This is a genomic window from Methylovorus glucosotrophus (assembly GCF_009858335.1).
In the GTDB taxonomy this organism is placed as follows: Bacteria; Pseudomonadota; Gammaproteobacteria; order Burkholderiales; family Methylophilaceae; genus Methylovorus; species Methylovorus glucosotrophus.
On record NZ_VMSE01000002.1, the window covers coordinates 1 to 57671 of the forward strand.

Sequence of the window (57671 nt, forward strand, 5' to 3'; positions counted from 1 at the left end):
ACCACCCCTTCCCATCTCGAACAGGGCCGTGAAACGATTCTGCGCCAATGATAGTATACTTCTCGTATGCGAAAGTAGGTCACCGCCAAGCTTCTTATATATACTTGCCTTTGGTAAGTTTTTAGAAAAGCCCTCATTAGAGGGCTTTTCTATTTGTGCTATCTTGTATTATCAATTCATTGAATTGATTGATATAATGTATTTTTGATGGGCGTAAGCCCATTTTTTGTTTCTGTAGAGGATAAAAGGCATCTCGAATGCAGGATTTGTATTCATTATTGGAAAAATCTGTCAGCCAACTTGGTTATGAGTTGGTGGATGTCGAGATTTCTAACCGGGGCAAGCTGATCCGATTATTTATTGATAAACCTGAGGGTATCAATATTGATGATTGTGTACTCGTCAGTAACCAGCTAGGTAATGTGCTCGCGGTAGAAAACGATATTGACTATGACCGGCTCGAGGTTTCGTCGCCTGGCTTGGATCGTGTCTTAAAGAAAGATGCCGATTTCATCCGCTTTACTGGTGAGCGTGCGCAAGTGAAATTGCGTATCCCAGTGGATAACCGGAAGAATTTTATTGGGATTTTGCAAGGTATTGAACAGGATAACCTGTTGATTGAACAGGAAGGGGTGCTGCATCGCCTTGCCTTGTCCAATATAGACAAGGCTAGACTGGCACCTGAGTTTAAATAATTTAAGTACCTGTTGTGATACAGATTTTAGGCGGAGATTTGAAATGAGTCGCGAAATATTATTGTTGGTAGATGCGCTGGCCCACGAGAAAAATGTGGCCAAGGAAGTGATCTTTACAGCGCTGGAACTGGCGCTGGCCTCTGCAACCAAAAAGCGCTTTACCGAAGATGCAGATGTTCGTGTCGAAATTGAGCGAGATAGCGGCAATTATCATTCATTCCGCCGCTGGCAGATTGTTTCTGATGATGATCTGGAAAATCCTGCTGCGCAGATGTATACGGATGATGAGCGTGCTGAAGGCTTGAGTCTCGGCGATTATTATGAAGAGCCGCTGGAATCTGTTGAGTTTGGGCGCATTGGTGCCCAGGCAGCAAAACAAGTTATTTTGCAAAAAGTGCGTGAAGCCGAGCGTGAGCAGATTCTGAATGATTTTCTGGCGCGTAAAGAGCATTTGGTGACAGGTGTCATCAAGCGCATGGAAAAGGGTAACGCGATTATTGAAGTGGGTCGCATTGAGTCTGTGTTGCCACGTGATCAAATGATCCCCAAGGAGAATTTGCGCGTTGGTGATCGCGTGCGTGCATATTTGTCGCGGATCGAACGTACCGGACGCGGCCCGCAGTTGGTGCTTTCCCGTATCGCCCCTGAATTCTTGATCAAACTGTTTGAGCTTGAGGTGCCGGAAATTGAAGAGGGTCTGCTTGAGATCAAATCCGCTTCTCGCGACCCAGGTTTGCGTTCCAAAATTGCCGTTAAATCGAATGATCAGCGCCTGGACCCTGTCGGCACTTGCGTCGGGATGCGCGGTTCACGTGTACAAGCCGTCACCGGCGAGTTGGCTGGCGAACGTGTAGATATTGTTTTATGGTCCATGGAGCCTGCGCAGTTTGTCATTAACGCAATGGCGCCGGCCGAAGTCTCCAGCATTGTCGTGGATGAAGATGCACACAGCATGGATGTGGTCGTGGATGAAGAGCAGTTGGCACAAGCGATTGGCCGTAATGGTCAAAATGTTCGCCTTGCCTCTGAGCTGACCGGTTGGACATTGAATATTCTGACCGAAGCCGAAGCTGCTCAAAAGCATGAAGAAGAATATACCAAGACGCGTCAGCTCTTTATCGACAAGCTGGATGTTGATGAAGAAGTTGCCGATATTCTGGTGCAAGAAGGTTTCAACACACTGGAAGAAATTGCCTATGTGCCTATCGCTGAAATGAGCGAAATTGATGCCTTCGATGAAGAAACAATCAACGAATTGCGCAAGCGCGCACGCGCAGCCTTGTTAACCGAAGCCATTGCCAAGGAAGAGAAGCTGGAAGAGGCTTCGGAAAGCTTGCTGACAATGGACGGCATGGATGATGCTACAGCGCATTTGCTGGCATCCAAGGGCGTTTCCACGATGGAAGACCTGGCAGACCTGGCTGTTGATGAATTGATGGAAATGGCCAACATGGATGCGGAACGTGCCAAGCAGTTGATCATGACGGCACGTGCGCCATGGTTTGCGTAAGCAAATCATGAAATTGAATTTCAGTTAGACGCAACAACGTTTGTAATTAAATGAACAGTGGTATGCGTAAGATGAGGATGGAGTAACAGGATGGGACAAACAAGCGTAGCACAATTTGCCAGTGAGTTAGGGCTGCCGGCCGAGCTGTTGTTGGAGCAATTAAGAGGGGCTGGGGTAAATAAGGCTGCGGCGGATGACACCTTGACTGAGCATGACAAAACCTCATTGCTGGAGTTTTTGCGCAAGGAGCATGGCGCCCAGGCACCAAAAAACAAAATTACCCTTACGCGCCGCCAGAATACCGAAATCAAAAAGACGGACAGCAGTGGCAAGGCCAGAACCATCCAGGTGGAAGTGCGTAAAAAACGTGTCTTGGTACGTCGCGATCCATCCTTGCCTGAGCAAGACGATCAGGGTAATGAGTTTATTCCCGAATCTCAGGCCGAGCTTGAAGTTCAAGAATATGAAACCGTTGCTGAAACTCCCGTAGCCGAGCCGGTTGTTGAAGAGATTGTGCGCGAAGAGCCAGTTGCCGAACCGGAGCCAATTGCGGTTGTTGAAGCTGAAGCACCGGCGATCGTAGAAGAGCCCGAAGTTATTGCGGAGCCTGTTACGGCTACCGAGGTAACTGCTGAACCCGCTGCTGCCCCCGCATCTGGTGGGCGTATCAGTGTGCTGAGCCCTGAACAAATCGCCAAACGCGAAGAAGAAGCGCGTCGTCACGCCGCGCTGGTTGCTATCCAAACGGCTGAGTTGCGTAAGAAGCAGGAAATCCTGCAGAAGCGTCAGGAAGAAGAAGCCAAGAAAGCTGCAGCGGCCGCTGCAGAAGCCGCCAAGCCTGCCAAGGTTGAAGGTACGTTGCATAAGCCAGCGGTCAAGGATGCTACCAAAGCTGATGACAAGGGCGCTAAAAAAGGCAGCAAAAATAACAAAGATTGGGCAGACGCCGAAAACAAGAAGCGCGGTATTAAAACGCGCGGCGATGCTGCGCCTACACAAGGCTGGCGCACTCACAAGTCCAAGTCAAAATCCCACCGGGATGAAGATCAGCAACACGCGTTTAATGCGCCTACTGAGCCGATCGTGCATGAGGTGCTCGTCCCAGAAACAATTTCAGTCGCTGATCTTGCACACAAGATGGCGGTTAAAGCCAGTGAAGTGATCAAGGTGCTCATGAAAATGGGCATGATGGTAACCATCAATCAGGTTCTGGATCAAGAAACGGCGATTATCCTGGTAGAGGAAATGGGTCACGTTGCCAAAGCGGCAGCGGCAAATGATCCGGAAACCTTCCTGGAAGAGCACGATCATGCGGAAGCCATTCAGGAGGCCCGTCCTCCCGTTGTTACCGTCATGGGTCACGTTGACCACGGTAAAACATCCTTGCTGGACTACATTCGCCGTAGCCGTGTGGCTTCCGGTGAAGCTGGCGGCATTACGCAGCATATTGGCGCGTACCACGTGGAAACCCCACGCGGCATGGTGACCTTCCTGGATACGCCAGGTCACGAAGCCTTTACCGCAATGCGTGCTCGTGGCGCCAAGGCTACCGATGTGGTTATTCTGGTCGTCGCTGCCGATGACGGTGTGATGCCACAAACGATTGAAGCCGTTCACCATGCCAAGGCTGCAGGTGTGCCGGTTGTGGTCGCGGTAAACAAAATAGATAAGCCTGATGCCAATCCAGAGCGCGTCAAGCAAGAGCTGGTAACGCACGAGGTGGTCCCTGAAGACTGGGGCGGCGATACCATGTTTGTTGAAGTCTCAGCCAAGGCTGGCACCGGGATCGATGAACTGTTGGAAGCCGTGCTGTTGCAGGCAGAAGTGTTGGAGCTGAAAGCGCCAAAGAACACCCCTGCCAAGGGCCTGGTAATTGAAGGTCGCCTGGACAAGGGCCGTGGCCCGGTTTCTACCATTCTGGTTCAATCCGGCACTCTGCGTCGTGGCGATATGTTGCTTGCAGGTACCGCGTTTGGCCGCGTGCGCGCCATGCTGGATGAAGCGGGCAATGACATCAAGGAAGCGGGTCCTTCTATTCCGGTAGAGATTCTCGGTTTGTCCGATGTGCCATCCGCAGGTGAGGAAGTGATTGTGCTGAATGATGAGCGCAAGGCACGTGAGATCGCCTTGTTCCGTCAAGGTAAATTCCGCGACGTGAAGCTGGCCAAGCAGCAAGCTGCCAAGCTCGAGAATATGTTCGAGCAAATGGCTGAAGGCGAAGTGAAGGTACTGCCGCTGATCATCAAATCCGATGTGCAGGGTTCATACGAAGCGCTGGCAACTTCCTTGCAAAAGCTCTCTACCAACGAAGTCAAGGTCAACATCATACATACCGGTGTGGGTGCAATCAGCGAGTCTGACGTCAACCTGGCAGCAGCATCCAAGGCTGTTGTCATTGGGTTTAACGTCCGTGCGGATGCCGGTGCTCGCAAGCTGATCGACTCTTCGGGTGTGGATGTTCGTTACTACAACATCATTTACGAAGCAGTGGATGAAGTGAAAGCCGCACTGGGTGGCATGTTGTCACCGGAGCAGAAGGAATCCATGATCGGTACCGTGGAAATTCGCGAAGTATTCCGTATTTCCAAGGTGGGTGCGGTCGCGGGTTGCTATGTGAGCGATGGTGTTATTCGTCGTTCATCCAAGGTGCGAGTCCTGCGCGATAACGTGGTGATTCATACCGGCGAACTGGATTCGCTGAAGCGCTTCAAGGATGACGTGAAGGAAGTGAAATCCAATTTCGAATGCGGTTTGTCACTGAAGAATTTCAATGATATTGAAGTGGGTGACACGCTGGAAGTATTTGAAATTGTTGAAGTTGCCAGAACGTTGTAAGGTCAGAAGGCGAACATGGCAAAAGAGTTTTCCCGTAGCGATCGCGTAGCGGAGCAGATGCAGCGCGAATTGGCAGATCTGCTTCAGTTTGAAGTAAAAGATCCTCGTGTGGGCATGGTCACCGTTACTGAAGTTGAGGTGAGCGGTGACCTGGCCCATGCCAAGGTCTTTTACAGTGCCGAAAAAGGCACGCCAGAATTGCAGAAGGGGCTCGAGAAAACAGCAGGCTTCTTGCGAAGTCAGCTGGCTAAACGGCTTTTATTGCGCACAGTGCCTCAATTGCATTTTGTTTACGATGCATCTATTGATAATGGTATGAAAATATCGCGACTGATCGATGATGCGTTGGCGCAGGATCAAGATAACGCTGACAAAGGTGATGCCTGACGCAATGACGTCAGTCATGTCGCAACTGTGCAGTTCAAACGAATCAAACGCGATATTAGCGGCATCTTGTTGCTGGATAAGCCGTTAGGGATATCCAGCAATCAGGCATTACAAATCGTCAAACGCCTGTTTCAGGCAGCCAAGGCAGGCCATACAGGCAGCCTGGATCCATTAGCAAGCGGCTTGCTACCAATATGCTTGGGTGAAGCGACCAAGTTTTCTCATTTTCTGCTGGATTCCGATAAGAGCTACCGCGCTCTGGTGACGCTGGGCAGCACGACCACAACGGGTGATGCCGAAGGGGAAATACTCAAGCGGTCACCCGTTACGACCACCCCGGCAGAGTTGGATGTTGCGCTCAAAAAGATGATGGGCGATATATTGCAGGTCCCCCCCATGTATTCGGCGTTGAAACACGGTGGTAAAGCGCTTTATGAATATGCCCGGGATGGCGTAGAAATTACGCGGGAAGCCAGGCCAGTTCGCATACATGACATTACGCTGGAGCGGTTTGAGGGTAACCAATTTGAGATCGTAGTGTCATGTAGCAAGGGTACATATATTCGTACTCTGGCCGAAGACATCGGTAAGTTGCTAGGCTGTGGTGCCCATCTTGGTGGTTTGCGCCGATTGACGACTGCACATTTCCATCTGGATGATGCAGTGACTATCGAACAGCTCGAACAAATGTCACTGGAGCAGCGAGACGAGGCTTTGCTTGGTGCGGATGCTGGGATCGAGGATTTGCCGCAAGTGACGATTGATGCTGATAGCGCCTTCTATTTACTGCGAGGCCAGGAAGTGTGGAAGTCTGGCCTCAGTATTGAAGGGGTATTCAGAATCTATACTGAACAGGGTGATTTTCTGGGGATAGGGGAGCAAACCTCACGCGGTGCAATCGCGCCCAAGCGTTTGCTGCGTCAAACTGCCTGACAAAGCGCGGTTGAGCGACTTCCTCATTTGAAACTATTCTTCACTCAAGAATGCAGCCAGTCTGGCAAAGCTTTCTTGAGTTTATGATTGAATGAAGATATAATTAAAAGTTGATTGTAAATGAATGCTCTAGCGGGGCTGGATGTAACCTGCATTTGCATTGACGCGCAAACACATCTCACAATACAGGATATAAGTTATGGCAATTACAGTTCAAGAAACAGCAAAGATTGTTGCTGATTTCCAACAAGCTCCAAATGATACAGGTAGCCCAGAAGTTCAAGTTGCACTTCTTAGCGCTCGCATTACATATTTGACAGAGCATTTCAAAAGCAATGCCAAGGATCACCACTCCCGTCGTGGTCTGCTGAAGTTGGTAAGTCAGCGCCGCAAATTGCTGGACTACCTCAAGCGCAAGAATGCTGATCGTTATCGCACTCTGATTGAGCGCTTGGGTCTCCGTAAATAATTACGTTGCACCTTGTAAAGTATCAGCGCAAATTCGTGAATTGAAGAAACAAGCCGAAGGCAAAGCGGTAACGCGGCGCTTATCGGCTTTTTCGTTTTAATAAGGACATAAGACGTGAAAGCCATTAAAAAAACGATTACGTATGGTCAGCATGAGCTGACTCTGGAAACGGGCGAAATCGCTCGTCAGGCTGATGGCGCAGTGATGGTGAGTTACGGCGATACCGTCGTGCTCGTTACTGTGGTCGGCAAAACTGATGTAAAGCCTGGTCAGGATTTTTTCCCATTGACTGTGGATTACCAAGAACGCACTTACGCTGCCGGCAAGATTCCTGGCGGCTTTTTCAAGCGTGAAGGTCGCCCTTCCGAAAAGGAAACGCTGACATCGCGTCTGATCGACCGTCCTCTGCGTCCGCTCTTTCCTGAAGCTTTCTACAACGAAGTGCAAATTGTGGCGACCGTGATGTCGTCGGACAGCGAAATCGATTCCGATATTCCTGCCATCATCGGCGCTTCCGCGGCCCTGGCCATTTCCGGTATTCCATTCTATGGCCCGATTGGTGCAGCGCGTGTAGGTTACATCAATGGTGAATATGTACTGAACCCGACAGCCACTCAGTTGAAAGATACAGAGCTGGATCTCGTAGTTGCTGCGACATCGACCGCTGTACTGATGGTGGAGTCGGAAGCCAAGGAATTGCCTGAAGATGTGATGCTGGGTTCTGTGGTTTATGGCCACGAGCAAATGCAAGCCGTGATCAATCTGATCAACGAAATTGCGGCAGAAGTTGGCAAAGAGCCATGGGATTGGACTCCACCTGCTGAAAACACCGCACTCATCGAAAAAGTCACCAGCATTGCTAGCGCCGATATCAACGCTGCTTATCAGATCAAGTCCAAAGGTGCTCGTTCTTCCAAGCTGGATGAAATCAAAAACCGTGTGTTGAGTGAGCTGATTACTGAAGCCACGTCGACTGAAGAAGCGAACGAAATCAAGTCCATTCTGCATAATCTCGAAGCCAAGGTGGTGCGTGGTCAGATTCTGAATGGCGAGCCACGTATTGATGGCCGTAATACCCGCACTGTGCGCCCGATCACCATCCGTACTGGTGTGCTGCCCCGTACCCACGGTTCTGCCTTGTTCACCCGCGGTGAAACGCAGGCTCTGGTCGTGGCAACTCTCGGTACTGGCCGCGATGAGCAAATCATTGATGCCCTGCAAGGTGAATACACCGATCGTTTCATGTTGCATTACAACATGCCTCCTTACGCTACCGGCGAAACTGGTCGTGTGGGTACGCCTAAGCGTCGTGAAATCGGCCATGGTCGTCTGGCGAAGCGTGCGTTGCTGGCTGCATTGCCAAGCCAGGAAGAGTTCGGCTATACCATTCGCGTCGTATCGGAAATTACTGAATCCAATGGTTCAAGCTCCATGGCATCCGTCTGTGGCGGCTGTCTGGCATTGATGGATGCAGGCGTTCCAGTCAAGACCCACGTGGCAGGTATTGCCATGGGCCTGATCAAGGAAGGTAACCGCGTTGCAGTTCTGACCGATATCCTGGGTGACGAAGATCATCTGGGTGACATGGACTTTAAGGTGGCCGGTTCGGAAGATGGCATTACCGCCCTGCAAATGGATATCAAGATTACCGGCATTACTGCCGAAATCATGCAAGCCGCTCTGGCACAAGCCAAGGAAGGCCGCCTGCACATTCTGGGTCTGATGAAGGAAGCAATGGGTGAGACCCGTCAAGAGCTGTCCGCTTTTGCGCCTCGCATTATCACCATGAAGATCAACCCTGAAAAGATTCGTGATGTTATCGGCAAGGGCGGCGCAGTGATTCGTGCGCTGACCGAAGAAACCGGTACCACCATTGATATTGAAGAAGATGGCACGATCAAGATCGGTTGCACCAGCGCAGAGGCTGGTGAAGAAGCCAAGCGTCGCATTGAAGCCATTACTGCAGAAGTTGAAATTGGTCAGACGTATGAAGGCACTGTCATCAAGTTGCTGGATTTTGGTGCGATTGTTTCATTGCTGCCAGGCAAAGATGGTTTGTTGCACATTTCGCAAATCGCTCATCAGCGCGTAAATGCAGTGGGTGACTTCCTCAAGGAAGGCCAGGTTGTTAAGGTCAAGGTAATGGAAGCTGACGAAAAAGGCCGCGTGCGTTTAAGCATGAAGGCGCTGATCGATCCACCTGCAGAAGAAGCCAAGGCTGAAACAGAAGCATCTTAAGCATATAGGATAGCGATAGCACTAAAACAAAAGGCCGGAATTTCCGGCCTTTTTGTTTTTCTGGCAAGCCATCAAAAGATGGTGATGCCGAATAGAAACCCTTATTTATTTGGCAACTTGACGCTCGCGAATTTCATCCAGCGTTTTGCAATCAATGCAAAGTGTTGCGGTAGGGCGAGCTTCGAGACGCTTCAAGCCAATTTCAACTCCGCAGCTGTTGCAATAGCCATATTCGTGCTCGTTGATCTTGCCCAGGGTCTCGTCGATTTTCTTGATCAGCTTGCGCTCGCGGTCACGATTGCGTAGCTCCAGCGCCATGTCGGATTCCTGGCTGGCACGGTCATTCGGGTCAGCAAACATGGTCACCTCGTCCTGCATGGTGTGCACAGTGCGATCAATGTCGTGACTTAACTCGGCTTTCCAGTCATTCAGGATCTTGCGGAAATGGTCGAGTTGCTTGTCATTCATGTATTCCTCATCCGGTTTCGGTTGATAAGGAATAAATTGTCTTGTGATTGCTTCAGCCATAGGTGCCTTGAAAACTCAAAATGCGATTGACAAAATTTAAAGCGGAGAAAGTGTACACCTAATATAAATGGTATGCAAAACACCTAACTGCATTGAACATGTTGCCTTCGTATATCAAATGAGCGTTCAATTTCCACAATGTCGGCTAGTGTACTACCAATCAGTATACTGGTAACTATATTTGGGCGGATTCCTTGAGTTCAAGAGCCATCAAGGTATTTTCCATCAATGTGGCAACCGTCATGGGTCCGACACCACCCGGTACAGGTGTAATCCAGCTGGCACGTTCCTTGGCAATGTTAAAGTCGACATCGCCGCAGATCTTGCCATCTGGCAGGCGGTTAATACCAATATCAATCACTACCGCGCCGGGTTTTATCCATTCACCGTTAATCAATCCGGGTTTGCCTGCGGCTACAACGACGAGATCAGCACGTTCGATATTCTCGCGCAGATTTTTGGTATGGCGATGACAACAAGTAACCGTGCATCCAGCCAAAAGCAACTCAAGAGCCATGGGGCGGCCGACATGATTGGAGACACCAATGACGACAGCATCCAGCCCCATTAACTGAATATTGGCCGACTTCAACAGTTTGATGACACCAAATGGCGTACAGGAGCGTAGGGTCGGCTCACGTACAGCCAAGCGACCAATGTTGTATGGATGAAAGCCATCGACATCTTTACTAGCAGAGATGGTCTCGATGATTTTCTTTTCGCTGATATGCGGAGGAAGCGGGGATTGCACCAAAATGCCATCGATTTCACTATCTTCGTTCAACTGTCTGATCAACGCCAGCAGATCGGCTTCTGAAGTGTCGGCTGGCAGATCATAGGCAAGAGAGCGTATGCCAACCTTCTCACACGCGACGCGCTTGTTCCGCACATAAATCGCCGACGCAGGATCTGCGCCCAGCATGATGACAACCAAGGCAGGTGCACGCTTGCCAGCAGCCAGGCGTTGGTCAACGCGTGCCTTGAGCTCAAGTAACATGGATTCGGCAACGGCTTTGCCATTGATGAGTTGTGCGGACATAGAATATGGACGAATGAAAAACCATGATTTTAACAGATTCAGTTTGACCACACCGCTGGTTTGCGCTATATTTGCGGTCCTCGGGGTGTAGCGTAGTCTGGTAGCGCGCCTGCTTTGGGAGCAGGATGTCGGGAGTTCGAATCTCTCCACCCCGACCAGTATTTCAAAACGATTGTCCGACAATCTGCCCGTAGCTCAACCGGATAGAGCACCAGCCTTCTAAGCTGGGGGTTACAGGTTCGATTCCTGTCGGGCAGGCCATGATACTGATCCCCCAGTTTCAATGGTGGCTGTAGCTCAGTTGGTAGAGCCCTGGATTGTGATTCCAGTTGTCGTGGGTTCGAGCCCCATCAGCCACCCCATTTGCTTCCTAGTTTTAAAATCTCCCTGATCACTCGCATCTAGTAGCATTAAATCCACTAGGCTCGCTTAACTTCGAGTTGTTATCTGTTGCAGCGCTCGCTCAATTGCTTCCTGGCTGTCTGGCCTCACTTCTCGTGCTATTTCTTCACCATCTCGCAAAAATATCAATGTTGGCCATAGCTTGACGCCAAAGCTACGGCCCAAGCGACGTCCTTTTCCGTCTTCAACCCGGAAATACCTTATGTGGGGATTGGCTTTTATCAGTGCATCTATCCATGGGCGCCTTTGTTGGCAATAGCCACAATACGAAGCCCCGAATTCTATCAAGGCAGGACCTGCCAGCTGATCAATTTCAGCTCGAGTCGGATCAGGAAGGTTTTCAGTCATGATGTACTTGGTCCTTTTACGATCATATTCACCATGGGGTGGATATCGTATCGCCATTTCCGTTCAAATAATGAAGAAATACGATCACAAAACGATGCGTACTGTAGGCTTTTTGTCCGTGGCGAATCAGGCATCTGGCGCGCTCCTGCATCGATATCTGCCATTGATGCTACTGGGCTTAGTGGTTATAGTAACGTCATGAAAAATAAAAATTCTTTAATTTAAGCTGTGGTAAGGGGGTGCCATGACTACAGCTCGTCCAGTTCTTATTATTGTTGACGATGATCCTCTGATCACCGATACATTGCACTTCGTATTGGGTAAATCGTTCGATGTATTTGTCGCCGCCTCCCGTGCCCAAGCGCAAAGCGTATTGCGCCAGCTGAGTGAGCCGCCTTCCCTGGCTTTGGTTGATCTTGGTTTGCCTCCCTCGCCACAAAAGCCGGATGAGGGATTTCAGTTGATTTCCGAATTGCTGGCGCATTCGCCCACCATGAAGATATTGGTGCTGTCGGGCCAGAATGAAGCGTTTAATGTGAAGCACGCCCTCACGCTGGGTGCCGTGGATTTTATTCCCAAGCCTTGTGATGTCGAGCGACTGCAGACGATTTTGCTCAATGCCTTGCAGTTGCAGCATGCCGAGCAGACTGAGGGGGACTTAAGCAACGAAACTTCCTTGCCAGGCTTGCTGGGCGAAAGCGCGCCCATACAAACCTTGCGCACGCAAATATCGCAGTTTGCAGATGCGCCATTTCCCGTACTGATCGAAGGCGAGTCCGGTAGCGGCAAGGAACTGGTTGCAACCAGTCTGCATCGCCTCAGCAAGCGTGCGAACGCGCCTTATCTTTCTATCAACTGCGCGGCCATATCGCCCTTACTCGCCGAGTCCATTTTATTTGGGCATGGCAAAGGCGCGTTTACTGGCGCCGCCAACACCCAGACAGGGTATTTTGAAGATGCGGGGGATGGGACGTTATTCCTGGACGAAATTGGCGAGTTGCCACTGGAGCTGCAGGCCAAGTTATTACGCGTGCTGGAGAATGGCGAATACCAGCGCGTGGGTGAAACGCAGACCAGGCAAAGCCGGGCGCGTATCGTTGCCGCCACCAATCGCGATTTGCGTACCGAGGTGCGCAATGGGAAGTTTCGTATCGATCTTTATCACCGGCTGAGCGTATTCGCTTTGCGCGTTCCGCCATTGCGTGATCTGGAAAATGACCGATTGCTATTACTGGAGCATTTCAGTCAATTCTATGCTCGTGAAACAGGGCAGGCGTTATTTAAGCTGGATGAGCAGGCGCAGCAGTTATGGATGGATTATCACTTCCCGGGCAATGTGCGCGAGCTGCGTAACATCATCATCCGCCTGCTGGCCAATTACGCCGGCGAGACCGTGACACAGAGCCGCCTATCCTCAGAGCTGGATTTGATCGGGCAGATCAAGGTGAAAGAGATTCTGCTCAACGATGGCGATGCCATCACCCTGCATGCTTACCAGCACCTGCGCAGCGAAGCCAACATCAATGTGGATGCCGTGCTGAAGCGTTGGGAAAACGCTTATGTGAATGCCGCCCTGAAAATTACCCACGGTAATTTGAGCCAGGCCGCCAAGCTGCTCGGTATCAATCGCACCACTTTATATAGCCGCATACAAACCCAGGAAGAGTACAAAGAATAGGCCCATGTACTATGCGCATTTCGGCTTAAAGGAACCCCCTTACAAAATCACGCCGAATACCGACGTGTTTTTCACGGGCGGCAAGCGAGGTGCGGTCCTGGACGCCCTGATATATGCCATTCGCAGTGGTGAAGGCATTATCAAGGTGGTTGGTGAAGTGGGAAGTGGCAAAACCATGCTATGCCGCATGCTGCAGACACAACTGCCGGATAGCATAGAAACCGTTTATCTCGCCAACCCCAGCATGGCGCCGGATGAAGTGTTATATGCCGTGGCTTTTGAGCTGCAGCTCAAATTGCCTAAAAATGCGGACAAATTTCATGTCATGCAGATTCTGCAGCAGTATCTGCTCGACAGGCATGCAGCAGGAAAGCAAGTGGTGGTGTTCGTGGAAGAGGCGCAAGGCATGCCCCTTGCCACACTGGAAGAGCTGCGCTTGCTGTCCAATCTTGAAACCAAGCATGACAAGCTTTTGCAGATTGTCCTGTTCGGGCAGCCCGAGCTGGATAGCAATCTGAACGCCTCGCATATTCGGCAGTTGCGGGAGCGTATTACCCATAGTTTCAAATTGCAGCCGCTCGATCAGCACGAAGTGAGTGAGTACCTCATGTTCCGTTTGCGTGCTGCCGGCTATTTTGGTCCGCCATTATTTACGCCGGCTGCCATCAAGCTGCTTTCACGCACTGCGGAAGGTCTGGTGCGCAGGGTAAATGTACTGGCAGACAAGGCGCTGCTGGCGGCTTTTTCAGAGAATGTCTACCAGGTGTGCCCCCAGCATGTGCGGAGCGCGATTGCGGACAGTGAATTTAGCCAGCAAGCACAGCAAAACAGCTGGCGGAGATGGCAATTTGTTCTGGGCGGGCTGACTTTGTGCGCAGGCTTGGCTGCTGGCTACATCGGGCATCAATGGCAGGCTGGCAAACCCATTTCTCAGCCCGTAAACGCCCCTGTGGTAGCGCCATCGTCTGCGTCTGTGGTTTCCAAGCCCCGGGCAGAGGAGGTGAAACTGACAAGCACCGCCGAGACTGCGATTCATTCTTCAGCTGCCGAGCAGCCAACAGCCAGTGCAGTGCAAGATGTTCTGGAAGCCCGCTTGCAAGCGACGCACACGTGGTTAGACCGACAGATCGAGACCACCGTTACCTTGCAGTTGATGGGGGCCTATCGCGATGAGGATATGCGCGATGCCCTGAAAACACTGGCGCTCAAACTGTCGCTGGATGATCTTTATGTCGTGCGTACGCGGGTTGGCGGCCAGCCATTCCTAAGCCTTTTTTATGGCAGCTTTGATAACCGCGAGGAAGCAGCATCAGCCTTGAAGCAATTGCCAGAAAGCGTGCGTGCCAACCAGCCACATATGAGGACTGTGGGTGGAATCACAAAAGAAATAAAACAACTTCAATAGCTTAATTGCCATACTGTACTTAATATGCGATAAATCAGGGGCTGTTTACATGGGGAATCACAAGGCACGATGAATAACAAGATCGTCACTGCTATTGCCTGGCTCGGGTTGGCCGGCTGTTCACATGTATCGCAGATCACACCCTCCACGGGGCATATTGATGCAGTGACGCCACCTGCGCCAGTCGCCACCATTCCCCAGCCCGTCAAAATCACCCCATTTGTCCCCGCGCCCAAGGCTAAAAATCGCGAGCAGACTTACAGCGTTGTCGTAAATGAAGTGCCAGTCAAAGAAATCCTCTTTGCGCTGGCGCGTGAGAGCAAGCTCAATGTGGACATTCATCCTTCTATCCAGGGCAAAGTCACACTGAATGCCGTGGATCAGACCTTGCCCGCGATTCTGGAGCGCCTCGCCAAGCAGGTTGACCTGACCTACAAGGTTGAAAACAACGTGTTGTATGTGGCTCCCGATATGCCGGTGTTGCGTACCTACAAGGTCGACTATGTGAATATGTCGCGCGACACAACCGGCTTTATCGGAGCGGCAGCGGAAATTGCCAGTACCGGGCGTAGCGCTAGTACCGGGACTGCAGGGAGTGTGTCCACCGTCACAAGCAACGGTACCGGCGCCGCCAATAGCTCACGCACCGCCGTGAATAGCGAATCCAAAAATCATTTGTGGGAAACCCTGATTCAGAATCTGCGTGACCTGCTGGCAGAAACGGATAAGGAAGTGATCATTTCGCGCACGGCGAGTCCATCGCAAGCGGAGTCACCTGCTTCCACTAATGAAGGGAGCAATCCTGCGCAACCACTGTTGAATCCGAGCCAGACCACCTTGCCTCCGGCCGCAAGCAATGCCCGCAACGCGCAAGAAGAGCGTGATCAGGCACGCGCCGAATACAAAACCCTGTTCGCCGCGACCGTGATTGCCAGCCCTGAGACGGGCGTCATCAGCGTGCGAGCCACCAGCAGGCAGCATGAAAAAGTGCAGGAATTTCTGGATAAAGTCATGGCAAGCGCCCGCCGCCAGGTATTGATCGAAGCTTCGATTGTCGAAGTCACCCTCAACGACACTTATCAAGCCGGTATTGACTGGACCCGTCTGGGGGGCGGTTTTAACATCAATGGTTCTCTGGGCACTACCGGTATTGTTTCGCCCTCCGGGGTGGCCGCGGCGGCGGGCAGTGTGAGCCCGTTTGTGGTGGGCTACAGCAGCAACGACATCAGCCTTGGTCTCAGGTTATTGCAACAGTTTGGCAATACCAAGGTGCTTTCCAGCCCAAAACTGATGGTCTTGAATAACCAGACAGCGGTGTTGAAGGTGGTGGATAACCTGGTGTATTTCACCATTCAGTCACAGATATCCCAGGGCCTCACTACCGGCTCCACCAATCTGCAATCGGTCACTACCACGCCGAATACTGTGCCTGTGGGCGTGGTCATGAGCGTCACACCGCAAATCAATGATCTTGGCCAGGTTAATATCAATGTGCGGCCGACAATCTCGCGGGTGGTCAGCTACGTCAATGATCCCAATCCCCAACTTGCCAACGCTAATGTCATCAGCCGTATCCCCCAGATTCAGGTGCGCGAGCTGGAATCGGTGCTGCGGGTGAACAGCGGCAACACGGCGGTGTTGGGTGGCTTGATGCAGGACAATATCCAGCAGGCGTCCGATCGTGTGCCTGAAGTGTCCAAAATCCCGTTTTTTGGCAAGCTGTTTACTGCCCGCAGTGACTTTACGATTAAAACCGAGCTGGTGATTTTCCTGCGCCCCATCGTCATTCAGAATGCCACACTGGAAAGCGAGGAGCTGCAGTCATACAAGCAATATCTGCCTAGCATGCAATTACAGCAAAAACTCGATGAGTCTGCTAATTAAAGCCCTATCCCGCGCTGAACAAGGCAAGAGCAGTGGTGACGCTGCGACTGCCGAAACCTTGTCGCTCGAACCGCAAGTCGCAGCTGGCAATACGCGTGAATCTGAGCGGGCGCCTGCAGGCGATCGGGCTACGGCAAGCACGCTGATGCAGGCCAGGCCCCGCCATTCCGGAATATCGCCAACCACCCTGAGTGTGTTGGGATTAGTGCTGCTGCTGGCATTGCTTGGCGGATATTTTTTGTATGACTACCTGCAATCGTTAGCCAAACCTGACATTGTCATGGCAAAAATGGCCCCGCCAGAAGTGCCAGCTGCTCCATCCAGCACGGTAGACGAAGAGCTGTCTGTGGCGAATGATAGTCCACCTGCGGCGACTTCGTCTGCGGAAGTGTTCTCAAACAAACATCCTGTACCCAGCGCTGGCGCAGATTCTGCTTTGGATATGAGTGCTCCTGCGAAATCCCCAGCTGCGGTCAAAGCTGCACCGCAGGTATTTGGTACGACGCCGGACTTGCCGACGGCAAGTACATTTACCGTCAGCAAAAGCAATATTGCGCCGGCGGTGAACCCGAATCTCACCGCCGCATATAAAGCCTGGCAGGCAGGGGATATTGCCTCGGCACAAAAGCAATACCGCATGGTCTTGCAGAGTGATGGCGGGAATGTGGATGCCTTGCTGGGCATGGCGGCCATCGCCCTGCAGCAAGGGCGGCAAGCCGATGCACGCGGCTGGTATAGCAAAGTGCTGGAGCTGGATCCCCGTAACCCGACAGCGCAATCGGCCCTGATAGGCATAGGGGAAGAGGCGGATCCTCTCGGTAGCGAAAGCGCACTTAAAAATTTGCTGGCGCAGCAGCCAGAGGCGGCCCACCTGCATGCCATGCTGGGCAATCTCTACGCCAGCCAGCAGCAGTGGGCTGCGGCACAGCAGGCGTATTTCCAAGCGCACCATTTTGCGCCAGATAACGTCGACTATCTGTTCAATCTGGCCGTCAGTCTGGACCAGATGGGCAAACCTGCACTGGCGCTGCCGTATTACCTGCAGACCCTGCAACGCCTGCCCGCTGCCGGGGCGTCGCAGGTGGATCGCGCGCAGCTGGAAGCCCGTATAGCCCAGTTACAGCCTTGAACCCATATCGCATTTTTAAAGAGCATACTCGAACGGCATGACAGAACCTCAGCGTAAACAGCGGCTTGGTGAATTAATGGTGCAGCAGGGACTGCTGAGCCAGGATCAGCTCCGCATTGCGTTGATTGAGCAATCGCAAAATGATATTCCGCTAGGCCGTCACCTGGTGCGCCTGGGGTTTGTGACCGAAGCCATGGTGCGCGATCTGGTGGCGGACACCATAGGCTATGAAAGCATAGACCTCGCGCCTGTGGTGGCTGATGCCGAGGCACTTGCCATGGTGCCGGAGGACTTTGCCCGCCGCTATCATCTGTTGCCGATTGCCTATGAAGAAGCGGCGCGCCAGCTGGTGATCGCCATGGCGGATATGTTCAACGTCGTGGCACTGGATCAGCTACGCGCCATGCTGGGGCCGCAGATTCAGATCAAGCCGGTGTTGGCCGCCGAAGCGCAGCTGGAAGAATATATCGACCAGTTTTACGGCTATGAGCTCTCGGTGGATGGCATTCTGCGTGAAATCGAAACCGGCGAAATCGATTACCAAAGCCTGCAGGCCGATGGCAATGAATATACCCAGCCGGTAGTGCGTCTGGTCGGTGCGCTGTTGATGGATGCGGTCAAACGCAACGCATCGGATATTCACTTTGAACCCGAGCTGGCTTTTTTACGCATACGTTACCGTATTGATGGTGTATTGCGGCAGGTGCGTAGCCTGCACAAGACATTCTGGCCTGCCATTGCCGTTCGCCTCAAAGTCATCAGCGGGATGGATATTGCAGAAACCCGCGCTCCGCAGGATGGCCGCCTGCAGATCAACCTGGTCGGTCGTCCGATTGATTTCCGCGTGGCAAGTCACCCCACTATCCACGGGGAAAACCTGGTACTGCGCGTGCTCGACCGCGAAAAATCCATCATGCCGCTGGAGCGCATGGGCATGCGGCCGAATACCCTAAATGAATTGAAGCGCATGATGACGCGCCCCGAGGGCATCGTGGTCGTCACCGGCCCGACCGGTAGCGGCAAGACCACTACGCTGTATTCCCTGCTCGCGCATCAGAATACCGAGGCGGTCAATATCATGACGCTGGAAGACCCGGTGGAATACCCGGTCACCATGATGCGCCAGACCTCGGTGGCCGAGGTCAATAAGCTTGATTTTGCCAATGGCATACGTTCCATCATGCGGCAGGATCCCGACATTATCCTGGTGGGCGAAATCCGCGATGAAGATACCGCCACCATGGCATTTCGCGCGGCCATGACCGGGCATCAGGTATTCACCACCCTGCATACCAATTCTGCGCTGGGGACTTTCCCCCGTTTGCTGGATATCGGCATTTCGCCGGACATCATGGCTGGCAATATCATCGGCGTGGTGGCCCAGCGGCTGGTGCGGGTACTCTGCCCGCAATGCAAGCAAGGCCATGCGCCTAACGAAGACGAGCGCACGCTGCTTGGTTTGGCCGCCGGGCAGGATGCCATTATCTACCGGCATGTGGGCTGCAAGCGCTGTGGCTATACCGGCTATCGCGGTCGCATGGCGATTATCGAGCTGCTGCGGATCGACAGCCAGATGGATGCCCTGATTGCCCGCCGTTCGCATCTGGATGAAATGCGCGCCCTGGCGATGGAGCAAGGCTTCGTGCCGCTGGCCGAAGATGGCGTGCGCCGCATTCTGGAAGGCTATACCAGCATCAGCGAAGTTATGCGGGTGATCGACCTGACCAACCGGATGCGTTGAGCATGCCGACCTTCAACTACAAGGCGGTGGATCAGATCGGGCGGCCAGCCCATGGCCAGATAGACGCGCTTAACGAGGTTGACCTGGAGGTGCGGCTGGAGCGCATGGGGCTCAGCATGATTACCTTTCGGCCTGCCCGCAAGTCGCCTGCCTTGTTCAAGCGCAGCCACGTCAGCCTGCAGGATCTGATGATGTTCTGCTTTCAACTGGAACAACTCACCAGCTCAGGCGTGCCTCTGCTGGAGGGTCTGGCGGATTTGCGCGACAGCACGACCAATCTGCATTTCCAAAAAATCATCGGGGCGGTGACGTCTGAGGTCGAGGGCGGCAAGCTATTGTCACAAGCCCTGGCCGAGCATCCCAAGGTGTTCAATCCATTGTTTGTCAGTCTGGTGCAGGCGGGCGAACAAACCGGGCGTTTGCCCGAAGTATTCGATAATCTCGCCAATACCTTCAAATGGCAGGATGAGCTGCTCTCCCAGACACGCCGCCTCCTGGCCTACCCGTTGTTTATCATGGTGATGGTGCTGAGCGCGGTGGTGTTCCTGATGATTTACCTGGTGCCCAAGATGGTGGGCTTTCTGCGCAATATGGGGCAAGAGCTGCCTTTGCAGACCAAGGTGCTGATTTTTCTTTCGAATGCTTTCGTCAATTACTGGTGGCTGATTCTGGGGCTGCCGGTGCTCATTATCAGCGCGCTGGCTTATCTCATTCATCACTCGCCAGCGGCGCGTTACCGTTTTGATTACCTGATGCTGCACTTGCCAGTCACCGGGCCCATATTGCAAAAAATCATACTGGCGCGTTTTGCCCGCTATTTTGCCTTGATGTATCAAACCGGCATCCCGATTCTGGATGCCATCAAGACCAGTGAAAACATCGTGGATAATCGCGCGGTGGCGGATGCCCTGACGCGTGCCCATCATCAGATCAATGCGGGGGAAAGCATGAGTGAAAGCTTTCGCAATGCCGGGCTTTTCCCTCCGCTGGTGGTGCGCATGATCAAGGTCGGCGAAAGCACCGGCGCGCTGGATGTCGCACTGCTCAAGATCAGCTATTTTTATGATCGCGATGTACGCGAATCCATCGAAAAGATGCTCAAGATGCTGGAGCCCGCGCTCACGGTCATCCTCGGCGCCATCATGGCCTTTATCATGTTCTCGGTGTTGGGCCCGGTTTACGATTCCTTCAGCACGCTAAAACTCTGATGGCCATCTTCAATAAAATCGTCCTCTGCGCTACCACTACCCAGCTGATTGCCGGGGTGTGGCGTCTGGGCAACTTGCAATCCAGCCACGAGTTCAGCAGTGATCCCAAAGGCTATGAGGCCTTTGTGCGCTTTCTGGCCCAGCACGACAATACCCGGCTCTACATGCTGGTGGATGCGGTGGAGGAGGATTACCAGCAGGATTATCTGCCGCATACCCGTGGCAGTGCCCGCCGTGAAATGCTGACGCGCAAACTGAATCATGGCTATCGCAATGCTACTTTCAAGGCCGCGCATTTCATTGAGCGCCAGAAGGATAAGCGCAAGGATGATCGCTTCATCTACGTGGCCCTGACCAAGTCGGACTTCCTGCAGCCCTGGATGCAAGCGATCGCGGCTCAACGCATGCCGCTTGCTGGCGTCTATCTGCTATCGATGATGAGCGAGCTGTTGCTGCAACGCATGAAGCTCAAGGCGCCGCATATCCTGCTGAGCGAACGGCTCAACTCGGGTCTGCGCCAGACGTACTTTCATCATGGACGTTTGCTGATCAGCCGGTCGGCGCCGGTATCGCCAGCCATGCAGGAGCGCATGGCCTATTTTTACCTGGCTGAAACCGAGAAAACCCGGCTCTACCTCATCAGCCAGCGCCTGGTGATGCGTGATACACCGATCAAAATGGTGCTGGCGGACATTGATGACACCAGCCGCCAGATTTGCCGCAATATCTCACAAGAACAAAACCTGGAATGCGTCAGCGAAGATTTGAAAGTCCTCGCCAAAAGCCTGGGCTTGAATCCGGAATTGCTGACGCGGCATCCCGAACTGATGCACATGCATCTGCTGGCGACTGGCGAGTTGCCGGTCAATCTGGCTCCAGCCAGCTATACCCGCCACTATCAGGTAGGCAATGTGGCACGCAGTATTCATCTCGCCAGTGTGCTGACTTTGCTGGGCGGGTTTGTGGCGGCAAGCTATATCGGACAGCAGGCGGCGCAGACCTTGCAGCAAACGCTTGAAGCCGGCCAGGAAACCCGCATGCAGGAGCAGAAGTACCACGAGGTCGCCAAAAATTTCCCCCAAACGCCTATCCCCAGCATAGACCTGCGTGCTGCGGTGGAAACCGCACGCAAGCTTGCGTCTTATGCGCAAACGCCACAAGCCGCCATGCAGGCGCTCAGTGAGGTTTTGCAGGCGCAGCCCGATATGCAGATTCATCGCATGCGCTGGGTGAATACGCCGGATATCACGATACGGGATGATAAGGCCGAAGGGGTTTCTGCGGGGCCAGCACAGGCTGCTCCGGCCGATGCTCAGCTAAGTGATACCAGCGTATTGCACCAGCTGGTGTTCGTGGATGGAGAGGTGGCGGGTTTTAATGGGGATTACCGTGCAGCTTTGGTACGTGTCAATCAGCTTGCTGAAAAGCTGCGCAGCTTGCCACAAGTGGCATGGGTAGAGGTGTTGCAGGAGCCGGTGAATGTCAGCTCCTATTCCCGCTTGCAAGGCAGTACTACCGATGCTGTGTCGGCGGTTTCCATGGCAGCCAATTTCAAGCTCAAGTTTATTCTCAGGCCAACGGAGGGCGCGCAATGAAGCTCACCCGCCAGGATTGGTCGCGTCTGGCCTACCCATTGGCCGGGTTGGCATTGGCACTGATTGCGGCGGCCTTGCTGATCAGCTTTGCCTACGATCGCGTGACGGAAGCTGAGCAGGCGCTCCAGGCGCAGCAGCAGCAACTGCAGCAAGCCCGCAGCCGGTATATGGCGTCAGGCCAGGAAAAAGACACCATCGTCAGTTTTCTTCCTCCCTATAAAGCGCTGGTGGAGGAAGGCTTTATCGGCGAGGAGCGGCGTATCCTCTGGCTGGATAGCATCCGCAATATTCATCAGCAGTACAAACTGTTCAAGATCACTTACGCCATTGGTGCACAGGAGCCTTATACCCCACCGTTTCCGGTCGACACTGGCAGTTTTAAGCTCAATCGCTCGGTGATGCAGCTGGAGCTGCCCATGCTGCATGAGGGCGATATCCTGACCTTTTTGCAGGCATTGCGTCAGCAGCAGCGCAGCCCCATCATTATTCGCGAATGTGAATTGACGCGTTTGCGCGCCATCATGGATGCGACGATGACGCCCAATCTTATCGCCAAGTGTGAGCTGGACTGGTACACCCTGCGTGAAGCGCAATCGGGAGTGGCGCCATGAAAATATGGCTGACTATACTGTTATGTCTCGCCTCTGGCATGGCGCTGGCGGACGACTTGGGTCGATTGTTCACCACACCATTGCAACGCGCACAGCTGGATGCGCAACGCCGCAATATGCGCGCCCTCCCGGAAAAAATGCCGGAACAGGACATGGGCGCCGTGATGGATAGCGCCCCCGCTGGACCAATTTCAGTACAAGGCTATGTGCGCAGAAGCGATGGCAAGCCAGGTACGGTATGGGTCAATCAGCAAGCCATGCAGGAAAACAGGACGCTAGGCACCATGATTGTGGAAGAAGGAAAAAACCGCCGTGTGGAGATCAAGCTACCGGGTACCGGGCAATCGGTGAGGTTAAAGGCGGGGCAGGTGTACAAACCTGATAGCAACCGTATTGAAGAGTACAAGGCGACGGCCAAGGAATCCGCCTCCGCGCCACAAGAGCGAGAAAATGCGCCTGCATTGCCCTGAGTACTCCTCGCCGACTACGGGGCAGCAAGGCATCATCATGATCGTGATGGCCCTGATCCTGCTGCTGGCTGGCAGCATGGCCTTTTTTGAGCGCATGGATGGCTATCAATACAAAGTGATGCGCGAACAGAAAACACTCGATGCGTTGGCAGAAGCCAAGGCTGCGCTCATAGGCTGGTCGGTGGCACATGCACAGTACCCTGGCATCCTGCCGTTTCCTGATCGAAATTCGGATGAAAACTACGATGGTCAGAGCGATTGTGTCAGTCAGGTGAGCACGCTCAATTACAGTCACTTGCTGGGCAAGCTGCCTTATCTTGCGCAAACAAATCCGTGCGTCGGCATTGGCGCAGGTAACTATGGCTTATCTGAAAACCTGATGGACGCCGAGGGCGAGCGCTTGTGGTACGCGGTGTCACGCAATCTGGTACGGCCTTCCACCAGCGCCGTGGTGATCAATCCCGATATTGCCGATGCCCCCACCTATCCCTGGCTGCAAGTGCGCGATAAAAGCGGACGCCTGCTTTCAGACCGGGTGGCGGCGATTGTCATATCAGCGGGGCCGGTACTTGGTTCGCAAAACCGGGCAGGCGGCATTGCGGGTCCAGCTGCCTATCTCGACAGCATTACCATCAATGGCGTTGCTTATTCGAACGCCAATTATCTGGTCGCGAATGAGGTGTTTATTAACGGCGAGGCCAGTGATCGTCTATCCAGCGAGAAACAGACCGAATTCAATGACACCCTGGTGTTCATTACCATTGATGAACTGCTGGCTGCCCTGCAGAACCGGGCGATGGGGGAGGCGGCCACCGCGTTGCGCAGTTATTATTCGGCGAGTGCGGCAGCGGCAAATGGGCGGTTTTTTCCTTATACCTCGCTTTTGCCCGATAGCACACGCGCCTGCCAGGAGGGCAGTTTGAGTGGCAGCCTGCCGCTCATTAACAATAATTGCAGCCACCCGAATCCGGCGTTAACCCTGCCAGCCTGGTTTACGGAAAGCCACTGGCAAAACTATGTGAAATATGAACTCACGGCGGATTGCAGCTATGCAACGCGTGGCTGCAGCAGTAGTGGGCTGGCGCAACTATCCAACCTTGATGGCACACGTATTTTGAAAGTAACACCATGACGTCGCATCGAATAAGCAGTCGAGGCTTCAGCTTGATCGAGCTATCGATAGTGCTGGTGATCGTGGGGCTGGTGATTGCCGGCATGCTGGTGCCGCTGTCTGCCCAGATTGATCAGAAAAATTACAACGAAACGCAAAGAGCCATGGCCGAACTGCGCGATGGCCTGATCGGATATGCCAGCAGTAATGGGTATCTGCCATGCCCGGATACTACGGGCGACGGGCGGGAAGACCGGGATGGCACAGGTGCCTGTGTGGTAGACCCAGCCGAGGGTAATTTGCCATGGGCTGACCTCGGCATGGGCAAGCAGGATGCCTGGGGGCAAAAGTATCGGTATCGTGTCACGAATGGATTTGCAAATAGCGTTACCAAATTTACCCTTTCGACCACACCCTCAATGACCATCACCGATACTAGTGGCGTGACATTGGCGTTGCGTGTCCCCGCTGTCATTGTCTCCAAAGGCAAGTCGGGCGCGGGCGCGGGAGTGAATGAGCAAGAAAATACAGATAACGATGATAATTTAGTCAGCGATGTGCCAAGTGCCGTGGCAGGCAACGAGTTCGACGATATTGTGGTGTGGGTACCATCGACCTTGCTATTGAACCGCATGCTGAGCGCCGGAAAACTGCCATAATTGCGGGTATGAACGACAACCAACTTTTACGCTATAGCCGCCATATCCTGCTGCCTAATATCGGTTACGAGGGCCAGGAGCAACTCGTCAACAGCCATGCCCTGATTGTGGGGGCGGGCGGATTGGGCGCGCCAGTGGCGATGTACATGGCGGCCGGTGGCACCGGCAAGCTCACCATCTGTGATTTTGATACGGTGGACATGACCAATCTGCAGCGGCAGATTATTCATACCACAGCCTCCGTGGGCATCAACAAGGCCGAGTCAGCGCAGCAAGCCTTGCAGGCATTGAACCCGGAAGTAGAGGTGATCACCATACGCGAGAAATCGACAGAGGCTACGATGTCCGCTTTGGTGCGTAACGCCGATGTGGTGATCGACTGCAGCGATAATTTTGCTACCCGCTATGCCTTGAACCGCATTTGCCTGGCGGAAAAAAAACCGTTGGTATCCGGGGCGGCCATTGGCTTTGAGGGCCAGATTACGGTGTTTGATTTCCGGCAGGAAAACAGCCCCTGCTACCATTGCCTGTACCCGGATACAGGCGCCGACGATGCATTGCGCTGTGCTGAAAATGGCGTATTTGCGCCGCTGGTGGGCATGATAGGCACGACACAGGCAGCCGAAGCCATGAAGCTGCTGATGGGAATCGGCCAGAGCCTGCAGGGCCTGCTGCTGCTGCTGGATGTGCTGAGCATGGAGTGGCGCAGCCTGCGCCTACAACGCGACCCCACTTGCAGCGTTTGTCAGCCTTCTTAGGGGCGGATGCGGATATTGGGATATTGCTCGGCGATGTAATGCAGCAGGGCATTGATGAACAGGATCAGGCCTAGCATCTCCAGCCCCTCCTCCAAGGTAGTCAGCAGGCTGTAGCCGAAGTTTTCCACTCCATGCAGAGCCGCGTAGCGCCCTCCCAGAATTTCCAGACCAATAATCGCCGTGCAGTAGATGCCGCCGGCTAGCAGAAAGCGTATGCGGTGAGTGCGGCTTAGGTGCTGCAGAAAGCGTATATACGATATGCCGATGAACGCGATCACCAGCAAGCCGGGAATCACCCAGGAGTACTTGAGCCAGATGCTGTTTTCCAGGTGCAATTGCCTGTGGGTGATGCTGGTGAAAATCTCATGAAAGCTCATGAACTCATCCGCCGCCATCAGCAGAAATCCGGCCGACAGGATTTGCCAGTGCAGGGTATAAGGCGCGCGCTGTGCGCGTTTAAGATAAGCAATCAAGCCCAGCAAGCCACTGCAGGTGAGGAGGAGCACCACCGAATAGAATGTGGGGACATTGACTTCAGCATTGAGGTTGAGGAGACGCGTTATCCCCATTAACGAACCATGCCCCGTAAAGAATTTGATGCCTTGTGTTGCCAGGCTGGCTAGCACCAGCGTAATCGCAATCAGCAGAAAAGCACGCGTTGCGACGAGTGTTGTTTTCATTCCCCTTACCCCTTTTTTAATTATTATTCAATGACAGCCCGCTATCCTGCGGGCTTGTCATGCAGTTTATATCAACTTTTGCCGCCCACAATAGCCCGAATGGCGCTGACGATATCGCCGGGCAGCGCTACGATCTTGCTGTTTTCTGATTCCCCCATGCGCTGCAGTGCCTGAATATAGCGATCGCCCAGCAGGAATGTCGCAGAGCTGTTGTTTTCTTTCACGGCTTCGGCAATCAGGCGTAGCGCCTCGGCGGAGGCCTGTGCGGCGACCATTTGCCCTTCGGCATCCTTGCGGGCGGCTTCCAGCCGGGCTTCGGCGTTCAGGATAATGGCCTGCTTTTCGCCTTCGGAGCGGGTTACCAGCGCAACCCGCTCACGCTCGGCGGAGGCCTGCATTTCCATGGCTTGCTGCATGTTGGGGGAGGGTTTGATGTCCTGGATCTCCACCGACTTGACGGTCAGGCCCCAGTCGAGCGCCTCGTCGGCAATTGCTTCTTTCAGCTCAGCCTTGATACGGTCACGCGAGGTCAGCGCCTGGTTCAGATCCATGCCGCCGATGATGGAGCGCAGGCTGGTTTGCACCATGTTGCGCATGGCTTCACGAAAATCCTCAATGCCATACACCGAACGCTCAATATTGCTGACCTTGATGAACGACACCGCATTCGCCAGGATGACGGCATTGTCCCGCGTGATCACTTCCTGCTGGGGCACATCCAGAATGATGTCTTTGGTGGTGACCTTGTAACGCACCTCGTAGATGAATGGGATAATGAGATTAAGCCCCGGCATCAGCACACGGTTAAACCGCCCCAGGCGTTCAACCACCCATTCTTCGCCCTGCGGCACAATGCGCAGACCTTTCCAGATGGCGATCACAACCAGGACGATGAGGGCCAGCATGAGTTCGGTCATTTCAGTTCCTTAAATATAGCGTTGCTTGATGTTTGCATGGTGCGGAAAGTTATCAACAATCTCAGGCGGTAACGCCAGAGCGTTTCACGCGCAAGGCATTGCCTTCAATACTGGTAATCTCGGCCTCTTCGCCTACGGCTAATGTCTGGCTGGAAATGGCCGTCCATTCCTTGCTGCCCATCACGCCCTGAGAGAAGCGGATACGCCCGCATTGTTCGGGGCTGACCGCGACAACTATCTGGCCTGTGCGGCCAATTTCTTCCCCTTGGGACTGTCCCAGTCGGGAGGCGGCCGGTTGACGGCGTTCAAATTTTTTCCATATGAGCAGGGTACTTAGGGACAGACCAGCGAAGAGCAAGAGTTGCACCCCGAGTGAAATGGCGGGAAACAGCCATAACAGCCCGCTGATGATCAAGGCCGCGAGGCCAAACCATAAAATATACAGTGTGCCCGTTGCCAGCTCGGCAGAGAGCAGTACCAATCCGAAAATTCCCCAGATCCAGACGGCGTCCAATGGCGACCTCATGTGTCAACAGGTAAAGCCGTATCCTAACCCAAAGTTCTGGCTTCGCGTCAATTCCGGCATACGCCATGGTCCGCATGAATCTCTGGGCAAGGGCGGGCCAGCCAGGCGGCCGCTGTGGTAAAATCCCCGACCTATGAATACTCAAACCACTGAAAACGCACACACTTTAGCCAAAGCTTTTGACCCCAAGGCGCTCGAAAGCAAATGGTATCAATTCTGGGAATCCCGCGGCTATTACGCGGCTGGCATGGATGCCTCCAAATCAGACAATTTCTGCATCCTGCTGCCCCCGCCCAATGTGACAGGCACCCTGCACATGGGCCATGGTTTCAACCAGACCATCATGGATGCCCTGACGCGCTATCACCGCATGCGCGGCGACAATACGCTGTGGCAACCGGGTACGGATCACGCGGGCATTGCCACGCAGATCGTGGTGGAACGCCAGCTGGATGCGCAAGGCGTCAGCCGCCACGACCTTGGCCGGGAAAAATTTCTGGAAAAAGTGTGGGAGTGGAAAGAATACTCCGGCGGCACCATTACCCAGCAGATGCGCCGTCTGGGCACATCGCCAGACTGGAGCCGCGAGCGCTTCACCATGGACGCCGGCCTCAACAAGGTAGTGACCGAGAGTTTTGTCCGCCTGTATAACGAAGGCCTGATTTACCGCGGCAAGCGCCTGGTGAACTGGGATGTGAAGCTGGGCACGGCGGTTTCTGACCTGGAAGTGGTGCAGGACGAAGAAGACGGCTCCATGTGGCACATCAATTATCCGCTGACGAATGGCTCCGGGCATCTCACGGTGGCGACCACCCGTCCGGAAACCATGCTGGGTGACGTAGCGGTGATGGTGCACCCCGAAGACGAGCGCTACGCGCATCTGATCGGCAAGACGGTGAAGCTGCCATTGTGTGATCGCGAGATACCGATCATCGCCGATGACTATGTGGATCGCGAGTTCGGTACCGGTGTGGTCAAGGTAACACCGGCGCATGACTTCAATGACTATGCGGTAGGTCAGCGTCATGGTTTGCCCATGATCGGCATCCTCGACCTCAAGGGCTTCGTCAACGAGAATGCGCCTGAAGGCTATCGCGGTCTGGAGCGCTTTGCTGCCCGCAAGCAGGTTGTGGCTGATCTGGAAGCCCAGGGCTTTCTGGTCAAGGTCGACAAGCACAAACTCAAGGTGCCACGTGGTGACCGCACCGGCGTGGTGATTGAGCCCATGCTGACCGATCAATGGTTTGTCGCCATGAGCAAGCCCGCTGCCGATGGCAAGAGCATCACACAAAAAGCGCTGGAGGTGGTGGCCGACGGTCAGATCAAGTTCTACCCGGAAAACTGGGTAAACACCTACAACCAGTGGCTGAACAATATTCAGGATTGGTGTATTTCGCGCCAGCTGTGGTGGGGGCATCAGATCCCGGCCTGGTATACGGACAGTGGCAAGGTGTACGTTGCGCATGATGCGGACGAAGCGCAAGCCCTGGCGGCAAAGGATGGCTATACCGGCAAACTGAAGCGCGATGATGACGTGCTGGATACCTGGTATTCCTCCGCTTTGTGGCCGTTCTCTACCCTGGATTGGACGGGGGATGAAGCCGTGGATGCGGCGAATCAGGCACTGCAGCAATATCTGCCATCCAGCGTGCTGGTCACCGGCTTTGACATCATTTTCTTCTGGGTAGCGCGCATGGTCATGATGACCACGCACCTCACCGGCAAGATTCCGTTCAAGCATGTGTATGTGCACGGCCTGATTCGTGATGCGGAAGGGCAGAAGATGTCCAAATCCAAGGGCAATGTGCTGGACCCGATCGACCTGATCGACGGCATTGATCTGGATGCGCTGATCAAGAAGCGCACGACTGGGCTCATGAACCCCAAGGACGCGGAAAAGATCGAGAAGCGTACCCGCAAGGAATTCCCCGAGGGCATCTCTGCGTATGGCACGGATGCGCTGCGCTTTACCTTTGCCAGCCTGGCTTCGCCAGGGCGCGATATCAAGTTTGACCTGCAGCGCTGCGAGGGCTACCGCAACTTCTGCAACAAGCTGTGGAATGCCACGCGCTTTGTGCTGATGAACACCGAGGGGCAGGATTGCGGTCTGGAAGATTGCAAAACCAAGCCTGAAGGCTATCTCAGCTTTTCCCAGGCGGATCGCTGGATTGTCAGCCTGTTGCAAAAAGTGGAGGCGGATATCGAGCGTGGTTTTGCCGATTACCGTTTTGACCTGATCGCGCAAAGCATCTACAAGTTTGTGTGGGATGAGTATTGCGACTGGTATCTGGAAATTGCCAAGACCCAGTTGCAGACCGGTACCGAGGCCGAGCAGCGCGCTACGCGCCGCACTTTGCTACGCGTTCTGGAGACCATCCTGCGTCTGGCGCACCCCATCATGCCTTTCATTACCGAAGAAATCTGGCAAACCGTGGGCCCCTTGTCTGGCCGTGACATGAATCAGCCTGGCCCCAGCATCATGCTGCAGGTGTATCCAAAATCACAGCCAGGCAAAATTGATGAACAGGCGGAAGCTTGGGTTGGTCTGCTGAAAGAAGCCGTTGATGCCTGCCGCAGTTTGCGCGGGGAAATGGGTATTTCGCCCGCGACGCGCGTACCCTTGATTGCGGCGGGAGATGCCTCCGCATTGCAAGCCTACGCTCCGCATCTCAAAGCCCTGGCCAAGCTTGCCGAGGTTGAGATTGTTGCCGAGTTGCCGCAAGCCGATGCCCCGGTGGCGCTGGCAGGTGACTTCCGCCTGATGCTGAAGATTGAAGTCGATGTTGCTGCAGAAAAGGAACGCCTGAGCAAGGAAATTACCCGCTTGCAAACCGAAGTCAGCAAAGCGGAAGCCAAACTGGGCAATGCGAGTTTTGTCGATCGTGCGCCTGCCGCCGTGGTGGCACAGGAGCGGGAACGTCTGGCGGGCTTCAAGGCAACGCTGGACAAGCTGCAATCTCAATTGGGGCGTTTAGTTTAGGGAAATGACGGCCGCATGATGCGGTTGTCATTGACTGACCAAAAATGTCAGTCCTTTAGAAACAAGCAGATAGTAAATTGACTTTGCTGGAGCGCGGCGCGTTAATAGATACATGAAAAGGCAAACCCGTTTGAAAGAACGGAGACGCAAAGCTACCGGTCTAAGGAGCAATCTATGACAGCGGGGCCGCCAATCCTCCAGTAAGCCAACCGGCTGGCTGCCTTTTCGGATAAATTCAATTTTTTGTTCTTAACACCGTTAAAGAACACTATGGATGCAAGACGAGAGGACGACATGATGAACCCCAGAAACGCAATATTGGTCGCGATCACTATCATGGCCAGCACCGCTGCGATGAGTGCTCAGGCTGCGGATTACATTAAGTGCACTGGCACATCGGGCAAGACGATTTATACCAACTTGCCTTTTATGTGCGCAGACGCTGCCAAGCAGGCGCAAGAAGCAACAAAAGCGGCACTCGCTGCGCAGGCGGCCAAAGAAGCTGCTGCCAAAGCGGCCGCAGAAAAAGCAGCGGCTGAAGCAAAGGCTGCTGCTGAGAAAGCAGCCGCGATAAAAGCTTCGGCAGCCGCAGTGAAAGCCAATGCACTGGTAACGGATTCTGTTTTCTCGCCAGATAGCTTCTGGTATACGCCTATCCCTAAAGACGTCGAGCTGCATCCTTACTCTGCACAATTTGCACAAGAGATTGTGCGGCAGAAAAAAGCTTACTACGGTAACGTCACGATCAATACATCCAAGTATTCCAGCCCGGTCTATGTGGCGGATGCCAATACTCCCACAGTCCGCGTAAATCAGTGGGATTGCCAGAAAAAGGGCTATAAGGACTCTGGTTTGCTGACACAATGGGCTGCCGTTCCGGTTCCAACATATGCTGTTCCTGCTGAAGGTAACGATATGGAAATGACGGTATATCAACCTTCAACGGATACTGTCTGGGAATTCTGGAAGGCCAAGAAAGAAAATGGGGTGTGGTATGCCTGCTGGGGTGGCCGTTTGGAAAACGCATCCAAGAGCAATGGCGTGTTCTATAAGTACTATGGCACCACAGCCACCAGCCTGCCTTTTATTGGCGGCCAGATTACGGCTGAAGAACTGGAGCGCGGTGAAATCAGACATGCGATTGGTATAGCCCTGGTCGATGCCGAGCACTGGAATATAATTTCGTGGCCAGCGAATCGCTCAGATGGCTGGAATGGCAACAAGCGTGCTTACCAGATTGCAGAAGGCCAACGTTTCCGCTTGGATCCCAATATTGATGTCAACACTTTGAAGTTGAGCAAAGCCGGCAAAATCATTGCGAAGGCAGCGCAGACATATGGCTTCGTCGTGTGGGACAAAGCCGGCTCGCTCTCGCTGCGTGCGCAGAATGCCTATTCTTACACCAAGCTGGGTAAGCCAAATCCTTATCCTGCCTTGTTCGAGAACAAAGCCAATTATGCGGTACTGGATGGATTCCCATGGGAAAGTTTGCAATTCTTACCCATGGATTATGGCAAATCTCAAACAACGGCTAAATAGTTAACTCAAATAACTCATGTCGTACGTTTGCGAATGTGGAATGTAAACACCTTGTCCTGCATGGCCTCATCCGGCTCCTGCAGGGCAAGCATTTCATGCCCCGTCTGTTTGCAGAACGCCTGAAAATCTTTTACCGACCCTGGGTCGGTTGCCAGCACTTTCAATACTTGGCCGGGCTCTAGCTCGGCCAAGCCTTTTTTACAGCGCAAAATCGGCAGCGGACATTTAAGACCGCGCGCATCCAGTTCTTTCGTAAATTCCATTTCTTATTCTCTTTCAAGATCACGCTTGAAGCGGGGCAAAAGGAAATCCAGCCCTTCCCCAAGCCAATACACCGCCTTGCAGGTTGTACACATTCTCACGGCCATGACTCGCAATAAACGATGCAGCTTGCCCTGACCGTATGCCGCTATGGCAATAAAAAACCAGGGTTTCGCTTCCTGCCGTCAAGTCATCAACGCTGGCCGGTATAAGGGAAAGTGGAATATGACGTGCGCCAGCGATAATCCCGCGAGCCACTTCATCGGCGTTACGCACATCGATGAGACGCAACGTCCCTTTCTCAATGAGGGCAAACAGCTCTGCTGCGTCTATGTCTTTATGGGTTGTCATGGTGGAGCCTAAATATTGAAGTGAGAGGGCAATCATTCACTGCAGTCTGAGAGAACACAAGGCGTCGATATTTCTAATCACGCGCCTGGCTAAATCTGGAGCAGTGCTTTTGTTTTAGCGAGTGATGATTCGTACATGCCGATGGCGATGTAAGTTCCAGCAATGAAGGGGTGATTTTATCGCTAATGTGACACGCCGTCTCTTGTTAACACCTTAAGTGCTGTCATCCAGAGTATTTTCAAGTCAAACATCAGCGATTGCCTGTGCAGATACTCTGCATCCAGCGCCACTTTTTGTGGAATGGGCAGTTCATCTCGTCCATTGACTTGGGCCCAGCCCGTTAATCCAGGCACCAGTGCATCCACTCCCTGCGCGGTACGCAATGCAATCAGATCATCCTGGTTGTACAGCGCCGGCCGAGGCCCGACAAAACTCATGTCGCCTTTGAGTATGCTCCAGAGCTGAGGTAGCTCATCCAGACTGGATTTGCGCAAAAATGCCCCGATCGGTGTCAGCCATTGCGAAGGATTTTCCAGCAAGTGCGTTGCAACGGCGGGAGTGTCAATGCGCATACTGCGGAATTTGGGCATTTTGAAAATCCGGTTGCGCCGTCCAACACGATTACTCCAGTAGACGATGGGCCCTGGGGATGTCAACCTAACAAGCATGGCCACAATCAGAATGGGCAGTATCAGCAACAGGGCAGCGATTAAAGCCAGTATCAAGTCAAACGCGCGTTTCATGCTTATCCTCGGACTGGGCAGCGCGCCGCAATCCTTCATCAATGGTGATCGGTGGGTTCCAACCCAATAACTGTCGCGTCTTAGCAATATCTACCTGTAAGGATCCACATAGCCGCTGGAAAATACTGCGCTTGTTCAGCAATATAGCCCCCAGCTTTAGGATCGGAATGGGTACAAAAAAGAGGCGGGCAGGTTTACCAAGCGCTTTTGCCATACGAGTCAAGAGCTCGGCAGATGACAAATCCTCCCCATCACTAACCAAAAATATTTGGTTGGCGGCGGCAGGATGGTCGATGCAGGTAATAATAAGATCTACCAGGTTATCCAAGGCTACCAAGCTGCGTCTATTGTTGGTAATCGCTCCTAACGGTAAAGGAACACCGCTGGCCAGCCAACGTATCATGTTGGCGAAGTTGGCCTTCACACCTGGGCCATATACCAAGGGCGGACGGATAATCACCACCTCCATGGCAGACTCGGCTGCCAGATTTAACAGTGCTTGCTCGGCCTCAAACTTTGAGACTCCATATGCATCTTCGGGCGCGGGATCGTCATCGGCAGAGTAAATGCCCCCGGGCTCTGTCGATTCGCCGTTGACCTTGACGGAACTGAGGAAGATAAACCGTTTTATGCCCATGTCAGCAGCTTGTCTTGCTAGATTAATAGTAGCCTCAACATTGGTGCGACGGAATTCACTTAGCGGATCTGCACTTTTGTCGGACATTACATGTACGCGGGCAGCAAGGTGAATGATAGTAGCTACATCCTTCAGTGAAATAGTCCAGTCTGTATTTGCCGTGATCTCGCCAGTGCTGGCAACATCCGTAATATCAATTCCCTGCTTAGGTGAACGTACTATTTTACGAACAGTTGAGCCCTGGACTTCCAGTCTGTTGCAAAGCGCAGAGCCCACGAATCCGTTCGCACCAGTAACTAAAATTGTCATTAAGTTTCATCGCCTTTTATCAAGCAATCAGATTTTCGTGGTTCATAAATTCTCGATATAAATTGATTGATGAGCAAACATGTCATTTGTGCAATTTGAGTTGGGATTTTACTGATGCGATTCTCTGTGTATACATAAAGCATAGACTTTATCGCTATTAGACGAGCTTAGAAAGTTTTGTGTTTTCTACGTAACAACCACAAGCTATGCTTGACTAAGTAGCGGACCATACTTAGTACGTGCCATTTTAGATACTTGATATTTTGGTGACTGGCCCGCTGAGCATGATGTATTGCAGATACAGAGGGATCTAATTTCACTTTCCACCCGGCCATTTGTAGGCGCGCACATAGGTCAACATCCTCGTAATACAAGAAAAACCCCTCATCGAAGCCGTTTAGCTGACGGAATACATCAGATTTAATCATCATGAACATTCCACCTACCCAGTCAGGTGCAAAGGGCGGGTTTCCTACTTGATATGGATAATGTCCATGATCCATATGTATAACCTTTTTTATTAGACTGAACGGCGTAGGGAAATGGCGCGCATTGTCTTCAGGTTGTCCAGAGGGGCCTAAAATTGCGGGAGCGATGAGAGCTGTTTCTCCGACTATCCCTAGTTGCAAATTCTCAAATGGATTGTGGGGGATTCTTATATCAGGATTTAGAATTGCAAAGTATGGAGTATTGCAGTAACGAAACGCATAGTTATGATTTGCACCAAACCCCTTTGGTGCGGGTGGGGAAATAAAACGTACCTGATTAAGTAATTTTTCCGGAATCTCGAAATTATCACCAGGTAAGTTGCTGGTGAGAATAATGGGACCTGTAAAATTAATATTACTTAAATCAATTAATAGAAAATTGACTAGCGTAGATTGATTATGACTAACAATAGATATTGTAACCAACGAGTCCAAGTTTAATTATTGCCTTTTAAGAGTGAGAGATGTATTTTTCATCAGAAAGTAAAATATCCGAACGCCATCGCCGTTAATTAGTCTTCCTATGAGCGAAACAATTGCACCCCAAGCGATAGCAATATATTTAGGCCAAAATAAAATAGGGTAAACTGATAAGTAATACCAAATATTTTTAGAATATCTTTCAGAAAAACGTTTTTTGACAGATGAAATATTATGGTTTTTTACCCTGTCTTTTAAAATATATTGAGGGAAATAACTTAGTAGTAGCTTTTTTTCATAACGTTTGATAGCTTCGGCCCCTAGGAACGGCCTATAAGAATCGAGGATTTTTCCGAGCTCATGGACAAAAACGTTTGAAAAATCATAATGCCCCCAATTATTTCTTTTGTAAGCAATGAAATATTTTTTGCTGTAAAGGTTTAGGCTGGCTTTTTTTGCGGCAAGGATAACTAAGTGAACTTGTACAAGGCTGCATCCGCAAAATTTATATGGATCTACATCAGTCAAGAGACTTTTATTTATTACGCAAGCAGAAATTAAGGCTGCAAGAGGACCAATTTTACTTAAAAATTTTGCCGTATCTTTAAAAGATACTGAATGTCCAAAACTGGGAGGGCATTCATTTATGAAGTCATTGTCATATCCAAATGGCCGAATGCAAATTACCCCATATGTGTTTCTTTTTACTTCATTAATAATCCATTTTACTGCACCATTTATTAGCAAATCATCATCGCCCAAAGCAACGACATATGTACCATTGGCGATGCTATAACATTGAGCAATATTTTTATCAGAACCAATATTTTCCGCATTTCTAATGTATCGATAATTTTGTAATTTACCGATAAATGATTTGGCAACCTCTTCTGTGTTGTCGCTACTTGCGTTATCAGATACTACTATTTCGACTAATGCAGGATCTATATCTTTTAGTTCTGATAGAAGTTGCTCGAGATTTAATTTTAAATAATTGGCTCGATTAAATGTAGGAATGGTAATGCTAAGGATACATTCAGACTTCATCATTTATGCCAATTTTCTCTATAAGTTGACCAAATTTTTAATGCAATAGGAATGCCAATAGCCCCGTGGACTACCAACAATACACATACAATCCCGCGAATGCCGAACGATGGCGTTACAGCAAGCACTCCAATTAATACTATCAATGCTCCTGCAACAGATAATCCGACATAGGGTTCTGCCTTATGAGCCCTTAGATAGACGGCTAAGAGGCCCACAATGTGACTGGATAGAAATGCCAGGCACAATATAAACATATCTGTAAATGAAATTATTCTGTGAGCATATATGGTGTTTTCCAAGCTATAGCACAAACTCAGCAGTAAAAAAGCGCCCAACCCATATAGTATCAATGATATTTTTGCTGCACTAAAAAACAAGTTATCCATTTCAGTCCAGTTTTTTTTGCTCGCAAGACGTGCCAGGCTTGGTGTTCTACTTGTGATTCCAATCATAGCCAACAGACTGAGCATCGAAATGATAGTCACGCTCAACCCCATTTGGCCCGCTTCTACCGGCCCTTTCAAGCGAAACAGCAGCGGTGTATGCATTTGTACTAATACATATCCTGATAGCCAGCTTAGACCAATCCGCCATTGAAATGGCCAGACATTTTCTTTCCAGTTGAAACTGCCTGTCTTTACCTTCCACATATTTATGAGTGTGAATCTATGCCTGAGACCGAGAGCAGTGGCGGAAATGATAAACGTCATTAAGGGTGTGGCACATACAGCAAGTAAACCATAGCCTTTCCATAGCAACCACCAGGTCGCTAAAGAGCCACTGACTGCTTGTAGCAATCGTATGCCATAAACTTCAGAGACAAGCCCTGACCCCTCTAAAATGCTCATGAAAGGAACCATTACTAGGCTCAGAGCTGTAGCTACTACTAAGAATACCCAATTCCATTGCCAATGTGGCGGTGCTAAAGACGCGTTGGAGGAGAGAAACATTATGCCGGCTGGAGCAGCAATTGATAGAAATATCAGGCTCGCAGTTAGGTACCAAAGAGCAGATTTACGGATTAGTGCATAAAAGATGGATTGGTCTTTTCCTTCTATTTTCCGATCAGAAGACCAATTCATTCTGGAGAATGCGTGTGCTGAAACTTGTATTAGTGCGGCCGACAATCCCGCATCGAGAAATACTTGCATGGCTGCAATACTTGCGTAGGTGTAATAGAAGCCTTGCTCAATAGGGGATAGTAGATGAAAGACCAGCACCAATGTGCATAGTCCAGCACCAGCTTGCCAAGCCCGGTAAAGGAAAACTAGTCGAGTAGAATTATCCCAGTGAAGCAACAACTCGCGCCATATGGATCGTTGCATAAATTACAGTCTGGATTCTGCGCGTTTAGGAATTTCAGTAGACTTTCCTGTATATCGCCTATATAGCCTTCTTAGAGCACGAGCCAATGAGAATGGAATTACGCAGTAAACTATCGCGGCGAAACTAATGGGGAGCCGGTAACCTTTACCATCTCCGAGCATGTTTAATAATAAAGATCCCTGAGGCATATTCATACCTTTTGCATTCAATGCAACTTGGGTTAACCACAGGGCAATGGCTAATTGGCTAATACCTTCTCCGCGCATAAGTACAAAAATCTCGCGTATGAAATTGAAGCGGTGTTGACGATTTTTGATCAATCGGCTCATGGCCAACCAGCATGCATACCACTCCAGATCCCCCACGAAATATCCTATTTCATTGCTTGGTGTATGCACCATGTAGTTTTTTGTGAGCGTATATACCTCGACTTTTGCGGGGTCCGCAGTTAATAAGCTGACTAACTGAGGATAGGCATATGCAATGTGATGGTAGGCAAGTGGCAGGGATAGCACTATTTGAGACCGACGGATGATCGTAGCGGAAATCATGCTTGAACTGGCAAAAACTAATGGCTCTGTATCAAGCAATTTACTAAGAGGTATATATTGACCTCTTGAGTGTTCTTGTACCAGCCATCCTAAGCGTACAACATCTGCTTTGCCGGCTTGTAAAACACGCTCTAGCTCATCTGCGCCAGCAAAAATCCACTCATCATCATCTCCAATTACCCAATGGTAGGGCGAATCCGCAATTTCCAATGAGCGGAGGATATTGGCATTTCCGCCAATATTGTATGGGTTTCTATGGTACTGAAGGCCTGGCCAAGAATCTTTAAATTGACTGACAACTTCTGCAGTATTGTCATCCGAGGCATTATCAAGAACATGAAATATCCTATTACTCCATCCTGCATTGAAAAATGCAGTGAGTGTTGCATGGAGTTTTTCTGACCGATTGAATGTAATGAGAACAGGCTCAACCGGCTGAATGTAGGATGTGGTACTCATAAACTGAAGGGTGCCGTGGATTAAAGATAGCGGCCAACTTCAGCCATCAACTCATCGGGTAAATCAGGGGTCATGAGATGAATTGGATTGGACTCCATTCCTGTTGGCGTAACTCGGCTAGTGATTTTGGGGAAATACGTCTGCTCTGGATCAATGGTAACAATGAATGCAGCCGGGCCAGGCTCTGCAAAGAGTCGCTGAAAGTCAGCATCTGCTTCATATCCAGGACGTAATCTCAGAGATGGAACTTCAAAAGCGGCGAAGAGTTTCTCCCAATTAGGAAGCCCTAATAAGGTATTTCGGTCGCAACCTACATAACGCCCTCCAAAATAGCTGCGCTGGGTCATTCGGATGGACGCATATCCCGAGTCATCAAAAATGAACATTTTAAGATTCAGTTGATTAATAGCTGCGGTACCTATTTCCTGAATATTTTGGGAGAATCCGCCATCACCCTCTACTAGTATAGTTCTTTTGTCGGGATTGGCGATGGCCGCTCCAATTGCGCCACTAAGTCCATAACCCATTGATGCCAAACCCTTGTTTGTCACCATACGTTGTCCGCTCTTTTGGGAAAATACCATCATCATTACGGTAAACGCACTGCCGCTACTACAAGGAATGATGACATCATCGTCCCCCGAAATCTTTGATAAATGCTCGACAAAACGATGTGGTGAAATATATTCAGGTCCAGTGACATTTTCTTCAATTAAAGGCAAGCGCTGTTTCACCGATTGACAATAAGCATGCCATGGAGACCAATCTGAGTGTAAAGCTTGGCTCAAGTCGTCGAGCATGACATTTGCATCAGCACAAATACCAAGGTGCAGATGTGGATGTCCTTTATCCAACTCCGCTTGGTCGCAGTCAATTTGTACGATTTTTGCATGTGGCCCGAATGCTTGCCAATTAAACCCCGTTTGCTGCAAACCAAGACGTGTGCCAAAAGCCAAAATCAGATCGGCTTGCTGTAGAAGAATATTGCTGTAACGTTGTCCCCATGTGTTTGGCCGTCCGAAATAGCAGGGGTGAGAGGCAGCAATGCGATCAGCACCATTCCATGTGGTAAAAATGGGCAAATGAGCTTGAGCCGCAGACTCCCCAAATGATTTGGCAGCCTCTCGACTTACGCCACCTCCCAGTAATATTGCTGGGCGAGATGCCGATGAGAGAAGACTCTCCCAGTCCACCTTTTCAGTTTTATGCGTGTCGAAGCTCGCATTATGCCTAGACAGAAAAGCATCCTCTCCGAAGTTGACATCACGAGCTTGCACATCCAAAGGAATTTCAATAAAAACAGGTCCTGGGCGTGGTCCTGCAGATTGATAGCTAATTAATTTAACAAATTCATTTTGAGGAACAACATTATCTAGAAGATGACTACGGACAGAAACCGGTTTTGCTAGGCTGACGCCGTCAATTTCCTGAATGCCGCGCTGGCGTAGCCGACCTCTACTTAAGTCTGCAGTTTTAACCTGCCCCCCTAAAACTAAAAGTTCACGACTTTCTAAAAAAGCACCTGCCATTCCAGTTAATATATTTGTTAAGCCAGGGCCTGCCGTAACTAACGCTAATGCTTTTGAACCATCAGGAGCAGTCTGGTTATAGTATTCAGCCGCGATACTGGCTGCAACCTCGTGTGCTACAGGTATGCATGTAAGTTGATGGCTCAAGCTTTCAAGCAAATGCATAATGTTGCCGCCAGCAACGAAAAAGCAGTGAGTGTAACCTTCCTCTTTTAAAGCAAGACTAATCAGGTCGCTATATTTCATAATATCAATTTCTATATGTGTTCCATATTTGCAGAGATTAAAAGCCTATCTGTTTATCTCATATACAGTTATTAAACCGCTTTTCTCAACAGCATGATAGTCTGTTGAAACGCTATCGAAGACCTTACTAAGGTTATAGATCAATGATGTACGTACTAATGAGCTTGCATGCAAATAATCAGAAGTGAAGGAGCTAGCCAAACGATCGCTACTGGATATTATTTCACCATCTAAAGGATCCGAAATGTCGGAATCTACAAAAATATATTTTGGTTTATTAGATTTAATAAAAGAAGCTAAGCTATCAATTTCTGAGTAGGTAACCAAGTTTGTTGTTAATTCATTATAGGGCATGCCTGAATATTTATTGGCAATAATAGGTAATATATTGTCATATTTTGAAATGATATATATTTTATTATCGATAGAATATTTATTAATAAGCTCAGCTGAGCTGTTAAATAATATAGGATCCATAGTCGTATTTATATTAACGCGATTAAATTTCCATTCATAAACATGATGGTCCTTAAAGTTGTTCATAAAATAAGAGAATTTTGAACTAAAAATAATAACAGAAAATATAGTAAATAATAATAAAGGAAGTGTGATGTATTTTGGATTACTGAGCTTAGTGGAAAAAATAAAATTAGGGGTATATTCTTTATAAAACGAAAGTGCTAAAAAAATGAATGGAACACATAAAGATAAAATATGGTGTGGTTGCGGATACCATAAAAAATAGATAGAGATTAATGCGCAATAAGAAGTAATAAAAATGGCGCTACTTTTATGAGAAGCGGATGAATGTGAAGTTAATGTAAGGTATAACAATAGAAAGAAAAAGGTTGAAACTAAATATGGTAAATAGCTTGGAGTTTTCGGGGTGGATATTCCAAGCAATGAGTAGATAAAAGATGGATTAGATCCTGAAAATGGATATAAATATAAAGCGACACCGACAGCAAAGTAGGTGAATAATCCAATTAGATATAGTGCTTTAATCTTGTCAAGAAACAATCTGTATGCGAATGCCGATACCATTGATAAAAAAAGAAAAAACCCGAATTCTTTTGACCATAAAATGGAAAAGAGGGATAGAAATAGAGGTAATACTAATTTTAGTCTTGTCGGATTTTTGAAGTATTTATATAATAAATAAAGAATTATTACATCGAAAAAATGGCGAGCTGGATTTAAACCTGGTGCCAAGTTAAGTACTGAATTCCCGATCAATGATAGGCTGATGATAATAGTAGATAGAGACCAAGAAATAAAATCGTTGTTTTTGTAAATACCATAAATAGTTAAGATGGAGATAAAATAATATAACCAATAATAGCTATTTAGAGCAAAGAAATAGTTCTGATAATTTACTCCACCAAGAAACTCAACATAATCTTTTGTAAAGGCAGTCAATAGCCATCCATATATCATCAATTGGCTTGATGAGGATGCACCTAAAGATAAGGCATTTATTGGGCCAAATAAATAATTGTGATGATGAAAAAACCAGCCAGCCTGAGCTTTAGAGTGTAGCTCGTATCGATTTTTCGATATAAAATCTAACTCATCAGCTGTATATCTCCTTATCAATATATCTGAATTTGATTTTTTTTGATTGTCTGCTTGTCCTTCGTTATTTCGGGAAATTCTTGGGTCTTGAATCATCAAGCCAAATATCATTTTCTGGTTAATATACTCAACTGTATCAACCGAAGAGCCATTTTTTAGAATTGTTTTCCCTGAGATAGAAAAGAAGTCATTGCTTATATAGTACTGACTAAAAGATGTAAGGCTTAGTATCGAGATTAATATTACAGCTAATAATGCATTTATAATGTGAGTTTTGTAACCAAGTTCTGATTTGTTATCGAAATAATCAACCAAGTTTATGTAAATTAAAAGGGGTAATAATATCATGAATACCAAAGGTGATGATTTAGATAATCCTATATAATATGCAAATACAAATAAGTTGATAAATAAAGAATAAGAACATAATCTAATAAGATTTATTTTTCTAATAAGATTCCTATTAACTAATCCTTTTTTTAACCTTATATGAGTCGATAATATAACTATAAATGTTAGCAATAAGCTAATAATATATTCCGCGATCGCTTTGAATTTGTATGGATCTCTATTTGAGGCCCAGTCAAGAAAATATAAGGTTGTTGTCTTGGTTAAAATAATATCATTTGCATAATGTCCAATCGCGGTTGAAAAAGCCAATATTCCAATCAAGGATATAATGAGATATGCCTTTATTAATACTAATGTCTTAATTTTTGAGAGATATTTAATCATTTTTATGAGTTAGTGGTTATACCCTTTAGAAATAGGGGATGAATTAAGAATTATTTTTCATTGAAGCTGAAATTTTTATGCGCGAAGTATCCAAATATGGCTGATAATATTACTGCAATAAATTGTGCCATTTCAACACGAATGTGTGCTAGTTCAACGAGGAAAATTGTAATTCCTAGATTGAGAATTAATTGGCTAGTTAATGATAGATTAAATTTTAAAAAGGATGAAATTAGCAAATTGTGATTTTTGAAAACAAAATGACGGTAAAGTATAAATGCTACGATAGCGCTTATTAGGTGGCTTAATAACACTATAAGTGTATAGTTGATATATTTAGATAGAACAATATAGTTGCTATAAAAAACTATATAGCCGAATGCTGTATTAAATCCACCAACTAGTATGTATCTTATTTTCTTATTGTTAATTAGGTGATTCATTAAGGCCAATTTTAGTTTTTACAATGAAATTAGGTCTCTGTTTTACTTCTTCATAAATTAACCCGATATATTCTGCAATCACTCCGAGTACCGTAAAGAGGACTCCGAACATCAGAAGTAGTACAGCAACAATGGTCCCAAATCCTGGAAATGGAGTGCCATAAATAATAGCTCTGAATACTAGTGCGATTAGGGATACAAAAGAAAGAGCAGACATGGTCAGCCCCATAACAAGAATCAACTTTAGAGGGACGTATGTGTGTGCAAAAATGCCTTTAAGTGCCAGGCTGATGACTTTGAATGTATGCGCGCCAGATACCCCCGCTACACGTGGGGCACGTTCATGGTGTATGCCTATTGATTTATATCCTACCCAAGCAAATAGTCCACGTACAAAGCGGTTACGCTCTTCTAAAGTATTGATGGTCTTGTATACTTTTCTATCAACCAGGCGGAAATCACTTACATTTTTGGGAATCATTCCATCGGTAATGAAGTTTGCAATAGAATAAAATAAATGAGAGTTTAATCGACGCAGCCAATTGGTACCAACTCGTTTAGTTACAATCCCATATACGTTTTCATATCCCTCCTCCCACTTATGGATAAAATCACTGATTAATTCTGGAGGATCTTGCAGATCGGCAGTCATAATTACTAAAGCATCGCCATTTGCATAATGCATGCCGGCGGTTAAGCCGCCATCCATCCGAAAGTTACGTGCTAGTTGCAGGATTTTAAAACGATTATCTTGTTCATGAACGGCTAGAAGTTTCTCGAAAGAATCATCTTGAGAGCCATTTTCGACTACGATTACTTCAAAATCGTAGTTCGCATTTTTAGCGAATACATTTTGCAGGCGTGCGGCAAGGGGCTGTATATTATCGCGTTCGTTATAGGCCGGAATGACAATAGAGATTAATTTTCTTGGAGTAGTATTTTGCATGATTTAGTTTGTTGTTATGCAATTGAATGCTTGATCGAATGCTTGAATAATGTCTTCCCGTGAGCGATTCGATTTTTCTATACTCAGCAATTCTAAGCGACCAGCATTTGCGGGAATGACTACCCGGTAATATTCTGCCTGATGCTTTTTATCACTTTCAAATTTGCCCATGACATCGAGTAAATCAAGGTCATTCAATATTTCTTGCAAGCCATGAATCTCACGCAGCAGTTTTTGGATGTGATAATTAAAACGTTCTATAGTTATCACTCCATTTGAATTCAGCAGTTGATGATTCTCTGCATATTTAATTGCTACGATCATCCCAACTCCAACGCCAATCCCATGAGAAATACGAAAATTGGAAGCACTTTCTAGTGCGTGGCCAAATGTATGCCCGAAGTTAAGAAGTAGACGTTCTTTTTGATCAAACTCGTCTATTTCAATAAACCATTTTTTTGATTTTAAGCTGCGTGATACGATTGATTCTGCGACTTTAGTATTTAATCTTGTAGTGTTAGCCATATCAGAAAGATAGGCTTCAAAAGTGCTGTCTGAGTAGGCATAGCAAATCTTTGCAGTTTCACAGAGGCCGGCTATGATCGCTTCTACGCTTAGGGTATTAAGGAAAGTCAGATCGATTGCAATTTCGTGAGGGGGGTAAAAATTACCAACCAAATTTTTATAACCGGTCACATTAATGGAGCTTTTCCCTCCAATGCAGGAGTCGACCATTCCAAGTAATGTTGTCGGTAGGTAAGTCCATTTCAGACCGCGCATGTAGATAGACGCCAAAAAAGTGGCTATATCCTGAATCACTCCGCCACCAATAACGATTAAATGCGTTTTACGGTGAACCTTTTTCTCACGCAAAGCAATTACATAGTTTGCGAAGACCTCGAGACTCTTGTTTTCTTCCGTGGCGTCAATGGCAAGAACGTCATTCCTATCTATGTCAAGAGTAGGCGCGAGCCTTGCATCGATGATATAAAAAACGTCCTTATATCTTTCTTTTAAATTCTGTAATGCATTTTCTCCTATCGTTATACGATAGTTTCCGCTAGAGGAGTTAATATCAAATGATTCGGGCATACGTAAAACCTCGATCTGCATGGATAAACTGGCCCGTAATCCCAGAGTTTTTATCTGAGCATAAAAAACTTACCAAATGAGAAACGTCCGATAGCTCGGGTAAGGATTGCAGAGGAGTCATCAATTCGAGCCGATTGATTTGGTCCTGATTAAGATTGCTTCGTGTCATTTTTGTATCTAATGCGCCAGGTAAAACCGCATTTATTAGATGTCCTTGTTTGCCTAAATCTAACATTAGAGACTGGACAACACCTTGCAGCGCTGATTTAGTAACCATATACGAAAGTTTGTTTTGCCGGGCTATGTTCTGCCATATTGAGCTAATAATGCACAAGCGGCTCGGCTTGGACAGGCAATCAAGTTTTATCAGGTGATTGAGAGTCAAAAGAATATAAGTGACGTTGGCGCGGTACATTTCCTCATGCTGGCCCAGCTCAAATGTCTCAATGGCATCGTTTAGATTCATTCCCTGTGCCCAGATAAGTGCATCAAATGGTTTACATCCCATTTTAAATGGTGGGGGATCCAAAAATGGATTCCAAGACAATATAGGATAAGGCCGTTCCGTTGATTGTCTTGCAATGCCAGTTACTTCGTATCCCTCAGCATGCAGTTGTTCACAGATCGCACTTCCAATAGCGCCTGTAGCACCAAATACTATAGCTCTGCGATCCATACCTGGATTACTGGCCATTTAAAACATGCCAGCGGGCCTCCAGCATCTGGATGCGTTTATCGTCTTCTTTTTCGATCAGGCCATAATATTCGCGCTTGTTTTGCAACCATAGCAACTCAAAATGAACTGCTTGCAGCAGCCCTTTCTCTATATTTTTCTGTTGAAGCGCATCGGCAGAGAAGATGATTTTTCGTGTTTCAAATCTGGTTAAATGTATTTCTGATATTTGCCGGAGTGCAGGGAGTGAGTCTATCGATACACCTCCTCCAACGATCAACTCAAGGTCGGCATTTTTCGCTTTATTGGCTACATCTAGGATTTTTTCAGTTACATCAGATGAATTAATATCATCTCTACTTAGTCCCCACGAAATCGAAAAGTCTACACGACCAAAAACAATTCCATCTGCCCCGTTATCTACTTTTGCTGCCTGTATCAATTTATCTGTTTTTTGATAGGACTCAATTGTTTCTAGATTGAAAAGAAAGTGGATATGTTGCTGCTCAAATTCCGAATAAACTTTGTTTTTGGCTTCAACATATTTTGATAGTGCGTAGTCTGACTCTATCATCGGTGCAATAATATACTCGACACCCAATTGTTTTGCTTCCATCATGTCTCGAATGGCTTCACATCCGCCAATTTTGAGTCCGATATTTACATTTGCTTTACGAGCTATTTCATTCAAACGCAGAAACTCATCCACCCGGGTACCTTCAGCCTCAAACTCGGCCTTGACCCCTACATACCCGAACTCTTCTCGCCCTTGGCGCAGAATATCGAGCATTTTCATTTCGCGTTTATTCATTTAGACTCCATCTATACCTTAAAATTATCATTTGTCGATGATTAGCAATTTGCTATCAACAAGATGAATATGTTCACGATACCATTCGATTAATTTCTTAATCGCTTCCCTAATCGGGCTAAATTCTATGTTGGGAACTTCTTCACGCAGGCGAGAGTTGTCTCCTGTATATGGCAGTCCTAAACCTGTTTCTCCCACTAGAATTGGAACTTCAGTACCCGTGAGTTCACGGATTAATTCTGCCACCATCAACAGAGATACACTCTCATCGGGCGTAACATTAAAAATGTTGTGTGAAGGGGATGCGCTCAAAAAGTGCCTTAAAATTGGTGCAAGATCATCTATGTACAGATAATCAAATAAGCGATCCTGACGAAGTGTGATCGGCATTCCTTTGAGCGCTTTGCAAATGGCGTTCGAGATGAAGCGGATAGCATAATCTTCATGGGGGCCAAAGACGCCAAAAAGCCTTAACTCAACAACGGATGTGTTTAATTCAGCGAATTTTCCGATCACATATTTTGAAAAGCCATGAGGATCAATCGGTACGGATGTATCAAAATATGATTCACTCATGCGATCCTGATAGGATCGCATGTCGTAAATCGCGCCGGAACTCAAATATAGAAACTTGCCATAAGCTTCTCGGCAACGCATCAGATTATGAAACATGCGCAGGTTACGTGCTACCAGATCGCTGACTGGTAAAGCGTTTCTATGGCCTGGGGTGGTTGCTGAATGAATTACAGCGTCTACCGGATGCTCATCCAAATACTTCTGAACTGCCAGTGTGTCAGTCAGGTCCAGTTCTTGGCTAGACGGGGTCAGTATCTCATAGTCGTTATTCAATAATGTGACGAGATTCCGACCTATAAAGCCACGACTACCAGTGAGCAGTACGCGTTGCATTTTTAAAAGTTTACGCCCAAGAAAGACTCTATTTTTTCGATAGAGAAATCAAGCATGTCGCGGCTTAATCCGGGATAAACTCCGATCCAGAAACTGTTATTCATTACATAGTCGGTATGCGTCAATTCACCACTTATGCGGAAGTTTCGCCCAATCATATAAGGTTGGCGCGCCAAGTTGCCAGCAAATAACAAACGTGTACCGATCTTATTCTGATCGAGATAATTCACCAGATCCACACGGCGAATACCTGCCTCTTCTCTAAGCGTCATTAAGAAACCGAACCAGGATGGATCGCTGTTGGGTGTCGCTTCTGGCAAAATCAAAAACTCTTCGCATGATGAGAGGCGGTCTCTTAGGTAGGCAAAGTTATCTTTACGTACTTGAATGAAATGCTCTGCTTTATCCATTTGTGCAAGAGCACAGGCAGCTTGCATATCCGTAATTTTCAGATTGTAGCCAAGGTGTGAGTATGTGTATTTGTGGTCGTAGCCTTCAGGAAGATTACCTAGCTTCCAGCAAAATCTTTTTCCGCAAGTGTTGTCTTTGCCGGGGGGGCAGTAACAGTCTCTTCCCCAGTCACGGAATGACTCGGCAATCAATTTTAACTCTGCATTATTGGTAAATACCGCACCACCTTCGCCCATCGTAATATGATGGGCTGGATAAAAACTCAAAGTTCCGATGTCGCCAAATGTGCCAACCAGTTCACCATCATAGCGAGCTCCAAGTGCATCGCAGCAATCTTCTACCAGCCATAAATTGTACTTTTCACACAACGCTTTAACTATTCCAAGATTAAAGGGGTTCCCCAGGGAATGGGCTAGCATGATTGCTTTTGTGCGGGGTGTAATTGCCTCTTCAATTTTAGTCGCGTCGATGTTATGAGTGGCTAAATCAATATCAACGAATACCGGTATTGCCCCATATTGCAGGATCGGATTAACCGTAGTGGGGAAACCAGCGGCTACTCCTATTACTTCATCACCCGGCTTGACAGCACGATCCCCGAGGCGGTGAGAGGTTAAAGCGCTAAATGCCAAAAGATTGGCGGAGGATCCTGAGTTTGTTGTAATTAAGTACTTTACACCTAAAAATTTGGCCAGTCTTTCTTCAAAGGCTGCATTGAAGCGACCGGTGGTTAACCACCCATCGAGAGATGCCTCCACCATCGCCTTTAATTCGGCGCCATCTAGTACTTTTCCCGAAGGCGGTATGACGGTCTGGCCTGGTACAAAAGGCTTTGGAGCATATTGCAAATCTGCATATTGATCTACAAGCGTAGCAATTTGCGCTCGTAAAAGTTGGCGTTGGTCGTTGATTTCCATAGAAATAGTCTCAGTTCAAATAAGGTGTTGGTACTGCATAATTTGTTGCTTTGTAACATCCTGCATGGACCGGCCATCCAAGTAGGCTTTGTGCCAGTCAATAATCCATTCCAAAGCTTGGTCAAGATTAATGCGAGGTTGCCATTGCAGTTTGGTTTTGGCTTTGGAGATGTCAAGCTTCAGATAGGTGGCTTCGTGTGGTTGCTCACTATTGTCAATTTGCCAACTCGCCCCATTGCCCCAGATGTTAACCATTCGATCGACAATCCAGCTGACAGGGCGGGCATCATTATCATTGGGGCCAAAGTTCCAAGCCTCTGAGTAAGTGGGGCCATCTGAAATCATTCGCTCAGCTAACTGCATATATCCACTTATGGGCTCTAATACATGTTGCCATGGACGAATGGCATTGGGATTGCGGATGGTAACAGGAGAGCCCTTCTCAATCGCCATCAAGATATCCGGGATCAAGCGATCACCAGCCCAGTCACCACCACCAATTACATTGCCTGCCCGCACAGTGGCTATTGCAACGCCATGATGCGAAAAGTTTTCCGGATTGAAAAATGAAGACCGGTACGCGGCGGTTGCAAGTTCGGCGCATCCTTTGCTGTTGCTGTAAGGGTCAAAGCCACCCATGGGTTCGTTTTCCCTGTAACCCCAGGCCCACTCGCGGTTTTCATAGCATTTATCTGTTGTGATAATAACGACAGCTTTGACAGAAGGGGTGTGACGTACAGCTTCAAGCAGATGAACTGTGCCCATTAAATTTGTGGCATAAGTTTCTACAGGGTTCTTGTAGGAGTAGCGGACCAAAGGCTGGGCCGCCATATGAAATACAATCTCTGGTTGAAACGTTTGTAAGCTGTGGGTCAGCCTGGCCAAGTCTCGAACATCACCAATATCTGAGGTCATGCCGTCGGATATTGAGGCGATCTCAAAAAGGCTGGGAGATGTTGGTGGTTCCAGGGAAAAGCCTTTGAGGTTAGCCCCCAGGCTTTGCATCCATAAAGACATCCACCCGCCTTTGAACCCTGTATGGCCAGTCAGAAAAACTTTACGACCTCTCCAGAATGAAGGGGTCATGACCAAACCTTCCAAGGTGCATTGCCACTAGCCCACAACTCTTCTAGATGTGTTTTATCTCTAAGAGTGTCCATTGGCTGCCAGAATCCTTCGTGCTGATAGGCAGCCAATTGACCCTCGTTGCACAATGCTTCCAGTGGTTCGCGTTCCCAGATGGTAGCGTCGTCTTCGATGTAATCAATTACTTTGGGAGACAGGACGAAAAATCCGCCATTGATCATACCGCCATCCCCCTTGGGCTTTTCTTGAAATCCCATTACTTTGGTACCGTTGAGTGCAAGAGCGCCAAAACGGCCTGGAGGAAGGGTTGCAGTGACTGTTGCCAGCACATTTTGCTGATTGTGAAATTGGATAACATCCTTGATTGGCACATTACTTACGCCATCACCGTAAGTGAGACAGAAAGCTTCTTCATCTCTCACGTAATCCGCTATTCTTCTGATACGACCACCGGTCATGGTCTCATCCCCTGTATCTACTAGCGTGACTCTCCATGGCTCAGCTTTGCGATGATGTACTTCCATCGTGTTATCTTGCATATTGAATGTGACATCAGACATATGCAAAAAATAATTGGCGAAGTATTCTTTAATTACATAGCCTTTATAACCGCAGCAGATTACAAAGTCTTGAATACCATGGTGTGAATATATTTTCAGGATGTGCCATAAAATAGGTTTTCCACCAATTTCTATCATGGGCTTGGGTTTAAGGTGAGTTTCCTCTGAGATGCGGGTCCCTAGCCCGCCTGCCAAAATGACTGCCTTCATGATTGCCCGCATATAATTTTAATTAAAAATTATATCATAGGGTCTCTGTCGCTTTATATTGGTACTCGTCAGATCGAGCTCCCGTATCTCGCAAACTGATTTGAGATGGAGAAGGAATTGCCCCGGGTCTTAAATCTCTTCCTGCACAATTTGAAATGGCTGTGACAATAGGTCTCTAATCGTCGAGAGTAGTGCAGGTGCTGGGATTATCGAGTATCACCTTGCCTGATGCCTGAATTTAAGCAATAGTTAATTGAGGCAGAGATGCAGCCGAGGCAATTTCCTACTCAATCAACCCCAATTCCTTAAGTCTCGCTCTCAGAATATTCCGGCTGATACCAAGCAATCTCGCTGTATGCACCTGATTATGATGGCAAAAATCATAGGCTTTGCTCACCAGCAGGTTGTTGACGATGTCGAACAGCTTGTCCGGTGATTCCTGAAATAGCTCATAAAACACCGTTTCCAGTGGGTAGGTGGAAACCTCGCTGCTCTGACCAGCGGAGGGCTTGGCAGGTTTTGCGGGATGATGCGGCCGGGTCGTGTGTTCCTCGCGTTGCAGCAGGGAGTGCGGCAGGTTGAGGTCGTGCGGTTGCAGCGTGTTGGTGTTCGAGACCAGCAATGCGCGGTGGATCACGTTTTCCAGCTCGCGGATATTGCCTGGCCAGGGGTATTCGAGCATCACGCGGATGGTTTCCGGGGCCAGTTGGGGCGCAGCAGTCTGGAGTCTTTCCTTGTATACATTCAGGAAGTGTTCCACCAGTGGCAGGATGTCGCCACGGCGCTCGCGCAATGGCGGCAGGTTGATGGGCACGACCTTGATGCGATAGTAAAGATCTTCGCGGAAGCGGCCGGCACGCACGGCTTCTTCCAAATCCACATTGGTGGCGGCAATCAGGCGTACATTAATCGGGATGGCCTTGCGCGCGCCTACCCGCACCACTTCACGCTCTTGCAATACGCGCAGCAGTTTCACCTGGGTGGATTGTGGCAAGTCGCCGATTTCATCCAGAAACAGCGTGCCGCCATTGGCGGATTCAAACCAGCCGATTTTGGACTGCGATGCACCAGTAAAGGCGCCGCGTTCGTAGCCGAATAATTCGCTTTCTACCAGCGTTTCAGAGAATGCGCCGCAATTAACAGCCTGAAAAGGCGCATGTTTGCGCTCGCTGAGCGCGTGCATCTGGCGCGCAATCAGTTCCTTGCCGGTGCCGGTTTCGCCAATAATCAATGCGGTGGCATCGCTCTTGGCTACGCGCTCTATCATTCTCAGCAGCTGTTGCGATTTGGGGTCGCTGAATACCAGGGCGCTGGCCCGGATGGACAAGCTGACAGAGGATGGATTTGGGTGCGTGATGACGTGCTCGGCCCCTTTTGGTGGCTGAGTTGGCTCGTCGTCTTCCAGGTCATAGTCCCATAATTGAGTTCGCATTGTGTGACGCTCTCTTTGGTAAATTGCAGTGCGCAATATAGCTAAATGTTATTAACATTTCCACTAATATCACATTATACCAATATAAGATATGGTTATATCTTATTCAGGCTCATGCAAATTAAGCCATGTAAAAAGTGGTGGTCAGGCAACAGTCTTGTGTTTGCAGATGTTTGCCTGCCAACACTTGCTTGATCATATCCACCTGGGTAAAGGCAGTGTGTGTTTCATAGGTCAGTGAATTTAAACAATTAAAATTAATCATGCTGTGCTGGTTCTTTTTGGCATAGCTCTTGCCCCTGCTTGTTTATGCATCATTGGATGCAATACATATACCAACGTAGAGGGCAAAAAAATGAGCGTGATCGCTGTTGAAGCAAAAAGAGAGCTGGACGATTTTGTACAAAGCGTGCTGGAAGAGTCGCAACTGGCATTTGATGTGTTCCGCGAGACCGGAACCATCACGGCCAATGGCACGGTAGGTTTTGTCGAGCGTGTGCCAGGCCAGGAACAACTGGTGATCGTCAATTACGGTGGGCCTTTCAACAAGGGCAAAAAGCTGGAAGCGCTGGTGGTGGATTTTGATGGCAATGTCGTCATCGGCAAAAGCGGCCTGGGCAATACCCGTTACAACAAGCTGTTCAAGCAGCATGCGGATGTCACCTCGATTTCCCACGTGCATTCCCCTTATCTGGGCGCATGGGCGCAGGCACACCGGCCTTTGCCTATCCGTTACGTGCCGGTGCAGCGCTTTAACCTGATTCGTGAAATCCCGATCTATATCGACCGTCGTCAGCAGGAAGTCGATTTCATTCTGGATCAGATTCGCCTGAATCCCCACAACACCGCGATTCTGGAAGCCAATGGCGGTTCAACCGTCTGGGGCAAGCAAGGCCTGCGCAAGCTGGCCGAATTCATTCTGCTGCTGGAAGAGGGCGCATTGATCCAAAGCCTGGCGGATTCACTCGGCGGCTCGCGTGATTATGGTCCTGGTGTACTGACCCAGCAGTGGAAGATGGCCAAGATTTATGACCAGGCCAAGGCGCTGGGATTGGTGCCTGCCAACGACAGTGCACCTGCCAGTCTCCAGGCAGCAGGCTAAGGGGATATCCGTGAGCTCAACCACTGCACAAGCCATAGACCGGCTCTGGTTCACCCGTTGCCCGGTGCCCACTGCCACCGGTCTCGCCCACAAGCTGGGCTGGCTGGAATCCGAGTTTGCCGCGGATGGCATTGCCCTTTTCACCTTGCAGGATCATCGTGAGCTGGCGCGTCATCATTACGATCACCAGCTGCCCACGCTGATTCGCGAGGGCGGCAATCTGTTGGCCATCGCAGCGCGGGCACAAGGGGCGCCTACACGCCTGATCGGCCTCACCTGGATTGATGAATGGCAAACCATTCTGGTACGGCCCGACTCTGGCATTACCGAGCCCGCTCATCTCAAGGGGCTGCGTCTGGCATTGCCCGCTTTCATAGAGCACCCTCTGCATGAACACATTCGCGGCAGCAGCATTGCGCGCGGCATGAGCCTGCATGGGTACAAGGGCGCCCTGAAAATCGCCGGACTGACGCTGGATGATGTGCAGCTGGTGGAAGTGGGCTCCGGACAAGGTGGCCGTGAGGATCTGGGCGGCTTGTGGGCCGGTATCGAGCAACTGGCGGCGGGCAAGGTGGATGCCGTGTATGTCAAAGGTGCCTCTGCAGTAGAGGCCGCACAGCGGCAGGGTGTGGTCGTTGGTATCAATCTGGATACCTACCCGGACCTGCAGTACCGCGTGAATAACGGCACGCCGCGCCCGATCACTGTCCATGAGCAACTGCTGCAGGAGCATCCAGAGCTGGTCGCGCGCTTTCTGTATCAATCCTTGCGCGCATCCGAGTGGGCAAAAACCAATCTGGAAGGGGTGCGCAAGGTGCTGGAAGGGGAGACGCGCTCTGGCGGTATCGGCGTTCAGCAAGCCTACGGGGATCAATTCCATCTGAGTCTGGCCCCCGATTTGTCCGAGCAGCGGGTGCATCTCTTCCAGCAGCAAAAGAACTTCATGTTGATCCATGGGCTACTGGATCGCGACTTTGATCTCGATGCCTGGATAGACCGAGGCCCGCTGGAGACCGCCATCGGCTGGCTGCAAACAGAGCGAAAAGCAGCCTGAGCGTAGTGGGCGCATTGTCCCAAATGAATGAATTAAGGAGCAGGTAATGAAAGTGAATGTGGTGTATCGCCTGGCGATACTGGCAGCAAGTGTGGCGGCATTCTGGGCGTTTGTCGCCCAGCAGGCCGTGGCAGAAGAAGCACCGAAGGTGGTGCGCATTGCCGTGGTGGCTTATAACCTGGCAGGCAAGACGTCCTACATGGGCGTGGATGCGGTCAACAATGAAGGCGGCCTTGAACAAAGCCTGGCCAAAAAAGGCATCAAACTGGAGTGGGTGCCAGCCTCGCACTCCGGGGTCGGTCCTATCATCAATGAAGCCTTTGCCAACGGCACCATTGATTTTGCCGCCTATGGCGATTTGCCACCGATTATCCTCAATGCGGCCAAGCCGGTTGTTCAACTGGTGGCGCCCTGGGGCAGCAATGGCAACTCCTATCTGGTGGTGCCTGCCAACTCCACGGCCAAGAGCATTCTTGATCTCAAGGGCAAACGCATTGCCTTGCATCGTGGCCGCCCATGGGAAGCCACCTTTGCCAGCCTTGCCGCTTCGCAAGGGCTGACCCTCAAGGATTTCAAGATTGTGAACGTCAATCCGCAAGTCGGCGCCGCTGCGCTTGCCAGCGGTACGGTAGATGGCTTTTTCAGCCTGAATGATGCCTACAACCTGCAGGATAAGGGCGTCGGTCGCATTATCTGGTCCACCAAGACCTCGCTCACGGATCAGAAGCTGCGTGGCGGTATCTGGGCGACCAACGATTTTGTGAACAAATACCCGGAAATTACCCAGCTGGTGGTGAATGCTTATGTCAAAACCAGCTATTGGGCATCGCAGGAAGCCAATCGCGATAAATACATCAAGGACTACCTGAGCCAGGTGCAGCCGGAGTCGGTGGTTCGCCGAGATTACGAAAGCGATGCCGTGCCATGGAAAGATCGCTGGTCGCCCGTGTATGACGGCGTTCTCACCGCCCATTATCAACGCCTGGCTGCCTACGCCAAAAGCTCGGGCTTGATCCGCAATGATGTCAGTGTCCAGCAACTGCTGAACCCGCGTTTTGTGAATCAGGCACTCAAGGATCTGGGGATAGAGCACTATTGGGTGGCGCGCTCTGCGCCGCCTCCGGTGAATGTGGCTCAAGCCAGGAACTAGCAAGAAGCCGTCGCAAGACGGCTTTTTTCATGGCTGTTGCAGGGGAAACAAAAGCCGCCGTATTTGCTGTTGCCTGAGCAACAGTTGATTTTTTTATGGGATGGGTGGTTTTTTTAAATAGCTGAAAATAAACAATAAAAAATACATACCCATGGCTGGCATATGCCTTGCATAGTCATATAGACATTCATGCTCATGCTGTTTTGGAATAAACAGTCATGGGTAAACAGACATTAGGTCGCAATACGATGCGGCATTGAAAAAGAGGTTGGCAGGCATGGCAGTGACAAGGGCAGTAATCGATTTCAGGCGGAGTGAAGAGCCAAAAGATGAGGCAGAGCAGCAGCCTGCGTCGTATGCGCTACAGCTGGATCATGTATCCAAAAGCTACCTCCTGCATGGCGAGCCGCTCAAGGTGCTGGATGATATCCAGCTGGATATCCGTTCTGGCGAGTTTGTCTCCATCGTCGGCGCCAGTGGTTGCGGCAAATCCACGCTGCTGCGCCTGATTACCGGCCTGGATGCGCAGTACCAGGGCAATATCGTGTATCAGGGCCAGCGTATCTCCGGTACGTCGCTCGATCGCAGCATTGTGTTTCAGGAGCATCGCCTGTTCCCCTGGCTGACCGTGGAAGAAAACATTCTGCTGGCGTTTTCGGCGACCAATGTTTCGCAGGAAGAGCGCCATGCCCGCGTCAAGGCGCAGATTGCCACCGTGGGGCTGACCGGCTTCGAGAAAGCCTATCCCCACCAGATTTCAGGCGGCATGTCACAACGTGTTGCCATCGCCCGCGCGTTGGTGTTGCGGCCCCAGCTCTTGTTGCTAGATGAGCCATTTGGCGCGCTGGACGTGCTGACCCGCATGAAGCTGCAACACGAACTGCAGCGCCTGTGGGAGCAAGAAGGATTAACTACGGTGCTGGTCACCCATGATGTGGAAGAAGCCGTGTTCCTGGGCGACCGCATTGTGGTGATGACATCACACCCTGGCCGTATAAAACGCATTGTCCCGGTGAAGCTGCCACGTCCGCGCATACGCTCGGCGAGCGAGTTTCAACGCATACGCGATGATGTATTGAGCGATTTTATTTGATGCGCAATCCACCCATTACTTATCGAAAGGAGAAAGGTCATGTCTAGTCTTTCGAATTCTCAGCCGAGTTACCCGTCAGGTTACACAAAGCTCGGCGCGTTGCCGGACATAGAAGAAAATTTATCGGTTCTTAAAGACGCTGTGGCGCGTGCCGTCTCGGATGGCGGCGAGCGTTTCGGGCTCTACCGCAATCGTGCCCTGGAGCAGCTGGAAAGCTCAAGCAAGTGGATGACACAACGCAACAGCGGCATCGTGGCGCTGGTGGTGATTGCGCACATTGTCGGTATTTCGGCCTATCTGGAATCACAACGCGTGCCGCCAAAGCCGCCTGCCCCCAAAGAGGTCGTGATCGAATTTATCAAGCCAGCGCCCAAGATTGAGCCTGAAAAGAAAATCGAGCCGCCACCTCCGCCACCGCCACCCAAGGTCGAGCGCAAACCGCAGCCCGCCAAGCCAGTTCAGGCATTGAAGACGGCGCCTGCTGAGCCGGATATCAAACCCAGCGACATGACCGTGCAGGAAAACACCACGGTGCAGCATACACCTGAGCCTGTGCAGGCCGTGCCTATGCCACCGCCTGCACCACCCGCGCCCAAGGAAGAGCCACTGACCGAGGCCGTGGGCTATGCCGGTTATCTGAACAATCCGCCACCTGAGTATCCCGCGTTTGCCCAGCGTCAAGGCTGGGAGGGCAAGGTCATTCTGCGTGTGCGCGTATTGGCAAGCGGCAAGCCGGGTGCTGTGGAGGTGAAGCAATCCAGCGGTCGCAAGACACTGGATGAAGCGGCCCTCGAAGTCGTCAAAAACTGGGTATTTGCCCCCGCCAA

52 protein-coding genes, 3 tRNA genes, 1 rRNA gene and 1 riboswitch (1 of these 57 running past the window's edge) are annotated in these 57671 nt (G+C 49.9%); of the genes, 30 read left to right on the top strand and 26 right to left on the bottom strand.

Translation table 11 applies throughout. The features are described 5' to 3' along the window. The 8 genes from rrf to pnp all read left to right on the top strand — a co-directional run. Positions 1-91: ribosomal RNA gene (gene rrf, locus FNL37_RS14155) — 5S ribosomal RNA — on the top strand; the annotation flags it as partial. A gap of 166 nt (positions 92-257) precedes the next feature. Then, positions 258-695, top strand: coding sequence for a ribosome maturation factor RimP (rimP, locus tag FNL37_RS10965; protein WP_013440893.1), 438 nt, complete (start codon positions 258-260; stop codon positions 693-695). A 43-nt stretch (positions 696-738) separates the two neighbouring features. Continuing rightward, positions 739-2205 (top strand): transcription termination factor NusA, encoded by a 1467-nt coding sequence (gene nusA, locus FNL37_RS10970; protein ID WP_159356204.1) that lies wholly within the window; start codon positions 739-741, stop codon positions 2203-2205. A 90-nt stretch (positions 2206-2295) separates the two neighbouring features. Next, on the top strand, positions 2296-5040 hold the full coding sequence (infB, locus tag FNL37_RS10975; RefSeq protein ID WP_159356205.1) for a translation initiation factor IF-2: 2745 nt from the start codon (positions 2296-2298) through the stop codon (positions 5038-5040). Between the two features lie 15 nt (positions 5041-5055). Continuing rightward, positions 5056-5427 (top strand): 30S ribosome-binding factor RbfA, encoded by a 372-nt coding sequence (gene rbfA / locus FNL37_RS10980; RefSeq protein WP_013440896.1) that lies wholly within the window; start codon positions 5056-5058, stop codon positions 5425-5427. A 27-nt stretch (positions 5428-5454) separates the two neighbouring features. Then, positions 5455-6360, top strand: coding sequence for a tRNA pseudouridine(55) synthase TruB (gene truB, locus FNL37_RS10985; RefSeq protein WP_159356206.1), 906 nt, complete (start codon positions 5455-5457; stop codon positions 6358-6360). Positions 6361-6559: 199 nt separating this feature from the next. Beyond that, complete coding sequence (gene rpsO / locus FNL37_RS10990; RefSeq protein WP_015829110.1) at positions 6560-6829, top strand: 30S ribosomal protein S15; 270 nt, start codon at positions 6560-6562, stop codon at positions 6827-6829. A 114-nt stretch (positions 6830-6943) separates the two neighbouring features. Next, on the top strand, positions 6944-9067 hold the full coding sequence (pnp, locus tag FNL37_RS10995; protein ID WP_159356207.1) for a polyribonucleotide nucleotidyltransferase: 2124 nt from the start codon (positions 6944-6946) through the stop codon (positions 9065-9067). Between the two features lie 105 nt (positions 9068-9172). On the opposite strand, the gene dksA is transcribed toward pnp, so the two are convergent. Continuing rightward, complete coding sequence (gene dksA / locus FNL37_RS11000) at positions 9173-9595, bottom strand: RNA polymerase-binding protein DksA (RefSeq protein ID WP_013440900.1); 423 nt, start codon at positions 9593-9595, stop codon at positions 9173-9175. A gap of 175 nt (positions 9596-9770) precedes the next feature. Next, entirely contained in the window at positions 9771-10634 is an 864-nt protein-coding gene (gene folD, locus FNL37_RS11005; RefSeq protein ID WP_159356530.1) for a bifunctional methylenetetrahydrofolate dehydrogenase/methenyltetrahydrofolate cyclohydrolase FolD, read from the bottom strand. Between the two features lie 81 nt (positions 10635-10715). On the opposite strand from folD, the gene FNL37_RS11010 reads away from it, so the two are divergent. The 3 genes from FNL37_RS11010 to FNL37_RS11020 all read left to right on the top strand — a co-directional run bounded on the left by FNL37_RS11010 (position 10716) and on the right by FNL37_RS11020 (position 10996). Further along, positions 10716-10792, top strand: a tRNA-Pro gene (locus tag FNL37_RS11010). A gap of 26 nt (positions 10793-10818) precedes the next feature. Next, positions 10819-10895: transfer RNA gene (locus tag FNL37_RS11015), tRNA-Arg, on the top strand. A gap of 25 nt (positions 10896-10920) precedes the next feature. Beyond that, positions 10921-10996: transfer RNA gene (locus FNL37_RS11020), tRNA-His, on the top strand. Positions 10997-11063: 67 nt separating this feature from the next. Here the strand turns inward: FNL37_RS11020 and FNL37_RS11025 are convergent. Further along, positions 11064-11384, bottom strand: a complete 321-nt coding sequence (locus FNL37_RS11025) for a thioredoxin family protein (protein ID WP_159356208.1) — start codon at positions 11382-11384, stop codon at positions 11064-11066. A 244-nt stretch (positions 11385-11628) separates the two neighbouring features. On the opposite strand from FNL37_RS11025, the gene FNL37_RS11030 reads away from it, so the two are divergent. The 12 genes from FNL37_RS11030 to FNL37_RS11085 all read left to right on the top strand — a co-directional run bounded on the left by FNL37_RS11030 (position 11629) and on the right by FNL37_RS11085 (position 25633). Next, positions 11629-13062: a sigma-54-dependent transcriptional regulator gene (locus FNL37_RS11030; RefSeq protein ID WP_015829112.1), complete on the top strand. Its 1434-nt coding sequence runs from the start codon at positions 11629-11631 to the stop codon at positions 13060-13062. A 4-nt stretch (positions 13063-13066) separates the two neighbouring features. Continuing rightward, positions 13067-14467, top strand: coding sequence for an AAA family ATPase (locus FNL37_RS11035; protein WP_159356209.1), 1401 nt, complete (start codon positions 13067-13069; stop codon positions 14465-14467). 69 nt (positions 14468-14536) lie between these two features. Then, complete coding sequence (mshL, locus tag FNL37_RS11040; RefSeq protein WP_159356210.1) at positions 14537-16351, top strand: pilus (MSHA type) biogenesis protein MshL; 1815 nt, start codon at positions 14537-14539, stop codon at positions 16349-16351. Then, complete coding sequence (locus FNL37_RS11045) at positions 16335-17480, top strand: tetratricopeptide repeat protein (protein WP_159356211.1); 1146 nt, start codon at positions 16335-16337, stop codon at positions 17478-17480. Before mshL ends, FNL37_RS11045 begins: the two co-directional genes overlap by 17 nt. 37 nt (positions 17481-17517) lie before the next feature. Further along, positions 17518-19221 (top strand): GspE/PulE family protein, encoded by a 1704-nt coding sequence (locus FNL37_RS11050; protein ID WP_015829116.1) that lies wholly within the window; start codon positions 17518-17520, stop codon positions 19219-19221. Between the two features lie 2 nt (positions 19222-19223). Beyond that, positions 19224-20429, top strand: a complete 1206-nt coding sequence (locus tag FNL37_RS11055) for a type II secretion system F family protein (RefSeq protein WP_159356212.1) — start codon at positions 19224-19226, stop codon at positions 20427-20429. Then, on the top strand, positions 20429-22024 hold the full coding sequence (locus FNL37_RS11060) for a hypothetical protein (protein ID WP_159356213.1): 1596 nt from the start codon (positions 20429-20431) through the stop codon (positions 22022-22024). The genes FNL37_RS11055 and FNL37_RS11060 overlap by 1 nt, the downstream gene beginning before the upstream one ends. Beyond that, positions 22021-22635, top strand: coding sequence for a hypothetical protein (locus FNL37_RS11065; RefSeq protein WP_159356214.1), 615 nt, complete (start codon positions 22021-22023; stop codon positions 22633-22635). The genes FNL37_RS11060 and FNL37_RS11065 overlap by 4 nt, the downstream gene beginning before the upstream one ends. Continuing rightward, the gene (locus FNL37_RS11070; protein WP_159356215.1) at positions 22632-23105 is read left to right on the top strand and encodes a hypothetical protein; all 474 of its coding nucleotides are present in this window, start codon (positions 22632-22634) and stop codon (positions 23103-23105) included. Before FNL37_RS11065 ends, FNL37_RS11070 begins: the two co-directional genes overlap by 4 nt. Positions 23106-23142: 37 nt before the next feature. Then, entirely contained in the window at positions 23143-24237 is a 1095-nt protein-coding gene (locus FNL37_RS11075) for a hypothetical protein (protein WP_244948285.1), read from the top strand. Next, on the top strand, positions 24234-24875 hold the full coding sequence (locus FNL37_RS11080; protein WP_159356217.1) for a type II secretion system protein: 642 nt from the start codon (positions 24234-24236) through the stop codon (positions 24873-24875). The genes FNL37_RS11075 and FNL37_RS11080 overlap by 4 nt, the downstream gene beginning before the upstream one ends. An 8-nt stretch (positions 24876-24883) precedes the next feature. Then, the gene (locus tag FNL37_RS11085; protein WP_159356218.1) at positions 24884-25633 is read left to right on the top strand and encodes a HesA/MoeB/ThiF family protein; all 750 of its coding nucleotides are present in this window, start codon (positions 24884-24886) and stop codon (positions 25631-25633) included. Here FNL37_RS11085 and FNL37_RS11090 read toward each other — a convergent pair. From FNL37_RS11090 to FNL37_RS11100, 3 genes are all read right to left on the bottom strand, one after another. Next, complete coding sequence (locus FNL37_RS11090) at positions 25630-26313, bottom strand: multidrug transporter (RefSeq protein WP_159356219.1); 684 nt, start codon at positions 26311-26313, stop codon at positions 25630-25632. The two genes, FNL37_RS11085 and FNL37_RS11090, sit on opposite strands and share 4 nt — an antisense overlap. Before the next feature lie 71 nt (positions 26314-26384). Continuing rightward, entirely contained in the window at positions 26385-27230 is an 846-nt protein-coding gene (locus FNL37_RS11095; protein WP_159356220.1) for an SPFH domain-containing protein, read from the bottom strand. Between the two features lie 61 nt (positions 27231-27291). After that, complete coding sequence (locus FNL37_RS11100; protein ID WP_244948286.1) at positions 27292-27711, bottom strand: NfeD family protein; 420 nt, start codon at positions 27709-27711, stop codon at positions 27292-27294. Positions 27712-27889: 178 nt separating this feature from the next. Here FNL37_RS11100 and FNL37_RS11105 point away from each other — a divergent pair, with 178 nt between their 5' ends. Further along, positions 27890-30736: a valine--tRNA ligase gene (locus FNL37_RS11105; protein ID WP_159356222.1), complete on the top strand. Its 2847-nt coding sequence runs from the start codon at positions 27890-27892 to the stop codon at positions 30734-30736. 109 nt (positions 30737-30845) lie between these two features. Further along, positions 30846-30930: riboswitch (cyclic di-GMP riboswitch) on the top strand. 100 nt (positions 30931-31030) lie between these two features. Beyond that, a complete protein-coding gene (locus tag FNL37_RS11110) occupies positions 31031-32275 on the top strand; it encodes a DUF4124 domain-containing protein (protein ID WP_159356223.1) in 1245 nt (414 codons plus the stop codon). Between the two features lie 14 nt (positions 32276-32289). Here FNL37_RS11110 and FNL37_RS11115 read toward each other — a convergent pair whose 3' ends face one another. From FNL37_RS11115 to FNL37_RS11210, 20 genes are all read right to left on the bottom strand, one after another. Next, the gene (locus FNL37_RS11115; RefSeq protein ID WP_159356224.1) at positions 32290-32538 is read right to left on the bottom strand and encodes a sulfurtransferase TusA family protein; all 249 of its coding nucleotides are present in this window, start codon (positions 32536-32538) and stop codon (positions 32290-32292) included. Positions 32539-32557: 19 nt separating this feature from the next. Further along, the gene (locus tag FNL37_RS11120; RefSeq protein ID WP_244948287.1) at positions 32558-32923 is read right to left on the bottom strand and encodes a rhodanese-like domain-containing protein; all 366 of its coding nucleotides are present in this window, start codon (positions 32921-32923) and stop codon (positions 32558-32560) included. A 146-nt stretch (positions 32924-33069) separates the two neighbouring features. Continuing rightward, entirely contained in the window at positions 33070-33630 is a 561-nt protein-coding gene (locus FNL37_RS11125) for a sugar transferase (RefSeq protein WP_159356225.1), read from the bottom strand. Continuing rightward, complete coding sequence (locus FNL37_RS11130) at positions 33614-34576, bottom strand: UDP-glucose 4-epimerase family protein (protein WP_159356226.1); 963 nt, start codon at positions 34574-34576, stop codon at positions 33614-33616. The genes FNL37_RS11125 and FNL37_RS11130 overlap by 17 nt, the downstream gene beginning before the upstream one ends. Before the next feature lie 167 nt (positions 34577-34743). Further along, entirely contained in the window at positions 34744-35499 is a 756-nt protein-coding gene (locus tag FNL37_RS11135; protein ID WP_159356227.1) for a galactosyltransferase-related protein, read from the bottom strand. Between the two features lie 6 nt (positions 35500-35505). Then, positions 35506-36534, bottom strand: a complete 1029-nt coding sequence (locus FNL37_RS11140) for a glycosyltransferase family 2 protein (RefSeq protein WP_159356228.1) — start codon at positions 36532-36534, stop codon at positions 35506-35508. Then, complete coding sequence (locus tag FNL37_RS11145; RefSeq protein WP_159356229.1) at positions 36531-37685, bottom strand: lipopolysaccharide biosynthesis protein; 1155 nt, start codon at positions 37683-37685, stop codon at positions 36531-36533. The genes FNL37_RS11140 and FNL37_RS11145 overlap by 4 nt, the downstream gene beginning before the upstream one ends. Positions 37686-37862: 177 nt before the next feature. Then, the gene (locus FNL37_RS11150) at positions 37863-38870 is read right to left on the bottom strand and encodes a glycosyltransferase family 2 protein (protein WP_159356230.1); all 1008 of its coding nucleotides are present in this window, start codon (positions 38868-38870) and stop codon (positions 37863-37865) included. Between the two features lie 20 nt (positions 38871-38890). Further along, the gene (locus FNL37_RS11155) at positions 38891-40645 is read right to left on the bottom strand and encodes a thiamine pyrophosphate-binding protein (protein ID WP_159356231.1); all 1755 of its coding nucleotides are present in this window, start codon (positions 40643-40645) and stop codon (positions 38891-38893) included. A 45-nt stretch (positions 40646-40690) separates the two neighbouring features. Next, positions 40691-42880: a hypothetical protein gene (locus tag FNL37_RS11160; RefSeq protein WP_159356232.1), complete on the bottom strand. Its 2190-nt coding sequence runs from the start codon at positions 42878-42880 to the stop codon at positions 40691-40693. A gap of 125 nt (positions 42881-43005) precedes the next feature. After that, positions 43006-43398, bottom strand: coding sequence for a GtrA family protein (locus FNL37_RS14160; RefSeq protein WP_159356233.1), 393 nt, complete (start codon positions 43396-43398; stop codon positions 43006-43008). Continuing rightward, a complete protein-coding gene (locus FNL37_RS11170) occupies positions 43382-44344 on the bottom strand; it encodes a glycosyltransferase family 2 protein (RefSeq protein ID WP_159356234.1) in 963 nt (320 codons plus the stop codon). Before FNL37_RS11170 ends, FNL37_RS14160 begins: the two co-directional genes overlap by 17 nt. Positions 44345-44347: 3 nt before the next feature. Beyond that, positions 44348-45436 (bottom strand): 3-dehydroquinate synthase, encoded by a 1089-nt coding sequence (locus tag FNL37_RS11175; RefSeq protein ID WP_159356235.1) that lies wholly within the window; start codon positions 45434-45436, stop codon positions 44348-44350. Then, positions 45420-46130: an SDR family oxidoreductase gene (locus tag FNL37_RS11180; RefSeq protein ID WP_244948288.1), complete on the bottom strand. Its 711-nt coding sequence runs from the start codon at positions 46128-46130 to the stop codon at positions 45420-45422. Before FNL37_RS11180 ends, FNL37_RS11175 begins: the two co-directional genes overlap by 17 nt. Beyond that, entirely contained in the window at positions 46120-46920 is an 801-nt protein-coding gene (locus tag FNL37_RS11185) for an aldolase/citrate lyase family protein (protein ID WP_159356236.1), read from the bottom strand. Before FNL37_RS11185 ends, FNL37_RS11180 begins: the two co-directional genes overlap by 11 nt. Positions 46921-46947: 27 nt before the next feature. Then, entirely contained in the window at positions 46948-47829 is an 882-nt protein-coding gene (locus tag FNL37_RS11190) for an NAD-dependent epimerase/dehydratase family protein (protein ID WP_159356237.1), read from the bottom strand. A 2-nt stretch (positions 47830-47831) separates the two neighbouring features. Then, positions 47832-49157, bottom strand: coding sequence for a lipopolysaccharide biosynthesis protein RfbH (gene rfbH / locus FNL37_RS11195; protein ID WP_159356238.1), 1326 nt, complete (start codon positions 49155-49157; stop codon positions 47832-47834). Between the two features lie 15 nt (positions 49158-49172). After that, positions 49173-50243, bottom strand: a complete 1071-nt coding sequence (gene rfbG / locus FNL37_RS11200; RefSeq protein ID WP_159356239.1) for a CDP-glucose 4,6-dehydratase — start codon at positions 50241-50243, stop codon at positions 49173-49175. Beyond that, complete coding sequence (gene rfbF / locus FNL37_RS11205) at positions 50240-51013, bottom strand: glucose-1-phosphate cytidylyltransferase (protein ID WP_159356240.1); 774 nt, start codon at positions 51011-51013, stop codon at positions 50240-50242. Before rfbF ends, rfbG begins: the two co-directional genes overlap by 4 nt. A gap of 283 nt (positions 51014-51296) precedes the next feature. Continuing rightward, complete coding sequence (locus FNL37_RS11210) at positions 51297-52445, bottom strand: sigma-54 interaction domain-containing protein (protein ID WP_159356241.1); 1149 nt, start codon at positions 52443-52445, stop codon at positions 51297-51299. 355 nt (positions 52446-52800) lie between these two features. Between FNL37_RS11210 and FNL37_RS11215 the strand changes: the two genes are divergently transcribed. The 5 genes from FNL37_RS11215 to FNL37_RS11235 all read left to right on the top strand — a co-directional run. Further along, the gene (locus tag FNL37_RS11215; RefSeq protein WP_013440934.1) at positions 52801-53547 is read left to right on the top strand and encodes a class II aldolase/adducin family protein; all 747 of its coding nucleotides are present in this window, start codon (positions 52801-52803) and stop codon (positions 53545-53547) included. A 10-nt stretch (positions 53548-53557) separates the two neighbouring features. Then, complete coding sequence (locus tag FNL37_RS11220; protein ID WP_425325806.1) at positions 53558-54601, top strand: ABC transporter substrate-binding protein; 1044 nt, start codon at positions 53558-53560, stop codon at positions 54599-54601. Between the two features lie 46 nt (positions 54602-54647). Next, entirely contained in the window at positions 54648-55751 is a 1104-nt protein-coding gene (locus FNL37_RS11225) for an ABC transporter substrate-binding protein (RefSeq protein ID WP_159356242.1), read from the top strand. Positions 55752-56028: 277 nt separating this feature from the next. Continuing rightward, complete coding sequence (locus FNL37_RS11230; RefSeq protein WP_015829132.1) at positions 56029-56844, top strand: ABC transporter ATP-binding protein; 816 nt, start codon at positions 56029-56031, stop codon at positions 56842-56844. A 39-nt stretch (positions 56845-56883) separates the two neighbouring features. Continuing rightward, positions 56884-57671, top strand: partial view of an energy transducer TonB gene (locus FNL37_RS11235; protein ID WP_159356243.1) — the 5' portion only. It continues 64 nt past the right edge of the window; 788 of the gene's 852 nt are visible here — the first part of the coding sequence; its start codon is at positions 56884-56886; its stop codon lies beyond the right edge, outside the window.

Coding starts and splice junctions, on each gene's coding strand:
- dksA (WP_013440900.1), bottom strand. CDS start 9,595: ATGGCTGAAGCAATCACAAGACAATTTATTCCTTATCAACCGAAACCG.
- FNL37_RS11230 (WP_015829132.1), top strand. CDS start 56,029: ATGGCAGTGACAAGGGCAGTAATCGATTTCAGGCGGAGTGAAGAGCCA.
- FNL37_RS11120 (WP_244948287.1), bottom strand. CDS start 32,923: ATGATTGCCCTCTCACTTCAATATTTAGGCTCCACCATGACAACCCAT.
- FNL37_RS11190 (WP_159356237.1), bottom strand. CDS start 47,829: ATGCAACGCGTACTGCTCACTGGTAGTCGTGGCTTTATAGGTCGGAAT.
- FNL37_RS11130 (WP_159356226.1), bottom strand. CDS start 34,576: ATGACAATTTTAGTTACTGGTGCGAACGGATTCGTGGGCTCTGCGCTT.
- FNL37_RS11075 (WP_244948285.1), top strand. CDS start 23,143: ATGATCGTGATGGCCCTGATCCTGCTGCTGGCTGGCAGCATGGCCTTT.
- FNL37_RS14160 (WP_159356233.1), bottom strand. CDS start 43,398: ATGAATCACCTAATTAACAATAAGAAAATAAGATACATACTAGTTGGT.
- FNL37_RS11110 (WP_159356223.1), top strand. CDS start 31,031: ATGATGAACCCCAGAAACGCAATATTGGTCGCGATCACTATCATGGCC.
- FNL37_RS11215 (WP_013440934.1), top strand. CDS start 52,801: ATGAGCGTGATCGCTGTTGAAGCAAAAAGAGAGCTGGACGATTTTGTA.
- FNL37_RS11030 (WP_015829112.1), top strand. CDS start 11,629: ATGACTACAGCTCGTCCAGTTCTTATTATTGTTGACGATGATCCTCTG.
- FNL37_RS11090 (WP_159356219.1), bottom strand. CDS start 26,313: ATGAAAACAACACTCGTCGCAACGCGTGCTTTTCTGCTGATTGCGATT.
- FNL37_RS11065 (WP_159356214.1), top strand. CDS start 22,021: ATGAAGCTCACCCGCCAGGATTGGTCGCGTCTGGCCTACCCATTGGCC.
- nusA (WP_159356204.1), top strand. CDS start 739: ATGAGTCGCGAAATATTATTGTTGGTAGATGCGCTGGCCCACGAGAAA.
- FNL37_RS11045 (WP_159356211.1), top strand. CDS start 16,335: ATGAGTCTGCTAATTAAAGCCCTATCCCGCGCTGAACAAGGCAAGAGC.
- FNL37_RS11050 (WP_015829116.1), top strand. CDS start 17,518: ATGACAGAACCTCAGCGTAAACAGCGGCTTGGTGAATTAATGGTGCAG.
- FNL37_RS11085 (WP_159356218.1), top strand. CDS start 24,884: ATGAACGACAACCAACTTTTACGCTATAGCCGCCATATCCTGCTGCCT.
- FNL37_RS11175 (WP_159356235.1), bottom strand. CDS start 45,436: ATGCCCGAATCATTTGATATTAACTCCTCTAGCGGAAACTATCGTATA.
- rfbF (WP_159356240.1), bottom strand. CDS start 51,013: ATGAAGGCAGTCATTTTGGCAGGCGGGCTAGGGACCCGCATCTCAGAG.
- FNL37_RS11145 (WP_159356229.1), bottom strand. CDS start 37,685: ATGCAAGTATTTCTCGATGCGGGATTGTCGGCCGCACTAATACAAGTT.
- rimP (WP_013440893.1), top strand. CDS start 258: ATGCAGGATTTGTATTCATTATTGGAAAAATCTGTCAGCCAACTTGGT.
- FNL37_RS11055 (WP_159356212.1), top strand. CDS start 19,224: ATGCCGACCTTCAACTACAAGGCGGTGGATCAGATCGGGCGGCCAGCC.
- FNL37_RS11095 (WP_159356220.1), bottom strand. CDS start 27,230: ATGACCGAACTCATGCTGGCCCTCATCGTCCTGGTTGTGATCGCCATC.
- FNL37_RS11170 (WP_159356234.1), bottom strand. CDS start 44,344: ATGCAAAATACTACTCCAAGAAAATTAATCTCTATTGTCATTCCGGCC.
- rbfA (WP_013440896.1), top strand. CDS start 5,056: ATGGCAAAAGAGTTTTCCCGTAGCGATCGCGTAGCGGAGCAGATGCAG.
- FNL37_RS11150 (WP_159356230.1), bottom strand. CDS start 38,870: ATGAGTACCACATCCTACATTCAGCCGGTTGAGCCTGTTCTCATTACA.
- FNL37_RS11115 (WP_159356224.1), bottom strand. CDS start 32,538: ATGGAATTTACGAAAGAACTGGATGCGCGCGGTCTTAAATGTCCGCTG.
- FNL37_RS11105 (WP_159356222.1), top strand. CDS start 27,890: ATGAATACTCAAACCACTGAAAACGCACACACTTTAGCCAAAGCTTTT.
- FNL37_RS11035 (WP_159356209.1), top strand. CDS start 13,067: ATGTACTATGCGCATTTCGGCTTAAAGGAACCCCCTTACAAAATCACG.
- folD (WP_159356530.1), bottom strand. CDS start 10,634: ATGTCCGCACAACTCATCAATGGCAAAGCCGTTGCCGAATCCATGTTA.
- FNL37_RS11140 (WP_159356228.1), bottom strand. CDS start 36,534: ATGATGAAGTCTGAATGTATCCTTAGCATTACCATTCCTACATTTAAT.
- infB (WP_159356205.1), top strand. CDS start 2,296: ATGGGACAAACAAGCGTAGCACAATTTGCCAGTGAGTTAGGGCTGCCG.
- FNL37_RS11180 (WP_244948288.1), bottom strand. CDS start 46,130: ATGGCCAGTAATCCAGGTATGGATCGCAGAGCTATAGTATTTGGTGCT.
- rpsO (WP_015829110.1), top strand. CDS start 6,560: ATGGCAATTACAGTTCAAGAAACAGCAAAGATTGTTGCTGATTTCCAA.
- rfbG (WP_159356239.1), bottom strand. CDS start 50,243: ATGACCCCTTCATTCTGGAGAGGTCGTAAAGTTTTTCTGACTGGCCAT.
- FNL37_RS11125 (WP_159356225.1), bottom strand. CDS start 33,630: ATGAAACGCGCGTTTGACTTGATACTGGCTTTAATCGCTGCCCTGTTG.
- FNL37_RS11210 (WP_159356241.1), bottom strand. CDS start 52,445: ATGCGAACTCAATTATGGGACTATGACCTGGAAGACGACGAGCCAACT.
- FNL37_RS11155 (WP_159356231.1), bottom strand. CDS start 40,645: ATGAAATATAGCGACCTGATTAGTCTTGCTTTAAAAGAGGAAGGTTAC.
- FNL37_RS11070 (WP_159356215.1), top strand. CDS start 22,632: ATGAAAATATGGCTGACTATACTGTTATGTCTCGCCTCTGGCATGGCG.
- FNL37_RS11080 (WP_159356217.1), top strand. CDS start 24,234: ATGACGTCGCATCGAATAAGCAGTCGAGGCTTCAGCTTGATCGAGCTA.
- FNL37_RS11060 (WP_159356213.1), top strand. CDS start 20,429: ATGGCCATCTTCAATAAAATCGTCCTCTGCGCTACCACTACCCAGCTG.
- mshL (WP_159356210.1), top strand. CDS start 14,537: ATGAATAACAAGATCGTCACTGCTATTGCCTGGCTCGGGTTGGCCGGC.
- rfbH (WP_159356238.1), bottom strand. CDS start 49,157: ATGGAAATCAACGACCAACGCCAACTTTTACGAGCGCAAATTGCTACG.
- FNL37_RS11025 (WP_159356208.1), bottom strand. CDS start 11,384: ATGACTGAAAACCTTCCTGATCCGACTCGAGCTGAAATTGATCAGCTG.
- FNL37_RS11225 (WP_159356242.1), top strand. CDS start 54,648: ATGAAAGTGAATGTGGTGTATCGCCTGGCGATACTGGCAGCAAGTGTG.
- FNL37_RS11185 (WP_159356236.1), bottom strand. CDS start 46,920: ATGAATAAACGCGAAATGAAAATGCTCGATATTCTGCGCCAAGGGCGA.